The sequence below is a fragment of the Nocardioides sp. Root240 genome, from assembly GCF_001428825.1.
Lineage (GTDB): Bacteria > Actinomycetota > Actinomycetes > Propionibacteriales > Nocardioidaceae > Nocardioides.
This window is the reverse complement of record NZ_LMIT01000002.1, coordinates 439,655-494,374: the sequence shown is the minus strand read 5'-3', so window position 1 is coordinate 494,374 and position 54,720 is coordinate 439,655. Positions and strand designations below refer to the sequence as shown.

General features: G+C 71.9%; 53 protein-coding genes (1 of these 53 running past the window's edge). 22 read left to right on the top strand and 31 right to left on the bottom strand.

Annotated elements, in window-relative coordinates:
- The first annotated feature begins 329 nt into the window (after positions 1 to 329).
- The 7 genes from ASE20_RS05375 to ASE20_RS05350 all read left to right on the top strand — a co-directional run bounded on the left by ASE20_RS05375 (position 330) and on the right by ASE20_RS05350 (position 4,349).
- Positions 330 to 989: a hypothetical protein gene (locus ASE20_RS05375; protein ID WP_157538667.1), complete on the top strand. Its 660-nt coding sequence runs from the start codon at positions 330 to 332 to the stop codon at positions 987 to 989.
- Positions 990 to 1,196: 207 nt separating this feature from the next.
- Positions 1,197 to 1,655 (top strand): DUF4265 domain-containing protein, encoded by a 459-nt coding sequence (locus ASE20_RS05370; RefSeq protein ID WP_162261046.1) that lies wholly within the window; start codon positions 1,197 to 1,199, stop codon positions 1,653 to 1,655.
- Between the two features lie 100 nt (positions 1,656 to 1,755).
- Complete coding sequence (locus ASE20_RS24625) at positions 1,756 to 2,091, top strand: hypothetical protein (protein ID WP_157538666.1); 336 nt, start codon at positions 1,756 to 1,758, stop codon at positions 2,089 to 2,091.
- 114 nt (positions 2,092 to 2,205) lie between these two features.
- Positions 2,206 to 3,087 carry a hypothetical protein gene (locus tag ASE20_RS05365; protein ID WP_056893481.1) on the top strand — a complete coding sequence of 294 codons (882 nt, stop codon included), beginning with the start codon at positions 2,206 to 2,208 and terminating at the stop codon, positions 3,085 to 3,087.
- Positions 3,088 to 3,362: 275 nt separating this feature from the next.
- A complete protein-coding gene (locus tag ASE20_RS05360) occupies positions 3,363 to 3,641 on the top strand; it encodes a hypothetical protein (RefSeq protein ID WP_056893480.1) in 279 nt (92 codons plus the stop codon).
- Between the two features lie 42 nt (positions 3,642 to 3,683).
- Positions 3,684 to 3,989 (top strand): hypothetical protein, encoded by a 306-nt coding sequence (locus tag ASE20_RS05355; protein WP_056893479.1) that lies wholly within the window; start codon positions 3,684 to 3,686, stop codon positions 3,987 to 3,989.
- Between the two features lie 72 nt (positions 3,990 to 4,061).
- Positions 4,062 to 4,349, top strand: a complete 288-nt coding sequence (locus tag ASE20_RS05350) for a hypothetical protein (protein ID WP_056893478.1) — start codon at positions 4,062 to 4,064, stop codon at positions 4,347 to 4,349.
- 33 nt (positions 4,350 to 4,382) lie between these two features.
- Here ASE20_RS05350 and ASE20_RS05345 read toward each other — a convergent pair whose 3' ends face one another.
- The 4 genes from ASE20_RS05345 to ASE20_RS05330 are packed head-to-tail and all read right to left on the bottom strand — an operon-like array spanning position 4,383 to position 7,525.
- Positions 4,383 to 4,694 carry a hypothetical protein gene (locus ASE20_RS05345; protein WP_157538665.1) on the bottom strand — a complete coding sequence of 104 codons (312 nt, stop codon included), beginning with the start codon at positions 4,692 to 4,694 and terminating at the stop codon, positions 4,383 to 4,385.
- Positions 4,695 to 4,696: 2 nt separating this feature from the next.
- Positions 4,697 to 5,785, bottom strand: coding sequence for a 4-hydroxy-2-oxovalerate aldolase (gene dmpG / locus ASE20_RS05340; RefSeq protein ID WP_082612171.1), 1,089 nt, complete (start codon positions 5,783 to 5,785; stop codon positions 4,697 to 4,699).
- A 1-nt stretch (position 5,786) separates the two neighbouring features.
- Entirely contained in the window at positions 5,787 to 6,689 is a 903-nt protein-coding gene (locus ASE20_RS05335) for an acetaldehyde dehydrogenase (acetylating) (RefSeq protein ID WP_056893865.1), read from the bottom strand.
- A gap of 17 nt (positions 6,690 to 6,706) precedes the next feature.
- Complete coding sequence (locus ASE20_RS05330; RefSeq protein WP_056893476.1) at positions 6,707 to 7,525, bottom strand: 2-keto-4-pentenoate hydratase; 819 nt, start codon at positions 7,523 to 7,525, stop codon at positions 6,707 to 6,709.
- A 33-nt stretch (positions 7,526 to 7,558) separates the two neighbouring features.
- On the opposite strand from ASE20_RS05330, the gene kstD reads away from it, so the two are divergent.
- Both kstD and ASE20_RS05320 read left to right on the top strand, forming a co-directional pair.
- A complete protein-coding gene (kstD, locus tag ASE20_RS05325) occupies positions 7,559 to 9,232 on the top strand; it encodes a 3-oxosteroid 1-dehydrogenase (RefSeq protein WP_056893475.1) in 1,674 nt (557 codons plus the stop codon).
- Entirely contained in the window at positions 9,232 to 10,113 is an 882-nt protein-coding gene (locus tag ASE20_RS05320; protein ID WP_056893474.1) for a MaoC/PaaZ C-terminal domain-containing protein, read from the top strand. Before kstD ends, ASE20_RS05320 begins: the two co-directional genes overlap by 1 nt.
- 4 nt (positions 10,114 to 10,117) lie before the next feature.
- On the opposite strand, the gene ASE20_RS05315 is transcribed toward ASE20_RS05320, so the two are convergent.
- Positions 10,118 to 10,537 (bottom strand): MarR family winged helix-turn-helix transcriptional regulator, encoded by a 420-nt coding sequence (locus ASE20_RS05315; RefSeq protein ID WP_056893473.1) that lies wholly within the window; start codon positions 10,535 to 10,537, stop codon positions 10,118 to 10,120.
- Between the two features lie 75 nt (positions 10,538 to 10,612).
- Between ASE20_RS05315 and ASE20_RS05310 the strand changes: the two genes are divergently transcribed.
- Positions 10,613 to 11,053 (top strand): OsmC family peroxiredoxin, encoded by a 441-nt coding sequence (locus ASE20_RS05310; RefSeq protein ID WP_056893472.1) that lies wholly within the window; start codon positions 10,613 to 10,615, stop codon positions 11,051 to 11,053.
- Here ASE20_RS05310 and ASE20_RS05305 read toward each other — a convergent pair.
- Positions 11,025 to 11,507, bottom strand: coding sequence for an MOSC domain-containing protein (locus ASE20_RS05305; RefSeq protein ID WP_056893471.1), 483 nt, complete (start codon positions 11,505 to 11,507; stop codon positions 11,025 to 11,027). The genes ASE20_RS05310 and ASE20_RS05305 overlap by 29 nt on opposite strands.
- Before the next feature lie 23 nt (positions 11,508 to 11,530).
- Here ASE20_RS05305 and ASE20_RS05300 point away from each other — a divergent pair, with 23 nt between their 5' ends.
- Positions 11,531 to 12,151 carry a hypothetical protein gene (locus ASE20_RS05300; RefSeq protein WP_056893470.1) on the top strand — a complete coding sequence of 207 codons (621 nt, stop codon included), beginning with the start codon at positions 11,531 to 11,533 and terminating at the stop codon, positions 12,149 to 12,151.
- Here ASE20_RS05300 and rpe read toward each other — a convergent pair.
- Positions 12,148 to 12,807 carry a ribulose-phosphate 3-epimerase gene (gene rpe, locus ASE20_RS05295; RefSeq protein ID WP_082612170.1) on the bottom strand — a complete coding sequence of 220 codons (660 nt, stop codon included), beginning with the start codon at positions 12,805 to 12,807 and terminating at the stop codon, positions 12,148 to 12,150. The two genes, ASE20_RS05300 and rpe, sit on opposite strands and share 4 nt — an antisense overlap.
- Positions 12,808 to 12,887: 80 nt before the next feature.
- Between rpe and ASE20_RS05290 the strand changes: the two genes are divergently transcribed.
- The 3 genes from ASE20_RS05290 to ASE20_RS05280 all read left to right on the top strand — a co-directional run bounded on the left by ASE20_RS05290 (position 12,888) and on the right by ASE20_RS05280 (position 14,832).
- The gene (locus tag ASE20_RS05290) at positions 12,888 to 13,418 is read left to right on the top strand and encodes a SigE family RNA polymerase sigma factor (protein ID WP_056893469.1); all 531 of its coding nucleotides are present in this window, start codon (positions 12,888 to 12,890) and stop codon (positions 13,416 to 13,418) included.
- Complete coding sequence (locus ASE20_RS05285; protein WP_056893468.1) at positions 13,415 to 14,542, top strand: hypothetical protein; 1,128 nt, start codon at positions 13,415 to 13,417, stop codon at positions 14,540 to 14,542. The genes ASE20_RS05290 and ASE20_RS05285 overlap by 4 nt, the downstream gene beginning before the upstream one ends.
- 89 nt (positions 14,543 to 14,631) lie before the next feature.
- Complete coding sequence (locus ASE20_RS05280; protein ID WP_056893467.1) at positions 14,632 to 14,832, top strand: hypothetical protein; 201 nt, start codon at positions 14,632 to 14,634, stop codon at positions 14,830 to 14,832.
- A gap of 72 nt (positions 14,833 to 14,904) precedes the next feature.
- On the opposite strand, the gene ASE20_RS05275 is transcribed toward ASE20_RS05280, so the two are convergent.
- Together ASE20_RS05275 and ASE20_RS05270 are read right to left on the bottom strand one after the other, a co-directional pair.
- Positions 14,905 to 19,197 carry an Ig-like domain-containing protein gene (locus ASE20_RS05275; protein WP_162261045.1) on the bottom strand — a complete coding sequence of 1,431 codons (4,293 nt, stop codon included), beginning with the start codon at positions 19,195 to 19,197 and terminating at the stop codon, positions 14,905 to 14,907.
- Positions 19,198 to 19,307: 110 nt separating this feature from the next.
- The gene (locus tag ASE20_RS05270; RefSeq protein ID WP_056893466.1) at positions 19,308 to 20,516 is read right to left on the bottom strand and encodes a kynureninase; all 1,209 of its coding nucleotides are present in this window, start codon (positions 20,514 to 20,516) and stop codon (positions 19,308 to 19,310) included.
- Positions 20,517 to 20,713: 197 nt separating this feature from the next.
- Between ASE20_RS05270 and ASE20_RS05265 the strand changes: the two genes are divergently transcribed.
- Genes ASE20_RS05265 through ASE20_RS25805 form a run of 3 tightly spaced genes read left to right on the top strand, consistent with a single transcriptional unit; the run spans position 20,714 to position 24,482 of the window.
- On the top strand, positions 20,714 to 21,163 hold the full coding sequence (locus tag ASE20_RS05265; RefSeq protein ID WP_056893465.1) for a hypothetical protein: 450 nt from the start codon (positions 20,714 to 20,716) through the stop codon (positions 21,161 to 21,163).
- A gap of 47 nt (positions 21,164 to 21,210) precedes the next feature.
- A complete protein-coding gene (locus ASE20_RS05260) occupies positions 21,211 to 22,284 on the top strand; it encodes a hypothetical protein (RefSeq protein WP_056893464.1) in 1,074 nt (357 codons plus the stop codon).
- Positions 22,281 to 24,482 (top strand): hypothetical protein, encoded by a 2,202-nt coding sequence (locus tag ASE20_RS25805; protein WP_056893463.1) that lies wholly within the window; start codon positions 22,281 to 22,283, stop codon positions 24,480 to 24,482. Before ASE20_RS05260 ends, ASE20_RS25805 begins: the two co-directional genes overlap by 4 nt.
- On the opposite strand, the gene ligD is transcribed toward ASE20_RS25805, so the two are convergent.
- Positions 24,479 to 25,423, bottom strand: a complete 945-nt coding sequence (gene ligD / locus ASE20_RS05250; RefSeq protein WP_056893462.1) for a non-homologous end-joining DNA ligase — start codon at positions 25,421 to 25,423, stop codon at positions 24,479 to 24,481. The two genes, ASE20_RS25805 and ligD, sit on opposite strands and share 4 nt — an antisense overlap.
- 47 nt (positions 25,424 to 25,470) lie before the next feature.
- Between ligD and ASE20_RS05245 the strand changes: the two genes are divergently transcribed.
- The 3 genes from ASE20_RS05245 to ASE20_RS05235 are packed head-to-tail and all read left to right on the top strand — an operon-like array spanning position 25,471 to position 27,362.
- Positions 25,471 to 26,205 carry an AAA family ATPase gene (locus tag ASE20_RS05245; RefSeq protein WP_056893461.1) on the top strand — a complete coding sequence of 245 codons (735 nt, stop codon included), beginning with the start codon at positions 25,471 to 25,473 and terminating at the stop codon, positions 26,203 to 26,205.
- 54 nt (positions 26,206 to 26,259) lie between these two features.
- Positions 26,260 to 26,772: a SigE family RNA polymerase sigma factor gene (locus tag ASE20_RS05240; RefSeq protein ID WP_235538764.1), complete on the top strand. Its 513-nt coding sequence runs from the start codon at positions 26,260 to 26,262 to the stop codon at positions 26,770 to 26,772.
- Positions 26,769 to 27,362, top strand: a complete 594-nt coding sequence (locus ASE20_RS05235) for a hypothetical protein (protein ID WP_056893459.1) — start codon at positions 26,769 to 26,771, stop codon at positions 27,360 to 27,362. The genes ASE20_RS05240 and ASE20_RS05235 overlap by 4 nt, the downstream gene beginning before the upstream one ends.
- On the opposite strand, the gene ASE20_RS05230 is transcribed toward ASE20_RS05235, so the two are convergent.
- Positions 27,346 to 28,548, bottom strand: a complete 1,203-nt coding sequence (locus ASE20_RS05230) for an MFS transporter (protein WP_056893458.1) — start codon at positions 28,546 to 28,548, stop codon at positions 27,346 to 27,348. The two genes, ASE20_RS05235 and ASE20_RS05230, sit on opposite strands and share 17 nt — an antisense overlap.
- A 68-nt stretch (positions 28,549 to 28,616) precedes the next feature.
- Here ASE20_RS05230 and ASE20_RS05225 point away from each other — a divergent pair, with 68 nt between their 5' ends.
- Complete coding sequence (locus tag ASE20_RS05225) at positions 28,617 to 28,967, top strand: MerR family transcriptional regulator (RefSeq protein ID WP_056893457.1); 351 nt, start codon at positions 28,617 to 28,619, stop codon at positions 28,965 to 28,967.
- A gap of 102 nt (positions 28,968 to 29,069) precedes the next feature.
- Here ASE20_RS05225 and ASE20_RS05220 read toward each other — a convergent pair whose 3' ends face one another.
- The 16 genes from ASE20_RS05220 to ASE20_RS05145 form a co-directional block, all read right to left on the bottom strand.
- Positions 29,070 to 30,086 (bottom strand): LLM class flavin-dependent oxidoreductase, encoded by a 1,017-nt coding sequence (locus ASE20_RS05220; protein WP_056893456.1) that lies wholly within the window; start codon positions 30,084 to 30,086, stop codon positions 29,070 to 29,072.
- A gap of 38 nt (positions 30,087 to 30,124) precedes the next feature.
- A complete protein-coding gene (locus ASE20_RS05215; protein ID WP_225869219.1) occupies positions 30,125 to 31,462 on the bottom strand; it encodes an RsmB/NOP family class I SAM-dependent RNA methyltransferase in 1,338 nt (445 codons plus the stop codon).
- Positions 31,459 to 32,385 (bottom strand): methionyl-tRNA formyltransferase, encoded by a 927-nt coding sequence (gene fmt, locus ASE20_RS05210; RefSeq protein ID WP_056893454.1) that lies wholly within the window; start codon positions 32,383 to 32,385, stop codon positions 31,459 to 31,461. The genes ASE20_RS05215 and fmt overlap by 4 nt, the downstream gene beginning before the upstream one ends.
- A complete protein-coding gene (gene def / locus ASE20_RS05205) occupies positions 32,382 to 32,927 on the bottom strand; it encodes a peptide deformylase (RefSeq protein ID WP_056893453.1) in 546 nt (181 codons plus the stop codon). The genes fmt and def overlap by 4 nt, the downstream gene beginning before the upstream one ends.
- 30 nt (positions 32,928 to 32,957) lie before the next feature.
- Positions 32,958 to 35,018, bottom strand: coding sequence for a primosomal protein N' (locus ASE20_RS05200; protein WP_056893452.1), 2,061 nt, complete (start codon positions 35,016 to 35,018; stop codon positions 32,958 to 32,960).
- A 38-nt stretch (positions 35,019 to 35,056) separates the two neighbouring features.
- Positions 35,057 to 38,674, bottom strand: a complete 3,618-nt coding sequence (locus ASE20_RS05195; protein ID WP_056893451.1) for a M4 family metallopeptidase — start codon at positions 38,672 to 38,674, stop codon at positions 35,057 to 35,059.
- Positions 38,675 to 38,749: 75 nt separating this feature from the next.
- Complete coding sequence (gene metK / locus ASE20_RS05190; protein ID WP_056893450.1) at positions 38,750 to 39,949, bottom strand: methionine adenosyltransferase; 1,200 nt, start codon at positions 39,947 to 39,949, stop codon at positions 38,750 to 38,752.
- A gap of 94 nt (positions 39,950 to 40,043) precedes the next feature.
- Entirely contained in the window at positions 40,044 to 41,282 is a 1,239-nt protein-coding gene (gene coaBC, locus ASE20_RS05185; protein WP_082612169.1) for a bifunctional phosphopantothenoylcysteine decarboxylase/phosphopantothenate--cysteine ligase CoaBC, read from the bottom strand.
- Positions 41,283 to 41,295: 13 nt separating this feature from the next.
- Positions 41,296 to 41,625: a DNA-directed RNA polymerase subunit omega gene (gene rpoZ, locus ASE20_RS05180; protein ID WP_056893449.1), complete on the bottom strand. Its 330-nt coding sequence runs from the start codon at positions 41,623 to 41,625 to the stop codon at positions 41,296 to 41,298.
- Positions 41,626 to 41,633: 8 nt separating this feature from the next.
- Complete coding sequence (gene gmk, locus ASE20_RS05175; RefSeq protein ID WP_056893448.1) at positions 41,634 to 42,200, bottom strand: guanylate kinase; 567 nt, start codon at positions 42,198 to 42,200, stop codon at positions 41,634 to 41,636.
- Complete coding sequence (gene mihF, locus ASE20_RS05170) at positions 42,197 to 42,511, bottom strand: integration host factor, actinobacterial type (RefSeq protein ID WP_056893447.1); 315 nt, start codon at positions 42,509 to 42,511, stop codon at positions 42,197 to 42,199. Before mihF ends, gmk begins: the two co-directional genes overlap by 4 nt.
- Positions 42,512 to 42,584: 73 nt before the next feature.
- Positions 42,585 to 43,571 carry a hypothetical protein gene (locus ASE20_RS05165; RefSeq protein WP_056893446.1) on the bottom strand — a complete coding sequence of 329 codons (987 nt, stop codon included), beginning with the start codon at positions 43,569 to 43,571 and terminating at the stop codon, positions 42,585 to 42,587.
- Positions 43,571 to 44,509: a hypothetical protein gene (locus ASE20_RS05160; RefSeq protein WP_056893445.1), complete on the bottom strand. Its 939-nt coding sequence runs from the start codon at positions 44,507 to 44,509 to the stop codon at positions 43,571 to 43,573. Before ASE20_RS05160 ends, ASE20_RS05165 begins: the two co-directional genes overlap by 1 nt.
- A 111-nt stretch (positions 44,510 to 44,620) precedes the next feature.
- Entirely contained in the window at positions 44,621 to 45,097 is a 477-nt protein-coding gene (locus ASE20_RS05155; RefSeq protein ID WP_056893444.1) for a hypothetical protein, read from the bottom strand.
- Complete coding sequence (gene pyrF / locus ASE20_RS05150) at positions 45,094 to 45,927, bottom strand: orotidine-5'-phosphate decarboxylase (RefSeq protein WP_056893443.1); 834 nt, start codon at positions 45,925 to 45,927, stop codon at positions 45,094 to 45,096. The genes ASE20_RS05155 and pyrF overlap by 4 nt, the downstream gene beginning before the upstream one ends.
- A 94-nt stretch (positions 45,928 to 46,021) precedes the next feature.
- On the bottom strand, positions 46,022 to 47,179 hold the full coding sequence (locus tag ASE20_RS05145) for an alpha-hydroxy-acid oxidizing protein (protein WP_056893442.1): 1,158 nt from the start codon (positions 47,177 to 47,179) through the stop codon (positions 46,022 to 46,024).
- Positions 47,180 to 47,251: 72 nt separating this feature from the next.
- Between ASE20_RS05145 and ASE20_RS05140 the strand changes: the two genes are divergently transcribed.
- Positions 47,252 to 48,358 carry a M48 family metallopeptidase gene (locus ASE20_RS05140; RefSeq protein WP_056893441.1) on the top strand — a complete coding sequence of 369 codons (1,107 nt, stop codon included), beginning with the start codon at positions 47,252 to 47,254 and terminating at the stop codon, positions 48,356 to 48,358.
- Positions 48,359 to 48,365: 7 nt separating this feature from the next.
- Here the strand turns inward: ASE20_RS05140 and ASE20_RS05135 are convergent, their stop codons facing one another.
- The 4 genes in view from ASE20_RS05135 to ASE20_RS05120 are tightly spaced (at most 1 nt apart) and all read right to left on the bottom strand, a layout consistent with a single transcriptional unit that may run on beyond the window.
- Entirely contained in the window at positions 48,366 to 49,421 is a 1,056-nt protein-coding gene (locus ASE20_RS05135; protein WP_056893440.1) for a quinone-dependent dihydroorotate dehydrogenase, read from the bottom strand.
- A gap of 1 nt (position 49,422) precedes the next feature.
- Positions 49,423 to 52,722, bottom strand: a complete 3,300-nt coding sequence (gene carB, locus ASE20_RS05130; RefSeq protein WP_056893439.1) for a carbamoyl-phosphate synthase large subunit — start codon at positions 52,720 to 52,722, stop codon at positions 49,423 to 49,425.
- A complete protein-coding gene (carA, locus tag ASE20_RS05125) occupies positions 52,722 to 53,840 on the bottom strand; it encodes a glutamine-hydrolyzing carbamoyl-phosphate synthase small subunit (protein ID WP_056893438.1) in 1,119 nt (372 codons plus the stop codon). Before carA ends, carB begins: the two co-directional genes overlap by 1 nt.
- Positions 53,837 to 54,720 carry the 3' portion of a dihydroorotase gene (locus tag ASE20_RS05120; RefSeq protein ID WP_056893437.1) on the bottom strand. It continues 400 nt past the right edge of the window, so the window shows 884 of its 1,284 coding nt (coding positions 401-1,284); its start codon lies off the right edge, out of view; it ends in the stop codon at positions 53,837 to 53,839. Before ASE20_RS05120 ends, carA begins: the two co-directional genes overlap by 4 nt.

Genomic DNA, 54,720 nt, shown 5'->3' with positions numbered 1-54,720 from the left:
GGCGCGATCCCCACGGGGCCCACTACCTCATCGACCCCACCGGCACACGCCGCATCACCGCAGCCCCCGACGACGACCCACCAGGACGCGTGGACATATGGACACGACAAGTCATCCACTACGGACTCGCCGCCTGAGGCCATCCCTTCTCGTGCGGGCGCGAGCGCCCGGACATACCGACCACAAGTCGGTTGCTGTCGCGCCACTAGATTGACCGTGTGAGTCATCAGCGTGGGCGGCAGACCGCAGCACCCGACATCCCTTGTCAGGAAAGGCGGGATGGCATGCCTGGATCTGTGCCCGTCCTCTTGCGTCGGTTGACCGGCGTGATGCTGACCTTGCTGTCGCTGTCCTCTCTTGCAGGGTGCTCTGGCGGGCCCGCCGGAGGAGACAAGAAGGCGGCTTCTGATCCCACGACGGTCCGGGTTTCCTCGCTGACTCGGCAACAAGCCGAGGACGCGGCCATGACTGCCAGCGATGTCGGAAACGGAGCAGAGGACTACGACTCCGGAGGCCCGATCTTGGCCGGCTGTCTGAGCACGATCGAGAACTCCTTTGGTAAGGCCCGGGCACAGCTCGAGGGCCAGTGGTCGTACATGACCGCTGGCAAGCCGGTCTCCGTCGACGAGTACATCATCAGCTATCCGGACGACATGGACATCGCGTCGTTGTTCGCGGACGTCGGCACTGCGATCAAGAAGTGCCCGCGTGTGGATGTGAAGTCGCCGAAAGTCAGTATCCGCATGAACATCACGGAGAGTCGCAGCGCACAACGCCTTGATGTCGACGGCGAGTTGGGGTTCGTCGCGGTCGGACAGGTGGGGACCCCTGGGCGCCTCGACCCGATCATCATGAAGGTGACCTACCTACTGGTTGGCCCCAACATCGTGCGAGTCAGCACCAAGGCGTTGGACGAAGACTCCGGTTTCCATGAAGAGATGGTGCAAGTCGCCCACCGGCGACTCGAGGCGGCCTTTGCTGATCGTTGAAGGCACGTTCGAGGATCTGCCGCTGCCGAGCGCTGACCGCCCGCCCGTGCTGCGACTCGGCGTACGAGTCCGCCGAACGGAGGCGTCGCTCCGTGAGCTTGTCGCTTGAGGACGTACTCTCGTGCGGTGAGCAGATGGCGCCGCAGGACAGAGCCCACCTCATCGGTACCTCCGCCCGCGCCAGCCGCGGAGCCCACCACGCGAGTGGTGTTCGAGCTCGAGACCGATGCCGGCGGCTGGCCGCCGGTTTCGAGTGAAAGAGTCTGGGCCATTGGCCTGGGCAACGACCTGTATCGCGTCGACAACGTCCCTTGGTTCGTGCGGGACCTCTCCGTCGGAGACGTGGTGCGAGCCAAGGCGGCAGGCCCCGACTTGAACCCCGTCTTCGTCGAGATGGTGGAGCGGTCGGACCACGTGACGATCCGACTGATCTGCCGCAGGCAGGGTCCGCTGGAGGGCGACCTCGCTCGCTCACTGCAGCCGTTCACGGCACTCGGCGTGTACGGAGAAGGCGCCCCGCAGTACGGCATGCTCGCGCTCGACATCGCACCATCGGCCCCGCTCGACGCGATCGTGGCCACCCTCCGGCGAGGCTCCGAAGATGGCTCATGGGAGTACGAGGAAGGCCGAATCACCCAAGCCTGGATTGAAGCGACCGCGAGTTAGGCGGACGCTCGGTCATGCCGCTGTCGGGACGGAACGCCCGACCACCGCGCTGTCCGCACTCCGCGTGCTGTGACGGACGTTCCTCTGTCATTCTGCCCGAGTGAACTTGGCAGAGGCTATGCGCATCGCAGAAGAGGAGCTGGCCCGTTGGAATGCCTCTCTTACCCCAAACAGGCTTGAACACCCGCGCGCCACAGTTCACGACCCTGATGACGAGTTCGTCGTTGCAGCGCTGGAGGAGCACTCGCTTGCTTGGGTCGCGCACTACCGGAGCCGACGCTGGATGAGGACACGAAGCTTCACCGATGCCCCGGTCGGGTCGTGTCCGCTTGTCATCGAGAAAGCGACCGGCGCGACCCACCTTTACGGTTCAGCGCCCTTCGAGTACGCGAAGTACCAGGCATGGCTTGACGGCTCGAATCCGACCTCGCCCTGAACCCGCTTCCGTAGGGCTGAGCGCCCGAACATGCCGCGGTCGGGCCAGACATCAGAATGAGTCGTCTTCACATTGCCCTGCTGGTGCTGCCCGCAGGCTGTAAGACTCGATCCCATGTCCGACGAGCTTGACCTGGAGCACGCGTCCTTCGGGGAGCTCCTCGACTTCCTGATTGCCGGCAATGAGCCAGCGATCGGCTACTCAGGAATCCTGAGTGAGCTCGACGACCACCAGGTGATGCGCCGGCGGCGCGTGTGGCGACTGGGTCGCCTGGCTCGCATTGAAGAGCCTCCGGGGCACACGAGGCTCTTGGCTGGCGAAGACACGATGTGGTGCGCGGCCGACGACCAGTTCGAGGAGACGTGGGAGCTGCGCGACGAAGACCGTGGATCAGATCGCGGACAGCTGCACGATGTCTGGCTCGTCGAGCCTCGGCGCTACTGGACCAGCTGGTTGAGCCTGGACCCAGACCTGGTGATGGACAGCCTTCACCGGACCGAATTCGAGGGGCGTCCGGCATGGAAGTTCACTGCCCCTGAGGCCAAGGGCGGCAACGCGTCGATCATCATCGACGCCGAGATCGGACTCGTCGTCGAAATGAGCCGAGCAGACGTCGGCCACGCCGTGATCTGGAGCGAGCTGCAGGTCGAGCCCACGCTGGGTCCACGCTTCTTCGAGCCCGGCCACCTCACACCGCTCGCTCGACCTGACGCCGAACGAGACCCCTCGGAGTCGGAGCGTCTACATGCCGAGCGCACGATCCTCACTGCGGTGCTCCAGGCAGGCCGGGACTGGCCCCTCATTGCACGACTCGCCGGGAGTTCACGCGACGAACACAGAGCCCGAGCCACGATCATGGCGCACCTGGACATCGAGGAGTGGACGGCACAGCACGTGATGGGAGTCCAAGTCCGACAACTCGACCGCTCTCACCAAGAGGCCATTCGCGCGCGTCTTCATGAACTCGAGCGCCAGCTCGACCACCTCGAACCCTAAGCCCGATCCCCAATACTGATCCTGCCTACGAAGCCCCCGAATGTGCCGCATTGGCACGGTCGGATCAAGGGCCGGACGTTGCTGGCGCCCGGTGGAAGGATGCCCATATGGAGTGGCCGGGTGTTGAGAGTCGGGAATCCCGCGAAGGGAGCCTGTTCCTTGGGCCGCCGAAGCCGGGGAAGAGAGCTCGCTTCTAGAAAGTGGCCCATTACTGGCAGGGACCGTCCCGCCGTCCGCGTTCGTGCCGATGGGCGGTTTGCATCTAGGTTTGAGCCGTGCCGCAGTTCGCCTTCGACATCGCCGACGTGGTCGATCTGGGCGACGACCACGAAGGCATCACGCTGATCGGTCCGCCGATCGGCACCTCTGGCGGGCTCGAGATCGGCGACACGCTTCTCGTGCCGACGGTGGAGGGCGATCACACGCCCTGCGAGTGCGTCGGGTTTCCGCTCGTGGACCTGGGTCCGGAGCGCGCGTCCTGGGTACGCGTGTCAGTCGGCGGTGTGATGCTCGACGAAGTCCTGGTCGGCGCACGAGCCACACGGCAGGCGTAAGGCCGCGAGCCTTCGAACTCACCGCAGGTGCGAGACTTCGGTATGCGACTCGCCAGCGCCGCCGCCGTGGGACTGATGCTGTCGTCGGTGGCCTGCGGTGCAGAGTCCACGAGCGATCCGTCCGGTCTGCGCGAGTGCTCCGACGTGTGGAACGAAGGGGCGCAGCTGCCGACCACCTACTCGGGATGCACCGTCGACGGCCAGCTCGTCACTCCTGAGCTGCTCGAGTGCAACAGTGACGGTGAGCGGTGGACGACCTACGACCGCTTCGCCGCAGTACTCGGGGGTGAGATCTTCGCCTTCAGCGAGACCCGGGATGTCGACACCGTCGTCTCCGTGACCTGCTAGGCCCGGCGGCCTCATCGCGCCCGTGACTCGTGGGGACCGGGTCGAGGGGACGCGAGCGGGTACGTGACCGGCATGGCCCGCCCCCGCTTCAGCTCGCCCGCTTGGTGGTTCCGGTCGCAGGACGGCCGGTGGGCGGTGGCCCAACCGCCCAATCCTGCGATCTCGGTGTGGATCGCTGCGGTCCTGATCGGGTTCTTGCCGCTGTCCCCTGCCCATGCGACCACCGTGGAAGGCGTCGGACACGGAGCGCTGATCGTGTGGTCGCTGGACGAGGTCGTCCGGGGAGCCAGTCCGTTCCGGCGAGTGCTGGGTGCCGTCGTCCTGATCGGGCAGCTCCTGCTCCTCGCCCGGGACTGGTGAGTCACACCCGAGCGCCGGCCGTCCGCGCGCGGGCTACCCTCGGATCGGGCGCGTGACCTTCTTCAGCGCGCCGGCGCCCGCACCCACACCCCGCCCGATCACGCGGTGCGGCTTGCGGTTCGCCAGGTCGAGGAGGGAGTCGGCGATCCCCCAGGTGAGCTTGCCCTCGGACAGCTCGACCAGGGTCTCGAGCGGGAGACCGAGGGTCATGTCCTCCAGCTCCTGACGCTCCTTCTCGGTGGCGACCGGAGGGAGCTGGCGCACGATCATGGCCTTGAACGCGCGTCCGGGAAGGGTGGTGGCCAGCTCGAGCACGGTGGACTGGCGGGTGAAGGGTCGCGTCACGGTCACACCCCCACCGGTGCGTCCTGGGCCGCCTTCAGCTGCAGCGCGATGTCGATGAGCTGGTCCTCCTGGCCACCGATCAGCTTGCGCTTCCCGGCCTCCAGCAGGATCTGCGCGCCCGACACGCCGAACCGCTCGGCCGCGTTGCCCGCGTGCTTGAGGAAGGACGAGTAGACGCCGGCGTAGCCCATCATCAGGGTCATCCGGTCGAGCTGGCACTCCTCCGGCATGGCGGGCTTGATGACGTCCTCGGAGGCGTCGACGATCTTGAGGAAGTCGACGCCGGTGGTCCAGCCGAGCTTGTCGCAGACGCCGACGAAGGCCTCGAGCGGCGTGTTGCCGGCACCGGCGCCGAAGCGGCGGACCGAGCCGTCGATCTGGGTGGCGCCCGCGCGGGCGGCGATGACCGTGTTGGAGACACCGAGGCCGAGGTTCTCGTGGCCGTGGAAGCCGACGTCGGCCTGGCTGCCGATCTCGGCGACGACGGCGGCGACCCGGTCGGCGGTCTGCTCCATGATCAGGGCGCCGGCGGAGTCGACGACGTAGACGCACTGGCAACCGGCGTCGACCATGATCCGGGCCTGCTTGGCCAGGATCTCGGGGCTCTGCGTGTGCGACATCATCAGGAAGCCGACGGTCTCGAGGCCGAGCTCGCGGGCCAGGCCGAAGTGCTGGATGGAGACGTCGGCCTCGGTGCAGTGGGTGGCGACGCGGCAGATCTGGCCGCCGTTGTCCTGGGCGGCGCGGATGTCGTCCTTCGTCCCGAGGCCCGGGAGCATCAGGAACGCGATCTTGGCGCGCTTCGCGGTCTCGGCCGCGATCTTGATGAGCTCCTGCTCGGGGGTGCGGGAGAAGCCGTAGTTGAACGACGAGCCGCCGAGGCCGTCACCGTGCGTGACCTCGATGACCGGTACGCCGGACTCGTCGAGGGCGCGCACGATGTCCTCGACCTCCTGGCCGGTGAACTGGTGGCGCTTGTGGTGCGACCCGTCGCGCAGGCAGGTGTCGGTGAGGCGCAGGTCGAGCCTGCCGAACGGCTCGTCGCCGTGGGTGCCGGACCAGGTGCGGGTCAGGGCGTTGATGTCAGTCATCTCAGTGGGCTCCCAGGATCGAGCGGGCGATGTTCTCGCCGACCTGCGCGGCGGCGGCGGTCATGATGTCGAGGTTGCCGGCGTACGGCGGCAGGAAGTCACCCGCGCCCTCGACCTCCACGAAGATCGACACCCGGCGCATGCCCCGGGTGAAGTCGGACGGCCCGTCGAACTGCGGCTCCTGCAGCAGGCGGTAGCCGGGGACGTACTCCTGGACGGCCTTCTCCATGCGGTGCACGGACTCGGCGATCGCGTCGGTGTCGGCGTCGGGGTCGACGGCGCAGAAGATCGTGTCGCGCATGATCATCGGCGGCTCGGCCGGGTTCAGGATGATGATCGCCTTGCCCTTCTCCGCGCCTCCGATGGTCTCGACGCCGGCCGAGGTGGTGCGGGTGAACTCGTCGATGTTGGCGCGGGTGCCCGGGCCGGCGGAGGCCGACGAGACCGAGGCGACGATCTCGGCGTACGGCACGGGGGTGACGCGGGAGACGGCGTTGACCATCGGGATGGTGGCCTGGCCACCGCAGGTGATCATGTTGACGTTGAGCGCGTCGAGGTGCGCGAGTCCGTTGACCGGCGGGATGACCGCGGGGCCGACGGCTGCCGGGGTCAGGTCGACGGCGCGGATGCCGGCCTCGGCGTACCGGGGGGCGTACTCGCGGTGGACGTAGGCCGAGGTGGCCTCGAACAGCAGGTCGGGCAGCTCGTCCTGCTTGAGCAGCCAGTCGACACCCTCGTGCGAGACCTCGAGGCCCTTGTCGGCGGCCAGGCGCAGGCCCTCGGACGAGGCGTCGACGCCGATCATCCAGCGCGGCTCGACCACGTCGGACCGCAGCAGCTTGTAGAGCAGGTCGGTGCCGATGTTGCCCGGGCCGACGATGGCGGCCGTCAGCTTCTTCCCGATAGCGGTCACTTGGGGGTTCACTCCTCGAACGAGACGGTCAGGGGCGCGAACCCGCTGATGGACGCCGTGACCCGGTCCCCCGGGGCGAACGGCACGAAGGGGCCGAGGGCCCCGGACAGGATCAGGTGGCCGGCCCGCAGCGGGTCGCCGAACCGGGCGGCCTGGACGGCCAGCCAGCGCAGCGCCTCGAGCGGGTCACCGAGGCACGCGGCGCCGGTGCCCGACGAGCGTTCCTCGTCGTTGATGGTGAGGGACATGACCACGTCGCGGGGTTCGATCCCGCTCAGCGGGAGCCCGTCGCGGCCGACGACGAACAGGCCGCTGGAGGCGTTGTCGGCGACGGTGTCGGTGAAGCCGATGTCCCAGTTCTCGATGCGCGAGTCGACGATCTCGAGCGCCGGCAGCGCGACCTCGACGGCGTCGCGGACCAGCTCCAGCGTGATCTCGTCCGCAGGGAAGTCGATGTCGCGGGCCAGCACGAAGGCCACCTCCGCCTCGACCCGCGGCTGGACGAGGGTGCGCATGGAGATCGGCGTGCCGTCGACGCCGTCGCTCACGTCCATGTCGGAGAGCAGGTAGCCGAAGTCGGGCTGGTCGACGCCGAGCTGCTTCTGCACCGCCTCCGAGGTCGCGCCGATCTTGCGACCCACGACGCTCGCTCCCCCGGCGATCCGGGCCTGCACCAGGCTCTGCTGGACGGCGTACGCGGCGGGCAGGTCGTCGGTGCCGATGAGGTCACGCACCGCGGAGCACGGCACCCGGGTCGCCTGGGCCGTCGCCAGGCGCTCGACGGCGGCCGAGATCGCACTGCCCTGGACAGGGGGGAGAGAGGTCACACGGACATACTAGAACCTGTTACAGTTTTTCGCATGAAGGAGTCCTACGACGTCGTCGTGGTCGGCGCCGGTGGCGCCGGCATGGCGGCCGCCCTCGCCGCCTCCCGCAAGGGTCTCGACACGGTGCTGATCGAGAAGAGCCCCTACTTCGGCGGCTCCACCGCCCGCTCGGGCGGCGGAGTGTGGATCCCCGGAAACTACGCCATCAAGGCGGCTGGGCAGGACGATCCCGGTGACCGGGACGCCGCGAAGACCTATCTCGACGCCATCGTCGGCGACGTCGTGCCGAAGGTGCGCCGCGACACCTACATCGACCGTGGCCCCGAGGTCATGGACTTCCTCCGCGAGAACACCCCGCTGAAGTTCGTCTGGGTCCCGGAGTACGCCGACTACCTCCCCGAGCAGCCCGGCGGCCGCCCCCGCGGACGCAGCGTGGAGCCGGTGCCGATGGACGCGCGCTTCCTCGGCGACGAGCTCGAGCGCCTGCACCCGCCGTACACCAAGGCGCCGGCGAACCTCATCGTCATGCAGCGCGACTACCGCAAGATCAGCCTCGGCCTGCGCACCATCAAGGGCCCGCTCACGATGATCCGCGTGATGCTCAAGCGCGTGCTGTCGCTGCTGCTCGGCCGCAAGATGTACGCGATGGGCAACGCCATCGCGATCGGCCTGCGCCAGGGCCTGCGCCAGGCGGACGTCCCGGTCGAGTACGAGACCGCGCTCCAGGACCTCCTCGTCGAGGACGGCCGCGTGGTCGGCGTGGTCGTCGAGCAGGGCGGCCAGACCCGCGAGGTCCGGGCGACCCGCGGCGTGATCCTCGGCTCCGGCGGCTTCGAGCACAGCCAGGAGCTGCGCGAGAAGTTCCTCCCCCAGCCCACCTCGACCGAGTGGTCGACCGGCGCGGCCTCGAACACCGGCGGCGGCCTGCTCGCCGGCACGGCCGCGGGCGCGGCGACCGACCTGCTCGACGACGCCTGGTGGGGCCCGACGATCCCGCTCCCCGGCCGCGCGTGGTTCTGCCTCGCCGAGCGCAACCTGCCCGGCTCGATCATGGTCAACGCCGCCGGCCAGCGCTACATGAACGAGGCGCTGCCGTACGTCGAGGCGACCCACGAGATGTACAAGGGCGAGGCCACCGGCGTGAGCCACGTGCCGTCGTACCTCGTCTTCGACCAGACCTACCGCAACCGGTACCTCTTCGCCGGCCTCGCCGGCCGCCAGCCCTTCCCGGGCCGTTGGTACAAGGAGGGCGTGGTCACCCGCGCCGACTCGCTCGCCGGCCTCGCCGAGAAGCTCGGCCTGCCGGAGGGCTCGCTGGACGCCACGGTCGAGCGCTTCAACGGGTTCGCCCGCTCCGGCGTCGACGAGGACTTCCACCGCGGCGAGTCCGCCTACGACAAGTACTACTCCGACCCGACGGTCAAGCCGAACTGCTCGCTCGCGCCCATCGAGAAGGGCCCGTTCTACGCCGTCAAGATCGTCGCCGGCGACCTCGGCACCAAGGGCGGCCTGGTCACCGACGAGCGCGCCCGCGTGCTCCGCGAGGACGGCACGGTCATCGGCGGCCTGTACGCCGCGGGCAACGTCTCCTCGGCCGTCATGGGCAACACCTACCCCGGGCCCGGTGGCACCATCGGCCCCGCCCTCGTCTTCGGCTACCTCGCCGCCGAGGACATCGCCCAGCACCCGACGCAGGAGAACAGCTGATGCCGATCGACCCGTCCGTCGCGATCGGCGCCGACCTCGGCGCCCGCACCTTCTCGTGGACCGAGTCCGACGTCCTGCTCTACCACCTGGGCATCGGCGCCGGCTCCCGCGCGGGCGACAACCTGTCCCCCGCCGCTCTGCGCTACACGCTCGACAACGCCGCCCTGCAGGTGCTGCCGTCGTTCGGCGTCGTCGCCCCCACCTTCCACGACACCGACCCGCCGCCGCTCGACCTGCCCGGCTGCGACATCAACCTGGCCCAGGTGGTCCACGGCTCGCAGTCCATCTCGGTCTCCGGCGCGCTCCCCACCTCGGGCACGGCGACCGTCCGCACGACGCTCACCGACATCTGGGACAAGGGCAAGGCCGCCGTCATCTGGCAGGAGGGCGTCGCGACGTCCGACGCCACCGGCGAGGAGCTGTGGCGCGTGCGCTCGTCGATCTTCGTCAAGGGCGAGGGCGGCTGGGGCGGCGACCGCGGATCGGCCACCCCCGTCGAGGTGCCCGGGCGCGACGCGGACTTCGTGGCGTCGTACACCGTGACGCCGCAGCAGGCCCTGCTCTACCGGCTCTCAGGCGACCGCAACCCGCTGCACGCCGACCCCGACTTCGCCAAGACCGCCGGCTTCCCGGCGCCGATCCTGCACGGTCTGTGCTCCTACGGCATCGTGCTGCGCGAGCTCACCGACGGCCTGCTCGGCGGGGACGCCGCGGCCGCCGCGGGCTTCACCGCCCGCTTCGCCGGCGTGGTGTTCCCGGGCGAGACGATCCGGGTCGCCGGGTGGCGCACCGACGAGGGCATCATCGGCTCGGCCACCATCGAGGGTGGCGAGCGCGACGGCTCCCCCGTGCTCGCGGACTGCGTCCTGACGCTCGCCTGAGCCGTCAGGCGGACAGGTTCCGGAGGAGGTCGCGCAGCTGCGCGGCCTCCTCCGCCGTGATGCCGAGGGCCTCCGCGATCCGGCAGTGCACCTCGCCGAAACGCGCGTGCACGGCGCGGCCCTCGGCGGTCAGCGCGACCACGACCGCACGCTCGTCGGACGCGCTGCGGCGCCGGGTGAGCAGCCCGTCACGCTCGAGCCGGCGCAGCAGCGGCGACAGGGTCGCGTGGTCGAGACGCAGCTCGCGACCGACGTCCTTGATCAGCATCTCGTCGTGCGCGCCCAGGACGACGAGCACGAGGTACTGCGGGTAGGTCAGGCCGAGCTCCCCGAGGATCGGCCGGTACGCCGCCGTGACCTGCCGCGACGCGGCATACAGGTCGAAGCAGATCAGGTCGTCGAGGACCGGGGCGGACGAGCTCATGGTTGGAATATACCTCGTGGTCGATTATCTTGTGCACGAAGCAACTGATCTCCACCCCCACCGAGAGGAACCACGATGCCCACTCGCACCGGACGCACCGCATGGAACGGCGGACTCCAGGACGGCACCGGCCAGGTCGAGCTGACCTCGTCGGGCGCCGGCACCTTCGACGTGTCCTTCCCCAAGCGTGCCGCCGACGACGCCGACGGCACCACCAGCCCCGAGGAGCTCATCGGCGCCGCGCACTCCGCGTGCTACGCCATGTCGCTCTCGAACGAGATCGCCCAGGCCGGCGGCACGCCGGTCGCGCTCGACGTCTCGGCGGACGTCACCCTCGGCCCGGACCCGGCCGGCGGCTTCCAGCTCACCGGCATCACGCTGACCGTGCGCGCCGAGGTGGAGGGCCTCGACGAGGCGGGCTTCCAGGCGGCGGCCGCCGCGGCGAAGGTCGGCTGCCCGGTCAGCAAGGCGCTGGCCGCCGTACCGATCACGCTGGACGCGGCACTGGAGAGCTGAGGTCGACCCCCAGGTCGACCGGGTCACCAACCCGGATCGTCCCGCCCTCGAGGACCCGGAACACGGTCCCGGCCCGGCGTCGGAGCGCCTCCTGCGCTCCGGCGCCGATCGTGTCGTCGAGGAGCTTGCAGGGCGCGGCCACCCGCACCACCTCGAGCAGCACCTCCCCGACCCGGATCCGCGCCCCCGGGTCCCGAGGTACGACGCCGTGGCTGACCGTGACGTTGCGCCGGGTCAGCTCCGAGGCCACCTCGCGGCCGAACACCCGCGCGGCCTCGTCGAGCGTCTCCCTGCTCTGCACGGTGACGTGGCGGTGCCGGGTGCCGTGGTAGCGGTCCCCCACGATGCCGCGTCCGGCCTCCACCTCGACGGTGTCCTTGGCCTGCATCGGCAGCCGGGTCGCTTTCGCGACGTGGATCCCTGCCACCACCGGCGTTCCTCCCCCGTCCCGCATGGCCTCACCCTAGGCTGCGGCCCATGGACGCCTCGGAGCCCGCACCCCTGGAGATCCGGCGCGTTCCGCCGCGACAGGCCTGGCAGGCGATCGCGCTCGCCGGCGCCGCGGTGCTCGGCGGAGCCCTGCTCGTGATCTCCGGCGTGCTCGCGCTCGCGACCCAGGACCTCGAGCCGGCCGAGCAGGTCAACGGCGGGCTCGTCGTCGTGGTCGGCGCGATGGCGGGCGTCTGGGGCGGGCGGCGGCTGCGCAACCGCCGCGGACTGCTGCGGTCCGACGTGGTCCTGCGGCTCGACGCACACGGGGTCGGTGCGCTCACCGGCTCGCTCGCCGAGGACGGCGCGTGGGCGTCGCTGAGCTGGGCGGACCTCGACAGGGTCGAGATCCGTGAGCACCGGCTCGGTCCGCCGTACTTCGTCGAGGAGAAGCAGGCGCCGGTGCTGCGGTTCGTGGCCACGGACGACGCTGCCATCCAGGTGGGACACGGCTCACCGTACGAGGCCGTGAAGGCCGCGGCCCTCGACATCACGCCAGCGGCAGCCGCACTGGCGATGATCCTCGGCCCGACGACGCAGGACCGGCTACCGCCGATCCGCGCCTGGCTGGCCGCGCACCGGCCCGAGGTCCGGGTCGTGGAGGGCTAGACCGCCTCGGCCTTGGCCCGCAGGGCGGCCACCATCGCGTCCGGGTCCTCGGCGGAGTAGACCGCCGAGCCCGCGACGAACACGTCCGCGCCGGCCTCGGCGCAGCGCTCGATCGTCTCCAGCGAGACTCCGCCGTCGACCTGGAGCCAGGTCTCGACGCCGTGCTTGTCCATCAGCGCCCGCGCACGACGGATCTTCGGCAGGCACATGTCGAGGAACTTCTGGCCCCCGAAGCCCGGCTCCACGGTCATGATCAGCACCATGTCGAGCTCGGGGAGCAGGTCCTCGTAGGGCTCGATCGGGGTGGCCGGGCGCAGCGCCATGGACGCCCGGGCGCCGGCCGAGCGGATCTCGCGGGCCAGCCGGACAGGGGCGCGCGCGGCCTCGACGTGGAAGGTGACCGAGCCACAGCCCGCCTCGACGTACGCGAGCGCGTTGCGGTCGGCGTCCTCGATCATCAGGTGCGCGTCGAGCGGGACCGGGCTGACCCGGGCGAGCGCCTCGACCATCGCCGGACCGAAGGTCAGGTTCGGGACGAAGTGGTTGTCCATGACGTCGACGTGGACCCAGTCGGCCCCGGGGATCCGGGCGACCTCCTCGCCGAGCCGGGCGAAGTCGGAGTTGAGGATCGACGGCGTGATCTGGATGTGGCCCACGGGCGATCAGTCTAGGGATGCCCGGCGGATGCCCGGAAAATCGCGTACAACCATTCCCACGGCTCGCGCGTCATCGGGGCATGGAGCTGATCGAAGGAGGTGCCGCGGTGCTCGCACCGGACCGGGACGACGCCGCGTTCGACGCGTTCGTCGCGGCCCGTCTGCCGCACCTGCTGCGGCTCGGCCGCGCCCTGACCGGGGACGAGCAGCGCGGTGCGGACCTGGTGCAGGACGCGCTCGAACGGGCGCTGGTCCGGTGGCGCAGGCTCGACGAGCCCGAGGCGTTCGTCCGACGCGCGATGGTCAACCGCAGCATCTCCGTGTGGCGCAAGGTACGACGCGAACGGCCGCTCGAGGCGCTCGGCACCCACACCTCCTCTGAGGTGGTGCACGACCGGCCGGCCGACCACGAGCTGCTCGCCGCCGTGCGGGCGCTCCCCCCGCGTCAGCGGGCGGTGGTCGCGCTGCGCTACTACGAGGACCTCACCGAGGCCCAGACCGCCGAGGTGCTGGGCTGCTCGGTCGGCACCGTGAAGAGCCAGGCCAACCGGGCCATGCTGGCGCTGCGGCGCCAGCTCCCGACGTACACCGACCGGGAGGAGACGCGATGAGCAACCCGCTCGAGGACGCGCTGCGCGAGGCGTTCGCCACCGATGTCGCCGTCGATGCCGACCGGTTCACCGGCGGGGTCCGGGCCGGGGTCCGCCGGCGCCGCCAGACCCGCCGCGCCGTCGTGGGAGCGGCTGTCGCGACCCTGGCGCTCGCTGGCGCCGTGGTCGTGGGGGTCGGCACGAACGGCGGGGACGACACCGCGCCGCCGACCGACCACGTGACCGACTCCAACGGTGTCGGTTCGCCACCCGTCAGGCCGAACGGTCTGGCCGTGGTCGGCGACGTGCTCTACGCGATCACGCCCGGCCTCGCCACCGACTGCGGCTGCTCCCAGGTCTTCCGCCATGACGGCCACTGGAGCCAGATCGGTGAGATCCCGGCCGAGTTCGTCATCCAGCTCACCTTCGCGGCGAACGGGACCGACGCATGGGCGACGGACACGAACGGCCGCCTGCTGGCGAGCCACGACGGCGCCCGCACCTGGACGGCCCTCGACCACCCGCGAGCACGCGATGACGCGGGACTGTCACTTGCCCTCGGCGACCAGGGCCTGATGGTCTTCGACGACGGCAGGCACCGCATGTGGCGGGGCGATCCGGCAACCGACGCCCTGACGGAGGTCGCGGTCCCGGACATCGGCGATCCGAGCGGGCTCGACGTCGTCGGCGACGCCTTCATCCTGGTTCCACCGGGCGAGACCGCGCCCGACGGCACGCCGTTGGCCGTGTCCACCGACTTCGGCACGACCTGGTCCCGGCTCGATCCTCCGTGCAACGGCTGGTCCTCCAGCTCGCGCGGTGCGCTGTTCGTCAGGTGTCCTCTGGAGGACGGGACGATACGGATCTGGCGCTGGCGCCCGGGCGAGGACTTCCACCGGTTCGCTGACGTCGACGTGGCCAGCGACGACGGCTGGGCGCCGCTCGACGACGATCGCCTGCTCCTCAAGCTGGGGGACGACGAGCGGATCGTGACCGCCGCGGGCGAGCAGGAGATCACGACCTACCTCGCTGCCGACCAGATCCTCAACGGCACGGCAGCGATCGGCGACCACCTCTACATCGTCACCTTCGACGGCTTCCAGGAGTCCCTCGACGGCGGCACGACCTGGCGACCGGTTCGCTGATCGGGAGATTCTCCTGCGGTGGGGCCGATCCGGGCCGATCATGACAACAGGGACCACCGCAGGTCCCGACTCCGGGGGGAGGTCCGACGATGGCCATGATGAACAGCGAGGCCCGCAAGCGGTCCGTCACGACGCCCGACGAGCCGACGGCGCTCGCCGCCCGGCTCGCGGACGCCTGGGACCGCGAGGCGGACAACGAGGACGCGCGCGGCAACGGCTTCGCGGCCGTGATCCTGCACCAGCACGCCCGCCAGCTGCGCGAGGCGCTGCACCCGCCGCTCAGCGCGTAGCCGGCGCCCACGCCCGAGGGCCGGGAGAGAGCCCGAGCTCTCCCCCGGCCGCCCGATCAGCGGACCACCCGGTCAGCGCACCCGCTTCGCCACGCTCGTCCTCACGACCGTGGTGTAGCCGGCCTTGGTCCCGGTCACCCGCACGGTGATCCGCTGGCCCCGGTCGGCTCGCACCAGCCGGTAGCCGACCTTGGTCGCTCCGCGGATCGCCTTGCCGTTGCGCAGCCACTGGACCTTCCGGGTCACCGGCGCCGGACCCCAGGTGCCGAGCACGGCCTGGAGGGTCCGTCCGACCACCGCGGTACCCGTGATCCGCGGGACCGGCGCGGTCAGGATCCCGGCCGCGACGGTGGCCGTCGTGGCGCTCGGCACCGTCAGCGACGCGAAGCCGTCCTTGGCGCCGGTCACCGCGACCGCCAGCTTCCGGCCCCTGTCGGCAGCGACGACGGCGTAGGTCGCCTTCGTCGCCCCGGCGATCGGCGCTCCTGCCCGCAGCCACTGGTAGGACAGCGCCACCGGCTCCGGTCCCCACGTGCCCGCGACCGCCGTCAGCTTCGCCCCGACGCGGGCTGTGCCCGTGATCGTCGGCGTGGCGGGCACCAAGGTGCCGGGCGGGGCGGCGACCACCGCGGCCGTGACCGCGTCGGACGTCGTCACGTTGCCGGCGGCATCGGTGATCCGGGCCGTGAAGGTGACGTCCTCCCCTGCCATCTCGCCCGTGGGCGTGAAGGCGAAGGTGTACGGCGCGTGCGTCGACGTGGCCATCTCGGTGCCGTCGGCGAGCAAGGTCACCGCCGCCACTGCCAGGTCGTCACTGGCGCGGACGATCGGGGTCACGGGCTGACCGACGGTCAGCTCCGTGCCACCGGCCGGCTCGACGATCCGGCCCTCCGGCGCCTCGTCGACGACCGCGCCCACGGTGCTCGCCACGCCGGCGGGCACCGAGGTCGCGCGCTGGGTCACGACCACGGAACCGCTGCCGCTGATCGCCTCGAGGCCCGTCGCCGGGTCACCCACGCCCGTGGTGGCGGGCGCCGTCGTACCGAGGTAGCTGCCGGCGATCGTGAACGGGGCGTCCGAGCGCACCGTGCTGCCGTCGGCCGCGACATTGGCCACCGCGACGCCGTTGCCGGTGATCGCGTCGCCACTGGCGGTCAGCTGCCCGCCCTCGACGCCCGCGTCGCTCAGCAGCAGGCCGGTCGAACGTGCCGGGTCCGGGGTGAACCAGTTGGTGGTGATCCGGCTGTCCTTGACCAGTCCGTCGACGCCGTTGGTGAACTCCACGCCGGTCTGCGGGTAGACCGCGTTCTTCCTGCCCTTGACCACGGTGCGCACGACGTAGCCGTGCTGCTTCGTGCCGGTCCGGACCAGGTTGTCGGCAGCGCCGTCCTTCCCGCGGCCACCGTCGAACAGGATGCCGCCGGACTGGTAGCCGGTCACAACCGAGTCTGTGACCGTGACCTCGTTCTCGACCGTGCCCTTGCCGGCACCCAGGATCAGGCTCGTCTTCACGATGCCGTAGCCGTGGGGGTGGTCGGCCAGCTCGGCAGCGCTGGTCGCCGTGCGCAGCGGGCCGACGACCGAGCTGCTCACCCGACCTGCGGCGCCGAAGAAGGCGATGCCCGCCTCGGCCCAGGTGCTGCCCGAGGTCACCGTGACGCCCGAGATGTCGACGAACATCTCACTGGTGTCGGTCGAGCCGAGCGACTGCCGCGACACGGTGATCACGTTGCCGCCGCCGTCGCGCAGGTAGGGCACCAGGCCGGCGAGGTCGTCGACCGACGACTTCGGCTTGATGACCACCTTGTCGGCGCCCGCGCCCTTGATCTTCAGCGGCTTGGTGATCGTCAGGCCGTTCGTGGCCTCGAGTGCCACGGGGTTGCTGGCGTGCGCGTTCGGCGTGGACGACTCCTCGTAGACACCCTCGCAGACCGCGATCGTGTCCCAGGGGGCCGCGAAGTCGACCGCCTTCTGGATGGAGGAGAACTGCGCGTCGGGGCACTGCACCTTGTCGTCGTCGACGGTCCAGACCGTGTTGGCGCCGCGCTGGCCGACGGTGTCGACCAGCGCCAGGTTGCCCTTGGACACGTCGTACGCCTGGAGGTACGACGCCGGGTCGGGACCCGTCGCCGGCGCACCGTGCCCGGCACCGTCGGCCTTGTCCGCACCGTCGGAGAGGACCAGTGGCGCACCCTCCTTCTCCTGGAAGCGCACGTCGGCCAGCTGGATGGAGCCGGAGGCCGGCGTACCGTCCTCACCGAAGCGGAGCTCGACCGCGGCCACCTGGGACAGGTCGACACCCTGGTCGGAGAAGGCGGTCAGCGGGACGCGGACCTGGTCCAGCACGATGTGGGTGTTCGGCGTGTTGGTGCCGGTCGACATGTGCAGCGCGTTGCCCCACTTCTCGTCACCGGCGTGCACCGTGCCCTCGTGACCCGCGCGGTCCTTCACCGCGATGATGAAGTCCTGGGTGGTGGCCGTCGGGTCGTAGGACGTCGGGAGCTCGTTGGGCCACTCCGCGCCGACCTTGGTGTTGTCCCCACGGTTGTCCGCGCCCGGGTTGCGCAGGTCGAAGAAGTTCACGTCGGCCCCCATGGCCAGCGCCTTCAGCCCGCTCATGTCCGCGTCGGCAGCCGGGACGACGGCCGTCAGGCGCGCCTTCTGGCCGGCCTCCCACGCCAGCGAGAGCTGGCGACCGTAGGAGTGGTTGACCGGGGCGTTCTCCCGGGTGCCGTTCTGGCCGCCGAGAGCCGCCTTGGCCGGCAGCGGGCACGCCTTGGCGCCGGTGGGCTGGGTGGTCTTCCCGAGCTGGGCGGGCGCGAAGTCGTCCGGCTCCGGGTTGCACCAGTCGTACTCGGCGAAGCCGGTGCCGGTCAGCGGTGCCCCGAGCGCGTCCTGCCCGAGCGGGTTGGTGATCTCCGGACGGATGATGTCGACGCGCTCGCCGGGAGCGGCGAAGTAGCTCGTCGAGACGTATTCGCTGCAGTCGATCCGCGTCCCCGACGCCGAGGTCGGGCAGGCGCTGGCCGGGATCTGCCGGTGCGACGCGGTGGCCGACAGCTCGCCGGTCATGTAGGGCTCGAAGGCGCCCTCGCCGCCGACGTAGCGCCGGAAGAAGGCGGCCATCGTCGCGAGACCGATCTTCTCCTGGTCACCCATCCGCGCCGGGTCGCCGGAGATCTTGGTGTTGACCAGCGGGTTGAAGGTGTCGTCGTTGTCGATGACGTAGTTGTCGGCCTTGGCCGTGTCGTGGCTGCCGTTGGTGGAGCCGGGCCGCGCAACGATCGCCTGCGGGTTGGCCGCACCCGAGAGCCGGAGGTTGTTCGGGTGCGCGTTGGTCGTCGCGAACGGCGCCGAGTTGCCGCAGGCCGCGTCGTTGTTCGCCTGGCCGTCGGCCCCGCCGTCGGCGTACCAGACGGTGTTGTACCAGTTGTGGATCGCTCCCAGCTGGCTCGACTGGATGCGCGGGAACGGGTCGCCCGGGTTGATGTACTGGCTGCGCTCGTAGAAGCGCGCGCCCTGGAGGTTCGACACGTCGCCGTCGCAGAAGGGCAGGATCGACAGGTAGGGCATGCCGTACGGCGCCTTGCGCTCGTAGTCGACCGGCGCCAGCGAGATGACGCCGCGCAGGGGGTAGCGCGGGCCGTCGGTGCGGGTGCGGTTGTAGTCGATGAAGCTGGTGACCGCGTCACCGCCGCGGGAGTGGCCCATCAGGCCGATCCGCGTCATGTCGAGCTTGCCCTTGAGGGTGTCGCCGATCGTGGTGTGCGCGTCGTCGGCGAGACCGTCGCTGTTCGCCTTCGACAGGGCGTCGAGGGCGGCGGCGATGAGCAGGCGGCGCTGGTGCATGCCCTTGCCCTTGTTGTTGTCCTGCCGCATCATCAGCTGGTCCTGCGACACCGAGAAGGTCGTGTAGCCCCAGGTCGCGAGGTTCTCGCCGAGGTAGGCGTAGCCCGCCTCGTTGCGCTTGAAGGCCGTGCAGCTGGCGGTGGCGGAGTCCTGGCCGGCGTCGCACGAGCCGTGGTTGCCGTGCACCAGGATCAGGACCGGGCTGGGCTCGGCGCGATCGGCCGGGTAGTAGAGCGAGCCGCGGATCTCCAGCTGCTCGGCGGACTGGGCCTGTCCCGTGCCCGGCGCCGCGCCGCTCGAGCTCGGCTCCTGCAGGTCGACCAGCCCGAGCTTGGTCTCCTGGAGGGTGCTGGCGGTGTAGCCGCCGCGTGCCGTCGGATCCGGCAGGGCGGAGTAGTCGGGCGCTGCCTCAGCAGCCCGTACCGGGGACGCCGTGCCGGCCACCAGGGGCACGGACACGACGGAGAGAGTGAGCGCCAAGGGCACCAGGGCCCTGAGCGCGCGGGGGATTCTCATGCGCAACCTCATCGATCTCGGGATGCCCGGCAGGGGATGGCCCGGGCTCGATGAGGCTAGGTAGTTGAAGTATCACCCAGATTTGTGAACCGTTTCAGACTGGTAAAGCCTCAATCATTCCCGAGTGCCGCGCCGATCGCGGCGATCCCCCGCTCCACCTCCGCGAAGGACGTCGACAAGGGCGAGAGGCCGATCCGCAAGCCGTCCGGGTTGCGGAAGTCCGGCAGCACGTCGCGCTCCCACAGGGCGGCGGTCACCGCGCGCATCCGCGGGTGCGTGATCGTGACGTGACCGCCGCGCACCGCCGGGTCGCGCGGTGAGGCCAGGCCGACGTCGGACAGGTCCCGGTCGACCAGGTCCACGGCGTACGACGTCAGCGCCACCGACTTCGCGCGCACGGCCGCGATGCCGACCTCCTCCAGCAGGTCCACCATGTCGGCGAGACCGAGCATGCCCAGGATCGGCGGCGTGCCGCTGATCAGCCGCCGGATGCCCGCGGCCGGCGCGTACGCCGGGCCCATCGCGAACGGGTCGGCCGCACCCATCCAGCCCTGGACCGGCTGGTGGAAGGCATCGGCGTCGAGGTGGCGCCGTGCGACGTACCCGAAGGCGGGCGCCCCGGGACCCCCGTTGAGGTACTTGTAGCTGCAGCCGACCGCGAGGTCGACCTCCCACGCGTCCAGCTCGACCGGTACGGCGCCCGACGAGTGGCACAGGTCCACGAGGATCCACGCGCCGGCGTCGTGCGCGACCCGGGTCAGCCCGGCGACATCGGCCATCCAGCCGGACTTGTAGGCCACATGGCTCACCACGACGAGCGCGGTCTGCTCCCCCACGACCTCCGCGAGCCCCTCGACCGTCACGCCTGCGTCCGGCTCGACGTCGAGCCACCGGACGGTGAGGCCGCACTCGCGGGCGACGCCCTCGACGACGTACCGGTCGGTGGGGAAGTTGTCGCGGTCGACGACGATCTCGGTGCGGCCCGGATGCGCGGCGACGGCGCCGCGGACCAGCTTGTAGAGCAGCACCGTGGTGGAGTCGCCGATCGCGGTCTGGCCGGGAGCGGCACCCAGGGCGACGGCCGCGAGCCGGTCGCCGAGCACGAGCGGCTGCTCGAACCAGCGCTCGTCCCAGCCCCGGATCAGCCGGCCGCCCCACTCCTCGGTCACGAAGCGCGCCGCCCGGTCGGCCGTCGCCTGCAGCGGCCGGCCCAGCGAGTTCCCGTCGAGGTAGACCAGCGACGTGGCCGCGCCGACGAAGAGGTCGCGGCGGGAGGCGAGCGGGTCGGCGGCGTCGAGCGCCGCGGCATCGAGGGTCACGGGCCGAACCTATCGCCCCGTCCGGTGTCCTCACTTCCGATGGTCGCACCCATTTTAACCGAGGCCGACGTAACAGCCGTGACGCACGGGAGTTCTGGGATTCGAACGGGCGGGTCTGGGGGCCGTCCGCAGCGCCTTCTCGGGAGCACACGGGACGCCGAGCCCCTCATCGGCAGTCATCTGAGAAAGGCATCGACATGCTCCGCATGACCAAGAAGAAGGCTGCCGTCGTCGGCGGCGTCACCGCCGTCGTCCTCACCGGCGGCGTCGCGTTCGCGTACTGGACCAGCACCGGCGAGGGCACGGGTACGGCGACCACCGGCACCTCCTCCGCGTGGGAGGTCACCGTGGACGACAGCACTCCCGGCCTGACCCCGGGCGGTCCGAGCGCCACGGTCAGCTTCCACGTGAAGAACACCAACAGCGGTGTGCAGAACCTCCAGGGCGCGGTCGCCACGGTCGAGGGCACCTCGGACTCCGGCTGCACCGACGCGGACTTCTCCATCACCAGCCTGTCGGTCCCGACCGGCGATGTCGCCAGCGGCGCCACCGTCGACGGCACCTTCGTGATCAGCATGATCAACCGCGCCGCCAACCAGGACGCCTGCAAGGGCGTCTCGATCGACCTCAAGGTCGCGGCGAGCTGACGCTCGTCCGACCCGAGAGCTGAGTCGACATGGCCAGGAGGAACCCGATGACCAGGTACAGCGGACGCATCCGTCTGCTCGTGCTGCTGGTGGCCGCCCTCCTGGCCACGTCGCTCGGCTCGAGCGCCGTGCAGCCCACCGCCACCACGCTGGGCGCCGGCCTCGGCATCTCCGTCGACCGTACGTCGGTCGGCGTCACCATCGGCTCGCAGGCGGTCGTCGCCGTCACCGTGAGCCAGCCCGGGTCGCTGCTCGGCCCGGTGCACCTCAGCGTCACCGGCGCCCCGGTCGGAGCGACCGTCGCGATCCTGCCGAACCCGGCGATCAACGGGATCCCCGCGGTGGTCGCGGTGCAGACGAGCGCCACGACGCCGGTCGGCAGCTACCTGCTGAAGATCACCGCCACCAGCAACGGCCAGTCCGTGTCGGTGAACGTGCAGCTCAACGTCACCCTCGCGACCGGCTTCACGATGGTGCTCTCGCCACCGGCGGCCACCGTCGTGGACGGCCAGTCGACGACGTACACGCTGACCGTGAACCGCGGCCTGCTCGCGGGCCCGATCTCGCTGAGCCTCTCCGGCGTGCCGCAGAACGCGACCGCCACCGTCTCCCCCTCGCTGTCGCTGCTCGGCAACACCGCGACGGTCAAGGTCAGCACCGCTACGAACGTGGTCCCGGGGACCTACCTGATCACGGTCAAGGGCCAGTCGCTGCTCGCGTCGGAGACCGCCTCGGCCTACCTGATCGTGCTGCCCCAGACCTACGACGACTTCCCGATCGCGGGCACGCCGGACCGGACCCTCGCCCCCGGCAGCGAGCGCGCCGCGATCGACCTGGCGCTGACCAACCCGTTCGGCGCGCCGATGACGGTGACCGCGCTCGGCGTCGACGTCACCTCCACCGACAAGCCCGGCTGCGCCACCTCGAACTACGCCGTCACCGGCTACTCCGGCCCGTTCCCGCTGACGATCCCGGCCCACAGCACCCGGACGCTCTCGTCGCTGGGCGTGCCACGGGCGCAGTGGCCGGCCGTGCGGATGCTCAACCTGCCCACCAACCAGGACGCCTGCAAGACGGCCGTCGTGCAGCTCGCGTACAGCGGCGCCGGGAACGGGGCGTGACCACCATGAAGCGCTTCGCCACCACCTCCCGCCGCCGTCGTCCGGCCCCCGCCCGCCACCGCGGCCACGGCCGGGCCGCGTCCACCGCGCGCCGTACCGTCCGCCCGGGCCTGGCCGTCGCCCTCGTGCTCACCGTCGGGCTCTCGCTCGGCGGGGTCGCCGCGGCCTTCTTCACCTCCGACGGCACCGGCGCCGGCACCGTCACCACCGGCACCCTCGAGGCGCCCACCGACGTGACCGCGACCTCCACGCCCGGCACCGGCGACGTCGACGTGTCCTGGACTGCGCCCACCTCCGGCATCGCTCCCGACGGGTACCGCGTGCGCCGAGTCCCCGCGAGCGGGCCCGCCGTCCTTGTCTGCGGCACATCCGCATCCACGACCATCGCCGGCACCCACTGCACCGACGAGGGCGTCCCGGTCGGCAGCCACACCTACGTCGTCACCGCGGTGCAGGCCAGCTGGACCGCCGTCGCGACCGCGAGCGACGCGGTGGTCGTGGGCCAGGTCGCGCAGGCCATCACGTTCACCTCCTCGCCCACCTCCCCGACGTACGGCGGTCCGTCGTACACGGTGACGGCGGACGGGGGCGCCTCCGGCAACCCGGTCACCTTCGGCAGCGACAGCCCGTCGGTCTGCACCAGCACCGGTACGCACGGCGCGACCATCACCTTCGTCGGCGCGGGCACCTGCACGATCACCGCCCACCAGGCCGGCAGCACCTACTACAGCGCGGCACCCGCGGCCCAGCAGGCGTTCCCGGTCGCGAAGGCCGCGCAGGCGATCAGCTTCACCTCGACCGCGCCGACCACCGCGGTCGTCGGCAGCAGCGGCTACCACCCCGCCGCCACCGGCGGCGGCTCCGGCAACCCGGTGATGCTGACGATCAACCCGGCCACCACCGCGAACTGCTCGATCTCGAGCGGGGTCGTGTCCTACCTCAAGGCCGGCACCTGCACGATCGACGCCGACCAGGCCGGCGACGCGAACCACGCCGCCGCGCCGCAGGTCCAGCAGTCCTTCGCCATCTCCCCCGCGGCCCAGGCGATCACGATCACCTCGACGCCGCCCGCGGACGCGAAGGTCGGTGATACCTACACGCTCACCGCCACCGGCGGCGGCTCCGGCAACCCGGTGACCTTCGCCTCGACAACTCCCGGCGTGTGCACCAGCACGGGTACGCGCGGCGCGACGATCACCTTCGTCGCCGCCGGCACCTGCTCGGTCACCGCCGACCAGGCCGGCAACGCCGACTACCTCGCCGCGGCGCAGGTCGGGCAGAGCATCGGCGTGACCCGCAAGGCGCAGGCGATCACCAACATCTCCCTGCCGACGTCCCCGACGTACCAGGGCGGCTACACGGTCACCGCCACCGGCGGTGGCTCCGGCAACCCCGTCACCTTCGCCTCGACGACGCCGGCCGTGTGCACCAGCTCCGGCACCAACGGCGCGACCATCTCGTTCGTCGGCGCCGGCTCCTGCACCATCACCGCGGACCAGAGCGGCAACGGGACCTGGGCGCCCGCGCCCCAGGCGTCGGTCACCTTCACCGTCGCCAAGGCCGCGCAGACCGTGAGCTTCTCGCCGGTCCTGACCGCGAACGCAGGGACGACGGCGACGCTGACCGCGACGGCGTCGAGCGGCCTCTCCGTCACCTTCTCGACCACGTCGGCTCCCGCGATCTGCACGGTCTCCGGCAGCACCGTCACCTACGTCGGTGCGGGCAGCTGCCAGCTGACGGCGACGCAGGCGGGGAACGCGAACTACCTCTCCGCGAGCTCGTCGGCGACGGTTGCGGTGAGTGGCGATTCGCTCGCCCCGACCATCACGCTCGTCGAGCCGGGGAACGAGACTGGGACCTGGGCGAGCATCTCGTGCACGGGCGCCGCCGGCAAGATCTGCGTCACCGCGACGGACAACGTCGGTGTCACCTCGGTGACGATCAAGCTCACCAAGTCAAACGGCCGGTGCTGGAATGGGGGCACCGGATCCTCGCTCGATGCGACCTTCTGCGGTACGCCGATCGGGCTGTCGCTCGTGTCCGGGCGGTGGGTCACGGCCAACTCGCTTACGGTGGCCGGCAACAGCGGTGCCGGCAGCTTCACGGCGGGCAACACCGACTACACCCTCGAGGTGCGGGTGTCCGATGGCACCAACACCACCACGACGAGCTACGCGTTCCGCGTCACCGCAGCCTAGGCCTCGTCACCCTCAACCGGAATCTCGTCCCGGTCCGCCCACTCCAGGAGCGGCGCCAGGTCGAACACGTGGTCGTCGATGTCGTGGTGGAGGTCCCCGAGCTCGGCGAAGCGCGCGGGGACGGTCCGGATCGTGAAGTCACGCGGGTCTGCGTCGTCGACCTCGTCCCACCGAATGGGGGTGGAGACGCGGGCGTCGGGCAGGCCGCGGACCGAGTAGGCGGCCGCGATGGTGTGGTCGCGGGCGTTCTGGTTGTAGTCGACGAACACCGCGGCCGGGTCGCGGTCCTTCTTCCACCAGGTGGTGGTGACCAGCTCGGGAGCACGGCGCTCGACCTCGCGGGCGAACGCGAGCGCGGCGCGGCGTACGCCCTTGTGGTCGTGCTCCGGCTTGACCCGGACGTAGACGTGGAGGCCCTTGCTGCCGCTGGTCTTCGGGTGGCCGACCGCGCCCAGCTCGTCGAGGACCTCGTGGGCGACGTGGGCGACCTTGCGGATGTCGTCGTACGTCGACTCCGGGCCGGGATCGAGGTCGATGCGCCACTCGTCGGGCATCTCGGTGCTGCCGCGGCGGCTGTTCCAGGGGTGGAACTCGACGGTCGACATCTGCACCGCCCAGATCACCGACGCCAGCTCGGTCACGCACAGCTCGTCGGCGGTGCGCTTCCAGCGCGGGAAGAACAGCTGCACGGTCTCGACCCAGTCCGGTGCGCCGGCGGGCAGCCGCTTCTGGTGCACCTTGTCGCCGTCGAGGCCCTTCGGGAACCGGTGCAGCATGCACGGCCGCTCCCACAGCGCGTTGACGATGCCCTCGCCGACGGAGAGGTAGTACTCGACGAGGTCGAGCTTGGTCGCACCGATGGCTGGGAAGTAGACGCGGTCGGGGTTGCTCACCCGGACGACACGGCTGTCGACCTCGATCTCGATCGCCGGGGACGCCATGGCGCGACCCTATCCGTTGCCACGGACGCCACGGCTACGGTGAGCTGGTGGACTTCGACCAGCCGCCCGTCGTCCGGGTCGTCGCGGATCGCGGTGGCCTGCCGCGCCACGGACTCCGCGACGACGAGTGGCCGTTCACGGTCCCCGCGATCGCCCAGGTGCTGCGCGAGGACCTCGACCTGTCCCCGGGCGTGACCTTCCTCGTCGGCGAGAACGGGTCGGGCAAGTCGACGCTCGTCGAGGCGATCGCCGTCGCCTACGGGCTCTCGCCCGAGGGCGGGACCCGCCACGGCCAGCACTCGACCCGGGCGACGGAGTCGCCGTTGCACCGGGTGCTGAGGCTGCAGCGCGGCATCGGCACCGGACGGTGGGGCTTCTTCCTGCGCGCCGAGACGATGCACGGCTGGTTCACCTTCGCCGAGCAGCACGCCTCCAGCGGCGACCCGGTCTTCCACGAGATGAGCCACGGCGAGTCCTTCCTCGCCGTCCTTCGGTCGCGCTTCGACTCTCCTGGCTTCTACTGCCTCGACGAACCCGAGGCCGCACTGTCGTTCTCGTCCACGCTGGGGCTCATGTCGCGGCTGCAGGACCTCGTCGACGACGGCGGCCAGGTCCTCTGTGCGACCCACTCCCCCGTCCTCGCCTCCCTGCCCGGAGCGAGCATCCTCGAGGTCGGCGACTGGGGTCTTCGGCGCACGACCTGGGAGGAGCTGGAGCTGGTCCAGCACTGGCGCCGCTACCTCGACGACCCCCAGCGCTACCTGCGCCACTTCCTCGGCTGAAGGTCCTGCCATGCCCGCTGTCACACGATCGGTCCCCCGAGGCGTCAGATGGGTGTGAAGGCACACAGTTCGGGAAGGCAGGCCGCGGAGTTCACCGCCTTCGTCCGCGAGACCGGCACCCAGCTCCACCACGCGGCGATGCTGCTCACCGGCGACCACCACCTCGCGGAGGACCTGACCCAGGCGACGTACGCCAAGGTCTTCGTCCACTGGCGGCGGGTGCAGGCGGCCGACAGCCCGCTCGCGTACGCCCGCACCACCCTCCTCAACACGTTCCTGTCGCACCGGCGCCTGCGGCGCAGCACCGAACGGCCGGCGGAGCTCACGCCGGTCGACACCGGTCACGAGCCCGATCCGGGCACCCGTCTGGACCTGCTCGCGGCGCTCGGCACCCTGCCGCCGCTCGACCGCGCGATCGTCGTGCTGCGCTACTGGGAGGACCGGAGCGTGGCCGAGACCGCGACCGACCTCGGCCTCGCCGAGACCGTCGTCCGCACCCGTGCGCGGCGCGCCCTCCAGCGGCTGCGCCCGCTCATCGACCCCATCCACGAGAGGACCTCGTCATGACCGACTTCGACGACCGCATCGGCCCCGCACTGCGCGACCGGCTGCGCACCGAGCAGCCCGACCTCGAGCACCTCGCCACCGCCTCGCTCCGCGCCGGCCTCCGGCTGCGTCGCCGGCGGCGGGTCGCCACCGTCGCCGGAGGTACGGCGGCCTTCGCCGTCGTCGGTGTCGGCGTCGCCGTCACCCAGGGCGGTTCCAGTACGACGGCCCGCGACCACGACTTCGCGGACACACCGACCGCGCCGACGACGGCGAGCGCCACCGTGACCGCGGATCCCGAGGACGCCGCGGGGCTGCCGACCGGAGAGCCCGCCAACGCGGCGCCGTTCACGATCGACGCGCCCGGCTGGAGCTGCGGGGACTACCTCGACGAGAAGATCCCGTGCACGAAGGACGACTCGTTCGTCTCGATCAACGTGCGGCCCGCCGCCGAGCACGACGCCTGGGCGAGCGACCCCGACAAGGGCGGCAGCTCGTTGTGGGTGAGCCCGGTCCACGGCGACTTCTTCGTCTCGGTCCAGGGCGGGGCCGGCTCCCTGTCCCAGACCGACCTGACCGCGCTCATCGACGGCATCACCTTCGCGCCCTGACGGTCCCGGCCGCCAGACCGGCGGCGGCGAGCGCCACCAGCCCCGCCGCCGGTACGACGAGCGCACCCGTCCCGCCGATCGCCACCGTTCCCGCGGCGAAGGCAGCCCCGACGGCGATCCCGCCGTTGAACAGCACCGGGATCAGGGCACCGGCCAGGGTCCGGTGCGCGGGCCCGGCGAGCCGCAGCACCAGCGTCTGGGCCAACGGCGGCAACGCCCCGGACACGACACCCCACGTGACGACGGAACCGAGCACCAGCCAGCTGCTGTCGCCGGCGGCACCCAGGGCCAGCAGCGCCGCCGCGGTGGCGGCGGTGGCCACGACGAGTGCGGACCGTGTGTCGCCGGTGACCCGGCCCGCGAGCGCGACCCCCGCAGCCGACGCCACGCCGAAGGCGAGCAGCACGCTTCCCATCCCGCCCGGCAGCACCGCGTCCGCCGGCTCGCCGAGCCGGGTGACGAACGTGAACGCGCCGTAGTGGCCGACCAGGGCGAGCGCCACCAGCACGGTGACGGCGACCATCGGACGCAGCGCACCGTCCTGGCGGTGGGGCCCGTCGGCCGTCGTACCGGCCGGCGGGGCAGCGACCGCCGGGACGACCGCGCGGACCAGCACCGCGGCGAGCACACTCCCCACGGCGAGCGTCCAGAACGCGGCACGCCACCCGGCGAGGTCGGCCACGAACCGCCCGACCGGCGTCCCCAGCACCATGCCCAGCGTGGCCCCGCCGAGCACGATGGCCGTCGCCCGCCCGAGCAGCCGGTCGGGCACCAGGTCCGCGACGTGCGCGTTCACGGTGGCCCACAGCAGCCCCACCGCGGCGGCCCCGAGCGTGCGCGCGCCCACCACGACGCCGTACGACGGCGCCAGGGCCGTGAGCGCCGACGCCACCCCGAACGCGACCAGGCTGCCCGTGATCACCAGCGTCCGGGGCACGTGGCGCACGAGGTGCACGAGCGGGAAGCTCGCCACCACCACCACGGCCGCCCAGATGCTGACCAGCAGCCCTGCGGCGGAGTCGGAGACGCCGAGACCGGCGCTCATCGGTGCGAGCACCGCCGTCGGCAGCATCTCGCCGGTCACCATCACGAGGGTGGCGCCGCCGAGGACCAGCAGTGCCGGTAGCGGGAGCTCGGTCGTCGTACGGTCGGTAGCGGGTGCGGAACCCGCGGTGGTCGAGGTCATGCTTCGACGGTAGAGTTTGACACTGATGTCAATGTCAAGGTCTGGATCGACGATGTGAGGCGGCAGACATGAAGATCGGCGAGCTGGCCGAGCGCACGGGCGTCGCGGCCCGCCTGATCCGCTACTACGAGCAGCAGGGCCTGCTCGCCGCCGACCGCCTGCCCAACGGCTACCGGACCTACGGCGAGCCGCACGTCGAACAGGTCAGCCGGGTCGCCGGCCTGATCCAGTCCGGCATCCCCACCCGCCTGGTCCGCGCCCTCCTCGAGGCCGAGGCCGCTTGCGCCACCGACGCCACCACCTGCTCCCGCGAGCTCGCCGACCTGCTCGCGGCGGAGCTCGACGGGCTCGAGCAGCGGATCGCGTGCCTCACCCGCAGCCGGGACACGATCCAGCAGGTGCTGGCACGGACGCGCTAGTTCTGCGCTGCGTCAATCAGTTGCGGTTTGGGACCAAACCACAACATCTCCCCCCGGATTGCTGCGGTTTGGGACCAAACCGCACGACGCAGCGCAGAAGGTTCAGCGCCAGCCGAGCCCCGGCGCCACGTGCGTCAGGATCGACTCCAGCACGTGCGCGTTGTAGTCGACACCCAGCTGGTTCGGGACCGTCAGCAGGAGGGTGTCCGCCTCGGCGATCGCCTCGTCCTCGCGCAGCTGCTCGATCAGGGCGTCCGGCTCGGCGGCGTACGAGCGGCCGAAGATCGCGCGCATGTTGTCGATCTGGCCGACCTGGTCGCCGTCGGGACGGCCGCCGAAGTAGGCGCGGTCCTCGTCGGAGACGAGCGGGAAGATCGAGCGGCTGACCGACACCCGCGGCTCGCCGGTGTGCCCGGCTGCGCCCCAGGCGTCCCGGAAGACGCGGATCTGCTCGGCCTGCTGGACGTGGAAGGGCTGGCCGCCCTCGTCCTCCTTGAGGGTCGAGCTCATCAGGTTCATGCCGAGCTCGGCGGCCCAGCGGGCGGTGCCGTTGGACGCGGCGCCCCACCAGATCCGCTCGCGCAGGCCCTCGGAGTGCGGCTCCAGGCGGAGCAGGCCGGGCGGGTTGGCGAACATCGGGCGCGGGTTCGGCTCGGCGAAGCCCTCGCCGCGCAGCGCCTCGAGGAAGACCTCCGTGTGGCGGCGGGCCATGTCGGCCTCGGTCTCACCCTCGGCCGGGGCGTACCCGAAGTACCGCCAGCCGTCGATGACCTGCTCCGGTGACCCGCGCGAGATGCCGAGCTGCAGCCGGCCGCCCGAGATCAGGTCGGCGGCGCTGGCGTCCTCGACCATGTACAACGGGTTCTCGTAGCGCATGTCGATGACGCCGGTGCCGATCTCGATCCGGCTGGTCCGCGCGCCGATGGCGGCGAGCAGCGGGAACGGGCTGGCGAGCTGGCGGGCGAAGTGGTGGACGCGGAAGTACGCGCCGTCGGCACCCAGCTCCTCCGCCGCGACCGCGAGATCGATCGACTGCAGGAGCGTGTCGGCGGCGCTGCGTGTCTGCGAGTGCGGACTCGGCGTCCAGTGGCCGAACGAGAGGAACCCGATCTTCTTCATGATGGTTGAACCGTCAACCAATCCGCGTCATTCCCGGCTCACTGCTTGCGCAGCAGCGCCAGGAACATCGCGTCGGTGCCGTGCCGGTGCGGCCAGAGCTGGACCGTTCCGGGCAGCGGCCCCTCCGCGTCCGGTACGGCGGGCAGGCACGCGCGCACGTCGTCGAGCTGCATCTCGGGATGCTCCGCGAGGGCCGCGGTGACGACGCCGGACGTCTCGGCGAGCACGGGCGAGCAGGTCGCGTAGAGCAGCACTCCCCCGGGCCGCAGCACCCGGATCGCCTCGCCGAGCAACGCCTTCTGGAGCGGGACCAGCTCGGCCACGTCCTTGGCCGACCGGCGCCAGCGCGCCTCGGGCCGGCGGCGCAGGGCGCCGAGGCCGCTGCACGGCGCGTCGAGCAGGATCCGGTCGGCGCCGGCGTCGGCGAAGGGGGCGCGGGTCGCATCCGACTGCACCACGCCGGCGAGTCCGGCGCCGGCGGACGCGGCGCGGGCGACGAGGCGGGCACGGTGGTGGTGCAGCTCGACGCCGGTCAGCGCGGCTCCGCGCTCGCCCGCGAGGGCAGCGAGGAGCGCGGCCTTGCCCCCCGGGCCGGCGCACAGGTCGATCCACCGCTCGTCGCGGCCCTCGAGCGGCGACGTGGCGAGGGCGAGCGCCACCAGCTGGGAGCCCTCGTCCTGCACGCCCGCGCGGCCCTCAACCACGGCCGGGACGGCGGCCGGGTCGCCGGCCTCGAGCACGACGCCGAACGGCGAGTACGGCGTCGGCGTACCGGGCAGCTCGTCGCGGGCGGCCAGGCCGGGCCGGGCCACCAGGGTGACCCGCGGTGCGGCGTTGTCGGCGGCCAACAGGTCCGGCAGCTCGGCCGCGGCGTCCCCGAGGGCGGTACGGAGCTCGTCGACCACCCACGCCGGGTGGCTGTGGGCGACGGCGAGGTCACGCGTGCCCGAGCCGGGCGCGACCTGGGCCAGCCAGGCGTCGAGGTCCTGCGCGGCGACCTTGCGCAGCACCGCGTTGGCGAAGCCGGCCGCGCCCTGGTTGACCTGGGCGCGGACCAGCGTGACGGTCGTGTCGATCGCGGCGTGCGTGGGCACCCGCATCGCGAGCAGCTGGTGGGCGCCGAGCCGCAGGGCGTCGAGCACCTTGGCCTCGACCTTGCGCAGCTGTCGGTCGATGCAGGCCGCGAGGACGGCGTCGTAGGTGCCCTGCCGCCGGATCGTGCCCGACGCGAGCTCGGTGGCGAACGCCGCGTCCCGGCCGGTCAGGCCGTGGCGGGCGAGCGCGGCCGGGAGGAGCAGGTTGGTGTAGCCGTCGTCGACCCGGACCGCCTTGAGGACCTCGAAGGCGGCCAGCCGCGCCGGGTCGACGCGCTTCACTCGAAGGTGGCCGTGTCGGGCAGCCGCACGCCGCGGGCCCAGTCGGCCGCGCCCATCTGCTTCTTGCCGAACGCCTTGACCTCGCCGAGCCGGACCGCGTCGGTCGACGTACCGACCAGGACGTGATTCTTGCCGACCCGGATCGCGCCGGGCGGCAGGTCGCTCACGCCCTCCTCGATCGTCACGGCACCGAGCTTGACCCGCTCGTCATCGAGGGTGGTCCACGCGCCGGGGCCGGGCGTGCAGGCACGGATCCGGCGGTCGACCCCGACGGCCGGCTCCTTCCAGTCGACGCGGGCGTCCTCGACGGAGATCTTCGGGGCCAGGCTGATGCCCTCCTCCGGCTGCTCGCGCGCCTCGAGTGCGCCGTCGGCGATGCCGTCGAGGGTCGCGACGAGGAGCGACGAGCCGCCCTCGGCGAGGCGGGCGAGCAGGTCGCCGGCGGTGTCGGTCGGCCGGATCCGCTCGGTCATCACGCCGAACACCGGGCCCGCGTCGAGCGCCTCGACGATGCGGAAGGTGGTCGCGCCGGTGAACTCGTCGCCGGCCCACAGCGAGTGCTGCACCGGAGCGGCGCCGCGCCAGGCGGGCAGGATCGAGAAGTGCAGGTTGACCCAGCCGTGCGTCGGGATGTCGAGGGCGCTGCGCGGGATCAGGGCGCCGTAGGCCACGACCGGGCAGCAGTCCGGCTCCAGCGCGCGCAACGCCTCCTGGAACTCGGGGTCGCGCGGGTGCACGGGCTTGAGCACGGGTACGCCGAGCTCCTCGGCCCGCTGCGCGACCGGGCTCGGCGTCAGCTTGCGGCCCCGTCCGGCGGGCGCGTCGGGGCGGGTGACCACGCCGACCAGCTCGTGCGGCGACGCGGCGATGGCGTCCAGCGCCGGGACGGCGACCTCGGGGGTGCCGGCGAAGACGACCCTCATCGACCGAATCCGCCCGTCGCGTGCGGCGAGAGCTTGATCGTCGGCTTCTCCAGCCCGAACCACTCCGACTCGCGGATCTCGCGCATCGCCGCCTTGCGGCCGGCGTCGTCGAGCCGGTCGATGAACAAGATGCCGTCGAGGTGGTCGGTCTCGTGCTGGATCGCGCGGGCGAGCAGCTCGGAGCCCTGGATGCTGACCGGGTCGCCGTGCATGTTGAAGCCGTTCGCGACCACCGACAGCGCGCGCAGGCAGTCGTAGGTCAGCTCGGGCAGCGACAGGCAGCCCTCGGGGCCGTCCTGCTTCTCGTCGGACAGCTCCAGCACCGGGTTGACCAGGTGGCCGACCTCGCCGTCGACGTACCACGTGAACACCCGCAGCCCGACGCCGATCTGCGGCGCCGCGAGCCCGGCGCCGGGGGCGTCGAGCATGGTGTCGGTCAGGTCGGTGACGAGCTGGCGCAGCTCGGCGTCGAACTCGACGACCTCGAGCGCGGGCTTGCGCAGGATCGGGTCGCCGAACAGGCGGATGGGTCGAATGGCCACCTCGTCATCCTAGTGACGCGCGGGCGTGGCTCAGATTTCCGGCGGGTCCACCTGCACACGCACCGGCTCCAGCTTGCGCGCCGAGCGCAGCCGCTGCGCCTCCCCGAGCGCGTGGGCCAGCGCGGCGCCCTGCGCCCGCGGCACCCGTACGACGAGCCGCTCCTCCGCCTCCTCGTCGCTGGCGCGCGCCGGCACGGGCACCGGACCGAGGACGTCGGCCGCCTCCGGCAGCGCCAGCAGCGCCCGCAGGTCGTCGAGCGCGCCGGGCGTGCCGGTCAGCGTCGCCACCCGGGCGGCGGGCGGCAGTCGCGCGGCCCGGCGCTCCTCGGCCTCACGGGTCGCGAAGCCGGCGGGGTCCCAGCGGACCAACGCCTGCAGCACGGGCAGCGCGGGGTCGCCCACGGCCAGCGCCCTGCCCCCCGGGCGCACCAGCCCGATCGCGTTGCACCAGCGGCGCAGCGCCTCCTCCTGCGCACGCATGCTGTCGCGACTGAGCGCCCACCAGGTGTCGAGGAGGACGACGACGGCGTAGCCGTCCTCGGCCGGCGGCTCCGCCCCCGGCGTGGCGACCACGATGCGCGGCGAGGCGTCGATGCTCGCCCTGATCCGGTCGCCCGACGAGGTGACCACGGAGATCGACGGGAACGTGCGGCCGAGCTCGTCGGCGGTCCGCGCATCGCCCAGCACCGGCGCCCGCAGCCCGGCCGACCCGCACTCGGGGCAGGTCCAGTCGGGCGCCTCCGTCGCGCACCAACGGCAGCGCGGCGGCGAGGTCGGGCCGGTCAGCTCGAGCGGACCCGCGCAGGCGCCACACCGGGCGGGGGTCCGGCAGCGCTCGCAGGCCAGCTTGACGGCGTACCCGGCCCGGGGGGTCTGGACCAGCACCGGTCCCCGCTCCAGCCCCCAGCGGACCGCCTCGAAGGCCTCCCGCGGGATCCGCGCGGTCGACGCGAACGGGTCGCGCGCGAGGGCGTGGTCGCTGGCACCGGTGACGCCGACGAGTGCGCGGTGGCGCAGCTCGGCGCGCGGCAGCGCAACCTCGTGGGCCCAGCCCGAGCGCAGCAGCTGCTCGGCCTCGACCGTGCGCGCGAACCCGCCGACCAGCGCCGCCGCACCCTCCAGCTCGGAACGCAGCAGCAGCACCTCCCGGGCGTGCGGGTACGGCGCCCGCGGCTCCGCGTGCAGGTCGTCACCGTCGTCCCAGATCACGACCAGTCCCAGGTCGCGCACCGGCGCGAAGGCCGCCGAGCGGGTGCCGACGACGATCCGGCGGGTGCCGCGACTGACCGCCAGGAAGTCGCGGTAGCGCGCGGCGGGGCCCGGCTCCGCCTGCAGCGTGACGTGGTGGCCCTGCCCGAGGAGGGCGGTCAGTGCGGCGTCGACCCGGGCGACGTCGCGGTGGTCGGGCAGGCAGAGCACCGTCCCGCGGCCCGCCGCGAGCGCGGAGGCGGCGAGCTCGGCCAGCAGGTGCGGCCAGTCCTCCCCCGGACCCGCACCCCAGACCGCCCGTGGCGCGCTCCCCGAGCGGAGGTGCGCGATGAACGCCGACGCCGCCGGATAGGGCGCCCACGCGGCGTCGCACGCACCGGCGTCCGCCGCCAGCGGCGGCTCCGGCGGCGAGGGCTCCTTCTCAGTGGTGGCGTGGCGCGGCGGCACGGCCAGGCGTCGTACGTCGGCGCCCACGCCGGCGTACCGCTCCGCCACCTGGGCGCACAGGGCTGCCACCGCCGGGCTGAGCACCGGCTCCGGGCTCACCAGCCGCCGCAGTGGGGCGAGCCGTCCCTCGTGCTCCGACGCCGCGGTCCGGGCCACGACGAAGCCGTCGACGTCCTGGCCGCCGAAGCGCACCTTGACCCGCGCCCCCGGCACCGCACCGTCGGCCATCGCAACCGGGACGGCGTAGTCGAACGTGCGGTCCAGGTGGGCCAGCGCGAGGTCGAGCACCACCTGCGCGACCGGGTCGACCTCGGCGATCTCCGCCTCGGCGACCTTGCGGGCGCGGGTCGCGGCCGCCTTGACCCGCCCCTCGGCCGCACGGTCCCGCACGAGACCGGGCAGGTCGAGTGCCTGCTCGTCGGGGGTGGGCGTCATGGGCGCAGTTCTACCAGCGGGGCCCGACGCGTCCGGGCTCAGCGGCGGACCAGCACGGCCGCCGAGGTCCGGACGACCGTCGCGTAGCCCGACTTCCGCGCGGTGATCCGCACCGCCACCCGGTGGCCCCTGTCGACCGTACGGAGCACGAAGCTCGCCCGGGTCGCCCCCGCGATCACCTTGCCGTCGCGCAGCCACCGGTAGGTGAAGGTGATCCCGGTCGGCGCCCACGTACCTCGCGCTGCCGTGAGCCGCCTGCCGACCGACGGCGTGCCGGTGGTGCGCACCGTCCGCGGCGCCGTGAGGATGCCGAGCGCCGTGTCGGCGCTCGCCGCCGCCGTGACCGCCTTGCTCTGGGCACCGTTGGTGCCCGTCACCACCACGCTGAGGCGCGTGCCGACGTCGGCGGCGACCGGCGTGTAGGTCGCCTGCGTCCGGCCGGCGAGCGGCTGCCCGTTGCGCCGCCACTGGTACGTCGGGATCGTGCCCGCCAGGTTCCACGTCGGTGCGGTGACGGCGATCGCGCGGCCGACCCGCGGAGCGCCGGCGGCGAGGCTGGGGACGGTCACGACGGCGAGCACGGGAAGCACGTCCGTCATGGGCCCGGCCACGACCGATGCGGTCTCATCGCCGAGGGTGCCGGTCGCGACCACGCTGAGCCGGGTGCCGACGTCGGCTGGGACGGGCGAGTAGGACGGCTGCGTGGCGCCGGCGATCGGCTGGTCGCCGCGGAGCCACTGGTAGGTCGTGACCACGTCGGGCCTGTTCCAGACGGGCGCCGTCACGGTGATCGGCGTGCCGACCTGAGGCGTCGTCGCCGGCAGGCTGGGCTGTGTCGTCGCCTGCAGCGGCGGCGGGGCCGCCTGGACCGCGGCGATTGCCGTGACCGGGGCCAGCTCGACGACCTGCTCGCCGCGCGTCCCGGTCGCGATGACGCCGATGGTCGTGCCGAGGTCGTCAGCCACCGGCGTGTAGCTCGCGGACATCGCCCCGACGATCGGCTGGCCGTCACGGCGCCACTGGTAGGTCGTCGTCACGCCTGCCTGGTTCCACACCGGCGCGGTCACCGTGAACGCCGTCCCGACCCGCGGCGCGGTCGCCGGGAGGCTGGGCGGCATCGTCGCCTGCAGTGGCACCGGCGCGGCCTCGACCGGCGCCGGGGCGGCGAGCACCACGGGAACGGTCTGCCCGCCGGACGTGCCCGTCACCACGACGCTCAACGCGGTGCCGACGTCGCCCGCGACGGGCGTGTAGCTCGGCTGGGTCGCCCCGGCCACGGGCGCCCCGTCGCGCCGCCACTGGTACGACGTGACCGCGTCGGGCAGGTTCCACGTCGGCGCCGTCACGCTCACCGTGACCCCGACACGAGGGGTGGTCGCGGGCAGGGTGGGGGCGACAGTGGCCGCCAGGCCCAGGTCGCAGGTGTAGACCAGGATGTCGTCGAGGTACCAGCCCGGCCCGCCGTACGACTCGTCGGTGCGGACCGTGAAGGTCGGGCGGACCGACTGGCCGCCGAAGCCGGTGATCTCCACCCTGCTGCCGATCCAGCCGCGGCTGCTGCCGGCGAAGGCCTTGCGGGTCTCGTTGGGTGGCTGCAGGACCCTCGTCGGCCCGTTGTCCCACGGGTAGTTGGACAACGACACCCACGAGGTGTCGTCGGCCGCGGACGTCATCTCGAGCGTGCCGCCGTCGTACCAGTAGCCGGTGCCGTTGGCCGGGTCGATGCCGAAGTCGAAGAGGTACCACTGCCGGAAGGCGAGGTACGACGGCTGGCCCTGCGGGACGGCGATCGGCGCGGCGGACCGCAGGGACCGCGAGACGGCTCCCGGCGGGTCCTCGGCGACCCAGGCCGTGTCGCCGGAGTAGGCGTTCACACCGTAGGCGGCGTTGACCGGCGTCGCCGGTGTGCGGCCCCAACCGGGGGCCGGAGCGAGCTTCGCGGTCGGGTCGCTCCCGGTCTCCGAGTCGAACAGGGTCCGCGGGAAGCGGCCGTCCGGGCAGCCGCGGGGTGCGTCCTTCTCCGGGTCGCTGGTCGGCGGCGAGGTCAGCTCGGTGGCCAGGATCGCCTTGTTGACGGCGGTGCAGTCGGCGGCGGTGAACCAGTTCAGGTCCACCAGCTGCGCACAGGTCTGCTGGAGCACGACCGCCAGGTCGGCGTACTCCGTGAAAGCGGTCAGGCCGGCCATCGTGCGGACCCAGAGGAGACCCGACCTGGTCAGGCTGGGATCCCCCGCGTCGATGCCGGTGATCGTCTGGCCGTTGAAGGTGCCGCCCTGCGAGATCAGGTGGAACGCCTTGTTGCCCACGCCCGAGTTCCGGTGGACCCCGCCGCCGTCCTCGTAGCGGAGGTCGGCGTCCCAGAGGGCGCTGGTCATCCGGTCCGGCTGGCCCTTGGCCGGCGGGTTCGCCAGGTCGCGGATCGCGCCGTTCGGCAGGTCCTCGCCGAGGCGCCAGTCCGTTGCGGTGTCGCCGGGGCCCACGTTCCGGTGGTCGACGATCTCGCCGATGATGTCGGCCAGCGACTCGTTGATGGCGCCGGGCTGGTCCCAGTACAGGAGACCCGAGGACCGCTCGATCACGCCGTGGGTCATCTCGTGGCCGACGACGTCGTCCGCGGCGGCGTACCCCTGGCCGTAGAACATGCCCTGGCCGTTCCAGAACGCATTGGCGTACGGGCAGTTCTGACCGGAGTTGGGGCAGAAGCGGACCGTCGACGACAGCTTGAGGCCGGACGCGGTCGGGTAGCCGATCAGCGAGGTCAGGTCGAAGAAGCCGACCTGCTGGTAGAAGGTGGACGTCGCACCGGCATGGGCGAACGCCGCCTCCACGTCCGCGACCGCGGACGGTCCCGAGGTCTCGGTGCGCACCGCGTCCGTGGTGCAGGGCACCTCCTGGCCCCAGACGTTGGCCCGGTCGCACACGGTGCGGTCGATGTCCTCGACCAGGTCCACGTCGAGCAGGACGTCGCCCGTGCGGTCGTCGACGAGGACCAGGCGTCGCACGGCGCTCCCGGCCCGCACCTCGAAGCGCCACACACCGCGGACCCCGCCCCGTTCAGGAGTGGCGTCGAGTCCCACCGCCTCCGGGTCGAGGACCCAGCGGCCGCCGTCCTCCACCTGAACTCGGCGACCGACTGCCCTCCGGACCGTGCCCGCGGCGACGGCGCGGGCGTCGTCCTCCGCGAGCGTGGGGGCGGGGACGCCGGTGGCGTCGGAGAGGTGGGCGTTCAGCGAGTCCAGCTCGTGGTCGGCTCCCAGGCCGACCACGACCTCGCCGCCGAGGACCGGGACACCGCCGACCTGCTGCTGGTAGCGCACCAGCTGGCCCTCGCCCGGCTTCCCGACCGTCCTGCGCTCCACGAGCCGCGTGCCCGACCGGTCGGCGCCGATCGCCTCGCCGTACCGGTCGAGGTGGGCGCGCGCCGCCACGGAGGCGGGCGTGCGACGCCCGACCCCCGGGTTGTCGAGGTCGGTGCCGGCGGGCTTGCCGACGAACGTGGCGACCCCGTGCTCGCGGCGGATCCGCAGCGGGCCGTCGGCATCGGCCTGCAGGGCCGCCTCACCGTCGTCGGGTCGCGCGGCGTACGACGGAGGGACCACCGCGAGCGCGGCGGTCGCCGCGAGGGCGGCACAGGCGCTGGCAAGGACGCGACGCATGGTTCCTCCGCTTGCAACGAGGTCCGCCCGCCGTCCCCGGAGGGACGACGGGCGGACCTGGAGAGCCTGAAGGGGTCAGATGCCGACGGCGGCCTTGAGGGCCTCCGCGCGGTCGGTCCGCTCCCAGGTGAACTCGGGGAGCTCACGGCCGAAGTGACCGTAGGCAGCCGTCTTGGCGTAGATCGGACGACGCAGGTCGAGGTCGCGCAGGATGGCGGCCGGACGCAGGTCGAAGACCTCGAGCACGGCCTCCTGGATCTTCTCGTCCGGGACGATGCCCGTGCCGAAGGTCTCGATGAAGACACCGACCGGCTTGGCGACACCGATGGCGTAGGCGACCTGGGCCTCGCAGCGACGGGCCAGGCCCGCGGCGACGACGTTCTTGGCGACCCAGCGCATGGCGTAGGCGGCCGAGCGGTCCACCTTCGACGGGTCCTTGCCGGAGAACGCGCCGCCACCGTGGCGAGCCATGCCGCCGTAGGTGTCGACGATGATCTTGCGACCGGTCAGGCCGGCGTCACCCATCGGGCCACCGACGACGAACTTGCCCGTCGGGTTGATGTGCAGCTTGTAGCCGTCGAACGGGACGCTGGTCTTGAACTGCTGCAGGACCGGCTCGATGACCTTGGCCGTGATGTCGGCCGCGATCTGCTCCTGGGTGACGTCCTCCGCGTGCTGCGTGGACAGCACGACGGTGTCGACCCGGACGGCGCGGTCGTCCTCGTCGTACTCGATGGTGACCTGGGTCTTGCCGTCGGGACGGAGGTAGGGCAGCGTGCCGTCCTTGCGCACCGCGGTGAGCTTCTCGGCCAGCGTCTGCGCGATCTTGATCGGCAGCGGGAAGAGCTCCGGGGTGTCGTCGCAGGCGTAGCCGAACATCAGGCCCTGGTCGCCCGCGCCCTGCTTGTCCAGCTCGTCGGAGGAACCGCCGAGGCGGACGTCCTCAGCCGTGTCGACGCCCTGCGCGATGTCGGGCGACTGGGCACCGATGGCGACCTGCACACCGCAGGAGTTGCCGTCGAAGCCCTTGTCCGAGGAGTCGTAGCCGATCTCGAGGATCTTCTCGCGCACCAGCTGGGCCACGGGAGCGTAGGCCTCGGTGGTCACCTCGCCGGCGACGACGACCAGGCCGGTCGTCAGCAGGGTCTCGACCGCGACGCGGCTCTTGGGGTCGTGCTCGAGCAGGTAGTCGAGAACGGTGTCGCTGATCTGGTCGGCGATCTTGTCCGGGTGACCCTCGGTCACCGACTCCGACGTGAACAGACGTCCGGTCATGAGGTGGGAACTCCTGTATGGGGGGAGGTATGGGCTGTGTTCCAACGATACGGACCGCTGGAGGTGATGCTCCTGTGTCTCAGCAAAGAGGCTCTCAGGAAAGACGAGCGACGACCTCGTCCCAGATCTGGTGGGCCAGCGCCGACTTCGACCCGTGCGGTACCTCGACCGAGGAGCCGTCGGCGCCGAGGATCACCGCTTCGTTGTCGGTGCTCCCGAAGACCGCTCCCCCGCTGACGTCGTTGACGACCAGCAGGTCGCAGCCCTTGCGGGCCAGCTTGGCGCGGGCCAGGTCGAGGACGCTGCCGGTCGCGTCACCGGTCTCGGCGGCGAACCCGACGATCACCGCGCCCGGGCGGACCCGGTGCTGCGAGATCTCCTTGAGGATGTCGGGGTTCTGCTGCAGCGTGATCGACGGCGCGGAGCCGTCGTCGGACTTCTTGATCTTCGTGTCCGACGCCGCTGTCGGACGGAAGTCGGCGGGCGCGGCGGCCATCACCACGGCGTCGGCGGTCGCTGCCGCGGTCAGCACCGCGTCGCGCAGCTCGGCGGTCGACTCGACGCGGACCACCTTGACGCCCGCAGGGTCGCCCAGCGACACATTGGCCGCGATGAGGGTGACCTCGGCGCCGCGCGCGGCCGCGGCGCGGGCGAGGGCGTAGCCTTGGCGACCCGACGAGCGGTTGCCCAGGAAGCGGACCGGGTCGAGCCGCTCACGGGTGCCGCCGGCGGACACCACGACGTGGCGTCCGGCGAGGTCGGCGGGCGCACCCGGCGCACCGGACCCGCCGGCCGCGGCGCGCCCCAGCACGTCGCGGGCGACCTCGAAGATCTCCTCCGGGTCGGGCAGGCGGCCCTTGCCGGTGTCGGCGCCGGTCAGCCGGCCCTCGGCGGGCTCGATCACCAGCACCCCGCGCGAGCGGAGGGTGGCGACGTTGGCCGCCGTCGCCGGGTGCTCCCACATCTCGGTGTGCATGGCGGGGGCCAGCACGACCGGGCAGCGCGCGGTGAGGAGCGTGTTGGTCAGCAGGTCGTCGGCCAGCCCGTGGGCGGCCTTCGCCATCAGGTCCGCGGTCGCCGGGGCGACCACGACCAGGTCTGCCGTCTGGCCCAGCCGGACGTGCGGCACCTCGTGCACGCCGGTCCAGACCTCGGCCGAGACCGGCTTGCCGGACAGGGCCGCCCACGTCGGGGCGCCGACGAACTCCAGCGCCGCCGCCGTGGGAACCACCGTCACGTCGTGGCCGGACTCGGTGAACCGGCGGAGCAGCTCGCAGGCCTTGTAGGCCGCGATCCCGCCGGACACACCGAGCACCACACGGGGCCGGGACACGAGGGCCGTCAGATCACTCGGCGGGAGCGGCCGGGGTCTCGGTGGCCGACGCGGCCGCGGCCTGCTCGGCGGCGAGCTCGGCGGGGTCGATGTCCTCGCAGGTCAGCAGGTCCTCGTTGATCTCGCGCAGCGCGATCGAGAGGGGCTTCTCCTGGACGTGGGTCTCGACGAGCGGACCGACGTACTCGAGCAGGCCCTCGCCGAGCTGGGAGTAGTAGGCGTTGATCTGCCGGGCGCGCTTGGCGCTGTAGAGGACCAGCTTGTACTTGCTGTCGGTCTTGGACAGCAGGTCGTCGATCGGCGGGTTGGTGACACCCACGGCGTCGATGTTCGGGGCAGACACAGAGGTCCTCACAGTTCGGTGGATGAATCAACCATCAAGGATACCAACTCCTCGACGGCAGAATGAACTTCGCGGTTGACGATCGTCACGTCGAACTCGGCCTCCGCGGCCAGCTCCTCGCGGGCCGTGGCCAGCCTACGCTCCCGCTCCTCCTCGTCCTCGGTGCCACGACCGACGAGCCGGCGGACCAGCTCCTCCCAGGACGGCGGCTTGAGGAAGACGAAGACGGCGTCCGGCGCGGTCTCGCGGACCTGGCGGGCGCCCTGGAGGTCGATCTCCAGCAGGGCCGGACGACCGGCGGCGAGCGCCTCGGTCACCGGGCCGCGCGGGGTGCCGTAGCGGTGGACGCCGTGGACGACGGCCCACTCGAGCATCTGGCCCTCGGCCACGAGCCGGTCGAACTCCTCGACGCTGACGAAGTGGTAGTGGACGCCGTCGACCTCGCCGGGCCGCGGCGGCCGGGTGGTCGCCGAGACGGACAGGTAGATCTCGGGGTGCTGGTCGCGCATCGCAGCAGCCACCGTGCCCTTGCCGACCGCGGTGGGGCCGGCGAGGACGAAGAGCTTCGCACTCACTCGGCGAACTCACGCTCCAGCGCGGCGACCTGCTTGGTGCCGAGACCACGCACGCGGCGGGACTCCGCGATGCCGAGCCGCTCCATCACCTGGCGGGCGCGGACCTTGCCGAGCCCGGGCACCGACTGCAGGAGGTCGAGGACCTTCATCTTGCCGATGACGTCGTTGACCTGGCCCTGCTGGAGCACCTCGCTGATGGAGGCACCGGAGTTCTTCAGCCGGTTCTTCACCTCGGCCCGCTCGCGCCGGGCGGCGGCCGCCTTCTCCAGGGCGGCCTGGCGCTGTTCGGGTGTCAGTGGGGGCAGGGCCACGGGGTCGGAGTCCTTCGGTGGTCGAGACACGGATCAGCGGTGGCGCGGCGAAACCCGGCCACCGCCGGTCAATCTAGCCAGAAGGGCTCCGCTCCGGCAATGCGGGTGGCAGGCCGCGAATCGGGCCAGTGAGCCACGCACAGTCGAAGATCGGCACCGCGGAGGCTCCCACCACCGTGACCTGCCGTGGTCGCCCCGGCCGCCAGAGCCCGACGGACGTGCCCTTCGTCACCAGGAGCGCGGTGCCGTGCGGGTTCCAGCAGCCGATGTCCCAGTCGGACGGGACCGGGATCGTGCGCTTCAGGTCGTCGGTGAGCACGAAGCCGGTCGCGTGCATCCCCGGCCTGAGGGCGGTCACCGGCTGGCGGTCGGGATAGGGATTGGCCAGCAGTGAGAACCGTCCGCCGGGCCGCCCGAGGTCGCGGACCAGCCGTCCCTGCACGTCCCGCTCCTGCAGCCGGGTGGCCACACCGGGACCCGGTTGGGTCGGCGCGGCCACCAGGACCGTGCCGTGCGGTCCCCAGACGGCCGCGGGGTCGCGGGGGTCGTTGGGGAGCAGCTCTCGCCGTGGCCGGCCCGGGACGTAGACGTCGGTGGCCGAGCCGGTGTCGGTGCCACGGGCGGCCAGCACCCGCCCCCGGCCGTCGATCGACGGGCCCATGGCCGACTGCCGGCCCCACAGCGCCGAACGACCGCCGGCCAGCACGCGCAGTTGGTCCGAGCCGTTCTCGGCACTAGCCAGGGCGATGCCGGCATCGGACGCCGACAGCGCGGAGATCCCGAAGCCCCGGGGGTTGGCGGTCAACCGACGCAGCTCGCCACCGGGCAGCCGCGCCTCGAGCACGTCGGCGGAGTAGGCGTCCGGCCCGCTCAGCACGTAGAGCGCCCCCTCGAGCAGGAGGGACTGGCCGTCCCAGAGACCGGGCGGCTCGACCCCGCCCGAGGCCACGGCATCCACCGTGTCATCGGGCCCGGCCAGCGGCCCCTGGCCCTGGCACGCAGCCAGGGCCAGGACCGAAGCCAGCGCCAGGACCAGGGTCGGCAGCTGGAGGCGACGCATCAGTCGAAGTCCCCGCACCCGATGCCGAAGGGGTTCTTGCAGTGGGCACGCGTCGCCGCGGCGAGGACGTAGCCGACGGCGCCACCACTCCCCTGGGGCACCTCGACCAACAGGTGCCCGTTGTTCCCCTGGTAGTCGGCGCTCCCCTGCCAGCGCCAGGTCGTGCCCGACTTGTAGAAGGTGTTGACGCGGTTGGGGTTGAAGGGCTCGATCTGGTCCCACCGGCCGACGTCGCCGCTGCGACCGGTGCTGCCGGTGTGGCGGTCCTTGTCGGCGACCGTCGTGCTGGCACCGATCGAGACCGGGCCACCGCCGACCTTCAGGCTGATCGTGGAGCTGACCGAGCCGTCGACGACCTCGGTGCCCCACTGTGTCCCGATCGTGCGGTCGGTGCGCGAGGCGTAGGCGACCGAGGCCCCGTCGAGCCACTGGTGGAAGCCGTTCCACACGTCGCCGCCGCCGGTCACGCAGAACTCGATCTGGCGGGTGAGCGTCCGCCCGAGCGTGCGGGCACGGTTGAGCGTGTAGGGGAACAGCAGGTACTTCAGGCTGTAGGACCGCCCGTCCGCGCTGACCCGCAGCACGTTGCCCGGCCGCAGGCGGCCGGTGGAGTCGCGCCGCACCAGGCAGGTGTAGGACGCCCGCGCACTCCGCTGCGACGGCCCGAACGCGCGCGTGCCGACCGCGACCCGGTGGGTCGGGCGCCCCGTGGAGCGGGCGCGCCCTGCCTTCGACAGCACACGCACGGCGCGCGTGCGGGGGTCGTAGCGCACCTTGACGACCAGCTCGACGGCCGAGCGCTGCCGCACCCTGTCGCCGGGCAGCGGGGCTGCACTGTCGTCGTCGGACGGCGCCGCGGCCGCCCGGTCGGTGACGGCGATCGCGCCGATCCCCAGCATCAGGGCCACGACGAGCGCGGCCAGGACCTTCCTGTTCATGCATCCTCCCGAGATGTGTGTGTGGTGCGAGGATCACCTCGCGCCAGCACCGTATGACCACACGGAGATGGGGTCAAAGGAGGTGCGCCGGCCTGTGGAGAACCGGTCCGCTCAGAGCGAGAGCGGCGTCTTGCAGACGTCGCGGGCCTGCTGCTCGACACCGCTGAGCGCCGCCGCCGTGTCCTCGGCACCGAGCCGCACGGCAGCCGTCCGGATCGCCTTGCGCTGGTCGGCGCTGAGGCCCTCGGGCGGCTTCTCGGGGTCGTACGACGCCGGGTCCACCCCCGCGTCGTCGAGCGCGTCACGCAGGTCGCTCACCCTGTCGACGACGATGCGCCACTCGTCGCGGATGTCCTCCGGTGCCTCGTCGGCGAGCTCCTCGAACGCCGGGAGCGCGCGCAGCAGGCCGGTCTCGGCGCCCGCGGAGCGGGCCGCGCCGATGTCCTCGCGGTGGTCGACCACGGCGTCGCAGTAGGACGCGAACGGGTCGTCGCTGTCGTCCGGGCCCACCAGGAGGTAGGCCGCGCCACCGGCGACGGCCAGCAGGAGGACGACCAGCGGGAGTCCCCACCCGCGGGAGCGGGTCACCCCAGCAGCCCGCGCAGCTCGTCGTTGGCACGCAGCACGGCATCCCGCATCGCGACCGGGTCCGGGCCCAGCCGCAGCACGCCGCGCGAGGAGCTGGCCAGGACGTGGCGCGCGCTGGAGCCGAAGATGCGCAGGATGTCGGCACTCGTGCCGCCCTGCTCGCCGTACCCGGGCGCGAGGATCGGGCCGTTGAGCGCGAAGTCCAGGCCGTTGCCGTCGATGGTGGCGCCGACGACCGCACCGAACGAGCCGAGCGGCGTCGCGCCGGCGTTGAGCTCGCGCAGGTGGTCGAGCATGGCGGAGGCGACCGTGCGGGCGCCGTACTCCTCCGACGTCACGGCCTCCTGCACCTCCGGGCCCTCCTTGTTGGAGGTGGCGGCGAGGACGAACAGGCCGGCGTCGAAGCGGCGGGCGGTGTCGACGAAGGACAGCAGCGAGCCGAAGCCGAGGTAGGGGCTGATCGTGATCGCGTCGGAGGCCAGCGGCGACGACGGGTCGAGGTAGGCGTCGGCATAGGCCTGCGAGGTCGAGCCGATGTCGCCGCGCTTGATGTCGAGCAGCACCAGCGCACCCGCGGCGCGCGACTCGGTGATCACCCGCTCGAGGACGGCGACACCCCTGCTGCCGAATCGCTCGTAGAAGGCCGACTGCGGCTTCACCACGCTGGCGTACGGCGCCACGGCCTCCACGGCACCGAGGGCGAACGCCTCGAGCCCGGCGACGTCGTCGTCGTACCCCCAGTCGTGGAGCAGCGCGCTGTGCGGGTCGATCCCGACGCAGAACTGGCCGCGCTCCTCCATCGCCGCAGCGACACGGGCACCGAAGGTCACCGCGCCACCTCCGAGCTCGCGAGGAGGTGGATCACGCGGGGAGATTGAGCAGCCGCGCAGGCGACGCAGGAGCCTGCGACCGGCGTATCGAAATTCACGAGAGCCTCCTCAGGGCTTCAGGGGTCAGGTCGGCCAGCGTGGGGTACCCGTCGACGGCCATGACGAGGTCGGCCTCGGCCTGCAGGGCGCGGACCTGGTGGATCGCGCCCGGGACGCCGCCGAGGGCGAGGGCGTAGACGTAGGGGCGACCGATCGCGACGGCGTCGGCCCCGAGGGCGATCGCCTTGACGACATCGGCCCCGGTGCGGACGCCGGAGTCGAAGACCACCGGACCGCGGCCGTCGACCGCGGCGACGACGTCGGGCAGCCACTCGAGCGCGGCTCCCCCGCCGTTGGCCTGGCGGCCGCCGTGGTTGGAGCAGTAGATGCCGTCGACACCCTCGTCGAGCGCGCGGCGCGCGTCGTCGGGGTGGCACACGCCCTTGACCAGGATCGGCAGCTTCGTCAGCGACCGCAGCCACGGCAGGTCGTCCCACGTGACCGGGTGGCCGAACGTGCCGACCCAGGTCATCACGACCGTGCCCGGGTCGGGGTCCGGCCCGGTCATCTCCTGGAAGACCGGGTCGGAGGTGTAGTTGGCGAGCGCCTTGCCGCGCAGCTGCGGGAAGTTGCCCGACGCGAGGTCGCGCGGGCGCCAGCCCGGCACCCAGGTGTCGAGGGTGATCACGATGGCTTCGTAGCCGGCCGCCTCGGCCCGGCTCACCAGGCTCGCGGCGAGCTCGCGGTTCTTCGGCGTGTAGAGCTGGAACCACTTGCCGGCGTCGCCCGCCGCAGCCGCCACGTCCTCGAGCGGGTCGCTCATCAGCGTCGACCCGATCAGCGGTACGCCGGTCGCGGCCGCCACCTCCGCGGAGTGCACGTCGCCGTGCTGGTCCGCCGTGCACAGGCCGACGACGCCTACGGGTGCGAGCAGCAGCGGGCTGGCCAGCGTCCGGCCGAACAGCTCGACGGACAGGTCGCGCTCGGGGCTGGCCCGGAACATGCGCGGCACCAGCGCGTACCGCGCGAACGCCTCGACGTTGGCGCGCTGGGTCGCCTCGTCACCGGCGCCGCCGGCGACGTAGGTGCGCAGCTCCGGAGGGAGCGCCGCGAGGGCGTTGCGCTCGAGCTCGGCGTGGTCGAAGGGATGCGCCGGCAGGACGCCGCCGAGGGCTCCGAGGTAGAGCTCGATCTGGTAGTCGCCGAACGCCATGCGCACACCGTAGTTGAGGCGGTCGGTGCATTCCGGAGCAGGGCGGGCGCCCCGCGGCCTACGATCCGGCCTGTGCCGACATCGCCCACCTTCGCCCAGCGCATCGACGCCCGCGTCGCCGAGGCCTTCGACCGGCGCCTGGTCGACCGGATGGCCGCCGGCGGCAACCGCGGTCTCGCCCGCCTGGCAGCGGTCGCGCTCGCGACGCCGGTGCACCTGGTGAGCATCGCCGTCCTGGCAGCGGCGGTCTACGTCGTGGTCCGCGGCGACAACCTGTGGGCGTGGGCGGTCGGCGCCTTCCTGGCCGCCGTGGCCTGGGTGACGCGCCCCCGGCTGCTCTGGGCTCCGGACCCGGACTCGATCCGGGTCGACGGGTCGGCACCCGAGCTGGTCGCACTCGTCCGCGAGGTCTGTGAGCTCGCCGGCACCCGTCCACCCGCGCAGGTCCGGGTCGACGACGCCTTCAACGCCTATGTCAGTCCGATCGGGATCGGTCAGCGTCAGCTCGTCCTCGGCGCCACCCTGTGGGCCGCGCTCGGCCCGCAGGAGCGCGTTGCACTGCTCGGGCACGAGATCGGGCACCTCGCGCACGGTGACCTGCTGAGCGGCCAGTTCGTCGGGGGCGCCTACGACACCCTTCGCGGCTGGATCAGCCTCCTGCGCCCGGACACGTGGGAGACGGTCCTCATCCACGCGGCCATGGCCCCGCCACGCTGGCTCCTCCGTGGCTACCTGCACCTGCTCGTGCGGGTGAACGCGACGTCCTCGCGCAGCCAGGAGCTGTACGCCGACCTCTTCGGTGCTGTCGCCGCCGGGACCGACGCCGCAGCCTCGCTCCACGAGGTCACCCTCCTCGCCGAGGGCCTCGACGTGGTCGCCAACCGAGCGGCCATGGACCGGGACCGGCCGCACATCGGCGTGTCGATCGCCGACCGGGTGGCGTCGTACGACGCGGCCCAACGTGCGGGCAACCGACGGGCCGCCGCCGAGGACGAGCGACGCACCGACGCCAGCCACCCTCCGACCGTCGACCGGCTGCGCCTGGTCGAGTCCGTGGAGCGCTCGATCCCGGCGATCGTCGTCGACGCCGCTCGCAGCCGCCGGATCGACCAGCAGCTCCAGCCCGCGCTGGACCAGGCGTTCAAGCGGCTCGGCGACGCCTACCGCTACGTGCACTGACCCGCGATCAGTCCCGGAGCGCCCTGAGGAGCTGCTTGGGCCAGCTCGGGCCGCCGTAGATGAGGCCGCTGTAGACCTGTACCAGGTCCGCTCCGGCCGCCACCCGCTCGCGCGCGTCGTCGGGCGTGCTGATGCCGCCGACGCCGATCAGGCTGATCCGGTCGCCGACCCGGCCGCGGAGCAGCCGGACGACCTCGGTCGAGCGCTGCGTGAGGGGCGCGCCCGAGACACCGCCGGCACCGAGGGCCTCGACGTCGGCGGCCGGCGTGCGCAGGCCCGCGCGCGAGATCGTCGTGTTGGTGGCGATGATCCCGGCGAGGCCGAGGTCGAGGGACATGTCGGCAACGGCGAGCACGTCGTCGTCGGACAGGTCGGGCGCGATCTTCACGGCGAGCGGGACCTGTCGGTCGCCCGTCACCCGGTCGGCGGTACGACGGACGTGGGCCAGCAGCGGGGCGAGCTTCTCGACCGCCTGCAGGTTCCGCAGGCCCGGGGTGTTCGGGGAGCTGACGTTGACGACGAGGTAGTCGGCGTACGGCGCCAGCAGGCGCGTCGAGGTCTCGTAGTCGGCCTCGACGGCCGCCTGGTCGTCGTCGGGGACGACCTTCGACTTGCCGATGTTGACGCCGAGCACGAGCCCGCCGGGCTTCGCCCGGCGCTTGGCGAGGCGGCGCGCGACCGCCTCGGCACCGTCGTTGTTGAAGCCCATCCGGTTGACGATCGCCCGGTCCTCGGGGAGGCGGAACAGCCGCGGCTTCGGGTTGCCGGGCTGCGCGAGCGCGGTGACCGTGCCGATCTCGACGTGGCCGAACCCGAAGGCGCCCATCCGGTCGTAGACCTCGGCGGTCTTGTCGAAGCCGGGCGCCAGGCCGAGCCGGTTGGGGAAGGTCAGGCCCATCGCCTCGACCGGGTGGCGACCGGGGATCCGGGCGCGGGTGAGCACCGGTCCCCCGGCCTTGAGGGCGTCGTAGGTCAGGTGGTGCGCCTTCTCGGCGTCCATCCGGACCAGGACGTTGTCGAAGACCCGGTCGTAGATCGATTTCGAGGCTCGCTGCGCTCGCACCTCAATCACCGACGCGCCCGTGCCACTCCTGCAGGGACTTCACGCCGATCGAGCCGGCGCGGATCGCCGCGATCCCCTGCACCGCCGCGGCCAGGCCCTGCACCGTGGTGATGCACGGCGTGCCCGTGAGCACGGCGGAGGAGCGGATCTCGTAGCCGTCGATGCGCGAGTCGCCGCCGCCGGTGGAGCCGTGCGGGGTGTTGACGATCAGGTCGATCTCGCCGCCGAGGATCATGTCGACGACGGTCGGCTCGCCGTTCGGGCCCTTGCCCTCGAAGTGCTTGCGGACGACGGTCGCCTGGATGCCGTTGCGGCGCAGCACCTCGGCCGTCCCCTGCGTCGCGAGGATCTCGAAGCCGTAGTCCGCGAGGACCCGGGCCGGGAAGATCATCGTGCGCTTGTCGCGGTTGGCGATCGAGATGAACACCTTGCCCTCGGTCGGCAGCGAGCCGTAGGCCGCGGCCTGGGACTTGCTGAACGCCGTGCCGAAATCGGCATCGAAGCCCATCACCTCGCCGGTCGACTTCATCTCCGGCCCGAGGACCGTGTCGACGAAGTTGCCCTCCTTGGTGCGGAACCGGTTGAAGGGCAGCACCGCCTCCTTGACCGCGATCGGGGAGTCGGCCGGCAGCGTGCCGCCGTCGCCCTCGGCCGGCAGCGCACCGGACGCGCGCAGGTCGGCGATGGTCTCACCCAGCATGACGCGGGCGGCGGCCTTGGCCAGCTGGGTGCCGGTCGCCTTGGAGACGAAGGGCACCGTGCGGGAGGCGCGCGGGTTGGCCTCGATGACGTAGAGCACGTCGGCGCCGAGCGCGAACTGGATGTTGATCAGGCCGCGGACGCCGACACCCTTCGCGATCGCCGTGGTGGCCTCGCGGATCCGGGTGATCTCGGCGTCGCCGAGCGTGATCGGCGGCAGGGCGCAGGACGAGTCGCCGGAGTGGATGCCGGCCTCCTCGATGTGCTCCATGACGCCGCCGAGGAAGAGGTCGGTGCCGTCGTAGAGCGCGTCCACGTCGATCTCGACCGCGTCGTCGACGAACCGGTCGACCAACACCGGGCGGTCCGGGCTGATCTCGGTCGCGGCCTCGATGTAGGCCTCGAGCGCCGCGTCGCTGTAGACGATCTGCATGCCACGGCCACCGAGGACGTACGACGGGCGCACCAGCACCGGGTAGCCGATCTCGTGCGCGATCTTCTGCGCGTCCTCGTAGGACACGGCCGTGCCGTGCTTCGGCGCCACCAGGCCGGCGGCGGCGAGGACGCGACCGAAGGCGCCGCGCTCCTCGGCGAGGTCGATCGCCTCGGGGCTGGTGCCGGCGATCGGGACGCCGGCGTCCTGCAGGCCCTGTGCGAGGCCCAGCGGCGTCTGGCCGCCGAGCGTGGCGATGACGCCGGCGATCGGGCCGGCCGCCTTCTCCGCCTCGTAGATCTCGAGGACGTCCTCGAGGGTCAGTGGCTCGAAGTAGAGCCGGTCCGAGGTGTCGTAGTCGGTCGAGACCGTCTCCGGGTTGCAGTTGACCATGATCGTCTCGTAGCCGGCCTCGGCCAGCGCGAGCGATGCGTGCACGCACGAGTAGTCGAACTCGATGCCCTGGCCGATGCGGTTCGGGCCGGAGCCGAGGATGATCACGGCCTCCTTGCCCTCGGCGCGCGGGAGGACCTCGGTCTCCTCGTCGTAGGACGAGTAGTAGTACGGCGTCGCCGCGGCGAACTCGGCGGCGCAGGTGTCGACCGTCTTGTAGACCGGCCGGACGCCGAGCGTCTGGCGCGCGATCCGGACCTCGGACTCCTGCAGCCCGCGGATCCCGGCGATCTGCGCGTCGGAGAAGCCATGGCGCTTGGCCAGGCGCAGCGCACCGGCGTCGAGCGACTCGGAGGCGGCGACCTTCTGGGCCACCTCGTCGATGAGGAACATCTGGTCGACGAACCACGGGTCGATCTTCGTGGCGTCGTGGACCTCCTCCTGGGTCGCACCGGCGCGGATCGCCTGCATCAGCTTCTGGACGCGACCGTCGTGCGGGACCTTGATCGCCTCGAGCAGTGCGTCCTTGTCGCCGGGCTCGCCGGTCCAGTGGAAGGGCGCGGCCTTGTTCTCCAGGGAGCGGAGCGCCTTGTTGAACGCCTCGGTGAAGTTGCGGCCGATCGACATCGCCTCGCCGACCGACTTCATGTGCGTGGTCAGGGTGGTGTCGGCGGTCGGGAACTTCTCGAACGCGAACCGCGGCACCTTCACCACGACGTAGTCGAGGCTCGGCTCGAAGGAGGCCGGGGTCTCCTGCGTGATGTCGTTGGGGATCTCGTCGAGGGTGTAGCCGACCGCGACCTTCGCGGCGATCTTGGCGATCGGGAAGCCGGTCGCCTTGGAGGCCAGCGCGGAGGAGCGCGAGACCCGCGGGTTCATCTCGATGACGATCACCCGGCCGTCGGCGGGGTTGACGGCGTACTGGATGTTGCAGCCGCCGGTGTCGACGCCGACCTCGCGGATGATGCCGATGGCGAGGTCGCGCAGGTGCTGGTACTCGCGGTCGGTCAGCGTCATCGCCGGGGCGACGGTGATCGAGTCACCGGTGTGCACACCCATCGGGTCGAAGTTCTCGATCGAGCAGATGATGACGACGTTGTCGGCCTTGTCGCGCATCACCTCCAGCTCGTACTCCTTCCACCCGATGATCGACTCCTCGATCAGCACCTCGGTGGTCGGGCTGGCGGACAGGCCGGCACCGGCGATGCGGTGCATGTCGGCCTCGTCGTAGGCGATGCCGGAGCCGAGGCCGCCCATCGTGAACGACGGCCGGACGACGATCGGGAAGCCCAGCTCGCCGGCGGCCTTCTCGACGTCGTCCATCGAGTGGCACACGAAGCTGCGGGCGACCTCGCCGCCGACCTTGTGCACGATCGCGTTGAACAGCTCACGGTTCTCGCCGCGGTGGATCGCCTCGAAGCTGGCGCCGATCATCTCGACGCCGTACTTCTCGAGCACGCCGCTCTCGTGGGCCGCGATGGCCGCGTTGAGGGCGGTCTGGCCACCGAGGGTCGGCAGGATTGCGTCGGGGCGCTCCTTGGCGATGACCTTCTCGACGAACTCCGGGGTGATCGGCTCGACGTACGTCGCGTCGGCGAACTCCGGGTCGGTCATGATCGTGGCCGGGTTCGAGTTGATCAGGATGACCCGCAGGCCCTCCTCCTTGAGCACCCGGCACGCCTGGGTGCCGGAGTAGTCGAACTCGCAGGCCTGGCCGATGACGATCGGCCCGGAGCCGATGACCAGGACCGACTTGATGTCTTCACGCTTCGGCATCAGTTGCCTTCCAGGAGCTCTACGAACCGGTCGAACAGGTAGGCCGCGTCGTGGGGACCGGCGGCGGCCTCGGGGTGGTACTGGACGGAGAAGCTCTTCAGCTTCCCGCCGGCGTCGCGGAGCTCGAGGCCCTCGACGACGTCGTCGTTCAGGCAGACGTGGCTGACCGTCGCGACGCCGTACGGCGTCGCGGTGGGCTCGCCGACCGGCGCGTCCACGGCGAAGCCGTGGTTGTGCGCGGTGACCTCGACCTTGCGGGTCGTCAGGTCCATCACCGGCTGGTTGATGCCGCGGTGGCCGTACTTCAGCTTGTAGGTGCCGAAGCCGAGCGCGCGGCCGAAGAGCTGGTTGCCGAAGCAGATGCCGAAGTACGGCAGGTCCTGCTGCAGGGCCTGCTGGAGCAGCTCCACCTGGCCGGTGGTCGCGGCCGGGTCGCCCGGGCCGTTGGAGAAGAACAGGCCGTCGGGGCCGACCGCGAGGACGTCGTCGATGCTCGCGGTGGCGGGCAGCACGTGGACCTCGATGCCGCGCTCGCTCATCCGGTAGGGCGTCATGTCCTTGATGCCGAGGTCGAGGGCGGCGACGGTGAACCGCTTCTCGCCCTGCGCCGGGACGACGTAGGCCTCGTTGGTGGAGACGGCCTCCGAGAGGTTGGCGCCGGTCATCTCGGCCGACGCCTTGACCTTCTCGAGGAGCTTCGCCGGGTCGGTCTCGACCGTGGAGATGCCCACGCGCATGGCGCCGCTCTCGCGCAGGTGACGAGTCAGCGCGCGGGTGTCGATGCCGGAGATCCCGACGACGCCCTGCGCCTTCAGCTCGTCGTCGAGGGAGCGCTGCGAGCGCCAGTTGCTGGGCACGCGGGCGGGGTCGCGGACGACGTACCCGGCGACCCAGATGCGCTTCGACTCCGGGTCCTCGTCGTTCATGCCCGTGTTGCCGACGTGCGGGGCCGTCATCACCACGACCTGGCGGTGGTACGACGGGTCGGTGAGCGTCTCCTGGTAGCCGGTCATGCCGGTGTTGAAGACGGCCTCGCCGAAGGTCTCGCCCTCGGCGCCGTAGGCCTCGCCGTGGAAGGTGCGCCCGTCCTCGAGGACGAGCAGGGCGGGGGTGGTCATACGAGAGCTCCTTCCAGCACCGTGGGCGTGCCGCGCAGCAGCGTGGCGACCACCCGTCCGGTGAGCTTGCGGTCGTGCCAGGGATTGTTGCGGCTCAGCGAGACGCTGGCGGCGCGGTCGACGACCACCTGCGCGGCAGGGTCGACCAGGGTCAGGTTGGCGGGCTCGCCGACCGCGATCGGCCGGCCGTGTCCGTCGAGCCCTGCGATGTGGGCCGGGTTCGCGCTCATCACGCGGGCGACGCCTGCCCAGTCGAGCAGGCCGCCCTCGACCATCACCGTGGTGACGACCGAGAGAGCGGTCTCGAGGCCGAGCATGCCGAACGCCGCGTCGACGAAGGCGTGCTCCTTGTCGTGGCGGGCGTGGGGGGCGTGGTCGGTGGCGACCGCGTCGATCGTGCCGTCGGCGAGTGCGGCGCGCAGCGCCTCGACGTCCTCGGCCGGGCGCAGCGGCGGGTTGACCTTGAATGTCGGGTCGTAGCCGCTGAGCAGGTCGGTGGTCAGCAGCAGGTGGTGCGGCGTGACCTCGGCGGTCACGTCGATGCCCTGGGCCTTGGCCCAGCGGACCACCTCGACGCTGCCGGCGGTCGAGACGTGCGCGACGTGGACCCGGCTGCCGGTGTGGCGGGCGAGCATCACGTCGCGGGCGACGATGACCTCCTCGGCGATGCCGGGCCAGCCGGGCAGACCGAGTCGGCCGGACAGCTCGCCCTCGTGGCAGCACGCGGTCGGACCGGCGAGCGCCGGGTCCTGGCTGTGCTGGCTGACCACGCCGCCGAACGCCTTGACGTACTCCAGCGCGCGCCGCATGACGCGCGCGTCGTGGACGCACTTGCCGTCGTCGGAGAAGACCCGGACCTTCGCGCGGCTGCGGGCCATCA

What these genes read in the sequence shown, in the direction of transcription:
- ASE20_RS05285 (WP_056893468.1), top strand. Translation starts at nt 13,415, where the DNA reads ATGAGCAACCCGCTCGAGGACGCGCTGCGCGAGGCGTTCGCCACCGAT.
- ligD (WP_056893462.1), bottom strand. Translation starts at nt 25,423, where the DNA reads ATGGCGTCCCCGGCGATCGAGATCGAGGTCGACAGCCGTGTCGTCCGG.
- fmt (WP_056893454.1), bottom strand. Translation starts at nt 32,385, where the DNA reads ATGAGGGTCGTCTTCGCCGGCACCCCCGAGGTCGCCGTCCCGGCGCTG.
- ASE20_RS05350 (WP_056893478.1), top strand. Translation starts at nt 4,062, where the DNA reads ATGGCCCGCCCCCGCTTCAGCTCGCCCGCTTGGTGGTTCCGGTCGCAG.
- ASE20_RS05320 (WP_056893474.1), top strand. Translation starts at nt 9,232, where the DNA reads ATGCCGATCGACCCGTCCGTCGCGATCGGCGCCGACCTCGGCGCCCGC.
- ASE20_RS05290 (WP_056893469.1), top strand. Translation starts at nt 12,888, where the DNA reads ATGGAGCTGATCGAAGGAGGTGCCGCGGTGCTCGCACCGGACCGGGAC.
- ASE20_RS05220 (WP_056893456.1), bottom strand. Translation starts at nt 30,086, where the DNA reads ATGAAGAAGATCGGGTTCCTCTCGTTCGGCCACTGGACGCCGAGTCCG.
- ASE20_RS05165 (WP_056893446.1), bottom strand. Translation starts at nt 43,571, where the DNA reads ATGCGTCGCCTCCAGCTGCCGACCCTGGTCCTGGCGCTGGCTTCGGTC.
- ASE20_RS05310 (WP_056893472.1), top strand. Translation starts at nt 10,613, where the DNA reads ATGCCCACTCGCACCGGACGCACCGCATGGAACGGCGGACTCCAGGAC.
- ASE20_RS05265 (WP_056893465.1), top strand. Translation starts at nt 20,714, where the DNA reads ATGCTCCGCATGACCAAGAAGAAGGCTGCCGTCGTCGGCGGCGTCACC.
- ASE20_RS05375 (WP_157538667.1), top strand. Translation starts at nt 330, where the DNA reads ATGCTGACCTTGCTGTCGCTGTCCTCTCTTGCAGGGTGCTCTGGCGGG.
- ASE20_RS05300 (WP_056893470.1), top strand. Translation starts at nt 11,531, where the DNA reads ATGGACGCCTCGGAGCCCGCACCCCTGGAGATCCGGCGCGTTCCGCCG.
- kstD (WP_056893475.1), top strand. Translation starts at nt 7,559, where the DNA reads ATGAAGGAGTCCTACGACGTCGTCGTGGTCGGCGCCGGTGGCGCCGGC.
- carA (WP_056893438.1), bottom strand. Translation starts at nt 53,840, where the DNA reads ATGACCACCCCCGCCCTGCTCGTCCTCGAGGACGGGCGCACCTTCCAC.
- ASE20_RS05355 (WP_056893479.1), top strand. Translation starts at nt 3,684, where the DNA reads ATGCGACTCGCCAGCGCCGCCGCCGTGGGACTGATGCTGTCGTCGGTG.
- dmpG (WP_082612171.1), bottom strand. Translation starts at nt 5,785, where the DNA reads ATGACTGACATCAACGCCCTGACCCGCACCTGGTCCGGCACCCACGGC.
- ASE20_RS05160 (WP_056893445.1), bottom strand. Translation starts at nt 44,509, where the DNA reads ATGAACAGGAAGGTCCTGGCCGCGCTCGTCGTGGCCCTGATGCTGGGG.
- ASE20_RS05275 (WP_162261045.1), bottom strand. Translation starts at nt 19,197, where the DNA reads ATGAGAATCCCCCGCGCGCTCAGGGCCCTGGTGCCCTTGGCGCTCACT.
- ASE20_RS05235 (WP_056893459.1), top strand. Translation starts at nt 26,769, where the DNA reads ATGACCGACTTCGACGACCGCATCGGCCCCGCACTGCGCGACCGGCTG.
- metK (WP_056893450.1), bottom strand. Translation starts at nt 39,949, where the DNA reads ATGACCGGACGTCTGTTCACGTCGGAGTCGGTGACCGAGGGTCACCCG.
- ASE20_RS05225 (WP_056893457.1), top strand. Translation starts at nt 28,617, where the DNA reads ATGAAGATCGGCGAGCTGGCCGAGCGCACGGGCGTCGCGGCCCGCCTG.
- ASE20_RS05230 (WP_056893458.1), bottom strand. Translation starts at nt 28,548, where the DNA reads ATGACCTCGACCACCGCGGGTTCCGCACCCGCTACCGACCGTACGACG.
- carB (WP_056893439.1), bottom strand. Translation starts at nt 52,722, where the DNA reads ATGCCGAAGCGTGAAGACATCAAGTCGGTCCTGGTCATCGGCTCCGGG.
- ASE20_RS05195 (WP_056893451.1), bottom strand. Translation starts at nt 38,674, where the DNA reads ATGCGTCGCGTCCTTGCCAGCGCCTGTGCCGCCCTCGCGGCGACCGCC.
- ASE20_RS05145 (WP_056893442.1), bottom strand. Translation starts at nt 47,179, where the DNA reads ATGGCGTTCGGCGACTACCAGATCGAGCTCTACCTCGGAGCCCTCGGC.
- ASE20_RS05280 (WP_056893467.1), top strand. Translation starts at nt 14,632, where the DNA reads ATGGCCATGATGAACAGCGAGGCCCGCAAGCGGTCCGTCACGACGCCC.
- ASE20_RS05260 (WP_056893464.1), top strand. Translation starts at nt 21,211, where the DNA reads ATGACCAGGTACAGCGGACGCATCCGTCTGCTCGTGCTGCTGGTGGCC.
- ASE20_RS05305 (WP_056893471.1), bottom strand. Translation starts at nt 11,507, where the DNA reads ATGCGGGACGGGGGAGGAACGCCGGTGGTGGCAGGGATCCACGTCGCG.
- ASE20_RS05200 (WP_056893452.1), bottom strand. Translation starts at nt 35,018, where the DNA reads ATGACGCCCACCCCCGACGAGCAGGCACTCGACCTGCCCGGTCTCGTG.
- ASE20_RS05365 (WP_056893481.1), top strand. Translation starts at nt 2,206, where the DNA reads ATGTCCGACGAGCTTGACCTGGAGCACGCGTCCTTCGGGGAGCTCCTC.
- ASE20_RS05315 (WP_056893473.1), bottom strand. Translation starts at nt 10,537, where the DNA reads ATGAGCTCGTCCGCCCCGGTCCTCGACGACCTGATCTGCTTCGACCTG.